Here is a 57,671-nt window from a genome sequence, read left to right on the forward strand (position 1 = left end):
TTTCCGTTTTTAAGCCCTTCCAGTCCCTGAGGCGTTCCGTCAATTCCCACAATCTTGACCGGCCTGTCAAGGCCCTCCCGCTCCAGGGCATCTGCTGCTCCCAAAGCCATGTCATCGTTATTGCAGATCACCACTTCGATTTCCTCCGGGTATTCCGAAAGCCACTGCTCCATCCATGCGGAGGCCTGGCTTCTCTCCCAGTTTGCGATTCCTCCTGTGATCTTTTCAAGGGGAACTCCCCCATCCTTTAAGGTCTGGATGGACCACTCTGTCCGGATCAGGGAATCCTGATGGCTGTTTTCCCCTTCCAAAAGCACATAGCTGACCTTTCCGTCTCCGTTTAAGTCAAGGGAAGAAGGGTCCTTTTCATAGGCTTCCACCAGAATATTTCCCTGGAGAACCGCAGACTCCTTGGCGTTTTCTCCCACGTAATAGAGCTTTTCCCAGCGCCGCATATCCTCTTCCACAGGCTCCCGGTTAAAAAACACCACCGGCTTTCCTGCATCCATGGCCTTGCTGATGATGTTGGAAGCCATGGAGCGGTCCACCATATTGACGCAGATGGCATCATAACCCAGGGAAATAAACCGGTCCACCTGGCTGTTCTGGGTATTCTGATTCCCCTTTGCGTCCACGATGTCCATGACCACCTTAATTCCCGTCTCTTTTTCGTATTCCTTGGCCTGTTCCTCAATCTTCCCCCGTATGGTGTTGATAAAGGAATCATCTCCCCGGTATAAAGTCACCCCAATGCGGATGGACTTTTTCTCCGCCCCGCTCTCTTCCCCTTTTCCTGATCCGGCAATTCCCCAAAAGACAAGTACAAGAAGGATTGCCGCCGCCAATGCATAATATCTTTTTTTCATCCTGCCACCCCCATTTTAATCAATCGGATATAAGATTCGTTCAAATCTGCTTTCCCTTAAATGTTCCTTCGTAATATAATGGGTCTCCAGAAGAATTTCCTCCTTCTCCACCCCTTTATGAACCGCTTTCACCGCTTTTTCAATGCTCATATATCCTGCATCAAACTGATCGCTAATCACCAGTCCCTTGATCCTTCCCCGGTCCAGCTCCGTCAGTATTTTCGTTGTGCTCCCGATTCCGTAAAGCCTGATCCGGGAGTTTCCGTATTCCGGGTTTCCTGAGAGAATATCCGCTGCCTGGTCAAGGCTCTTCACATCAATGGCTGCAATGACTTCTTCCCCGGAACTCTCCGCCAGAACCTCCTCCGCCGGTTTTTCATACAGCATCACGGAAAATCCTGCCTCTTCAAGAGTTTTTGAAAGGCTGCTGTAAACATCCTTGTTGTATCCATATGAAAGGTCTGAACAGATGACCTTTACAGCCCCTTTTGGAGAGTTCTCTTTTATGATTGCCTGTCCCAAAAGCCTTCCTTCTTCTTCGTGGTCCGGGGTGATTGCGCTTTTGACCTGGTCATTGGGAATGGGACTTCCCATGACAATGACAGGGCTGTTTAAAATCATCTCATCCAGCCGTTTTCCGCATTCCACAGGATTGACCGGAAAGAGAACCACTGCCGAAGCGCCGTCGTCAATCTCCCTTTTCACCAGCTCCATCTGACGAATGGGGTCCCCCTCTTCATAAAGGGTGATAAAACTCACATCGGCATTGTATTCCTCTGCCGCCTTATCCGCTCCCTTTCTGAAATTGGAGTAATAATCGTCGGAGGTATCGCTGATGATGACGGAAACCGGGTAGATGACCGTCTTTTTTTCCTTGATAATCAAATCCGTGGAAGAGAGCAGGAACAGGATCACAAGTCCCCCTGCCAAAAGACTCCACAATAATTTTTCCTGTCTGGTCACAGCCTTCCCCCCTTTCCTGTCATGGAATCATAAGGAACCGCAGGAAGGCAGATGGTGATGGACGTTCCTTCATCAGGCTCCGAATCAATGGTCAGCCCGTATTTTTCTCCAAAATACAGCTTGATTCTTTCGTTGACGTTCTTTACACCGATTCCGGAGCCTTTTTTTGAGGTCACGTGAACCTGGTCGGAAAACAGGCTTTCCACCTGTTCCTCCGTCATGCCAAGACCGTTATCCTTTACAGCCAGGAAAAGGTCCTCCTCTGTCTTCCAGACATGAATAGAAATTTCTCCATCCCCATCCATAAACTCCATCCCATGATAAATGGCATTTTCCACGAGAGGCTGGAGAACCAGTTTTAAACTGGTCAATTCCAGGCAGTCTTCCTCGGCGCGGATTTCATAGGAAAACTTGTTTTTAAAGCGCATATGCTGAATCATCAAATAGTTGCGCACATGCTCCAGCTCATCTCTCACTGTAATGACGCTCTTTCCCTTGCTCAAGCTGATGCGGAAGAACCGTGCCAGGGCAGTCACCGCCTTTACAGCCTCTGCCTTCTGTTCGTTTTCAATCATCCACACGATGATATCCAGGGTATTGTAAAGAAAGTGAGGGTTGATCTGGGACTGCAATGTGTCAAATTCCTGCTTTCTCTTGGCCTCGTGTTCCTCCACGATATCATCCATGAGAACCCTGATCTGCTTCGTCATATTTTTAATGGAATTTCCAAGGTGCTGGATTTCGTAAGACCCCCCTATGAAAATAGGCGTTTCCAAATCCCCCTCCTCCAGAATTCCCACGGATTTTTCCAGCTCCTTAATGGGATTTGTGATGCGGGAGGAGATATAGGAGTTGATCAGGGCCAGGATGAACAGGATGAGGGTGATGAGGAACACGATAAAAAGTCTGGTTTTGATAGAGTTCAAGGAAACTACGTTTTTAGGCGTCACTCCAACCACCTTCCAGCCCGTATAACCGATGGACTTCACCGTGATAATCCGGTCCTCTCCCCGAAATTCCTCCTGATGGTTTCCGTCTTTATACCCGGCTGCAACCATATTGTTTTCCTGCAGGCGCCCGGAATCAATGAGCTGGATTCTCGGATGATAAAGAATCTCCCCGTCACTGCTGATTAAGTAAACGTAGCCGCCCTTTCCCGTGGTGACCCCGTCAAACAAATGCTCTAAGCTGGAGTAGCTTAAATCCACCAAAAGCACGCCTTGGGTGGTAGAAGTTCCTTCCGTCAGCTCCACAGCTCTTGATAAGGAAACCACCCACCGGTACTGGTTTTCATTGCTGTCAAAGACATACTGGACATGGGGATAGGAAAAATGCTGGTTTTCCGTCTTTTCCAAAGCGCTTAAAAACCACTCCTCTTTCGTCACATCGAGGCCGTTTTTCAGTCTGGCCGCGGGAACTGCCTCCACCATGGCGCCTGACTGGGAAAATAGGGCAATGTTATCCACATTATCCTTGTTGTTATCGTACAAAAGAGTGATTTCGTTATTGATGGATTCTGAGGAAAGGTCCGCATTTTTCACCGCCCCGTAATACAGGGAATCCGACAGCTTCATGACCGTCCGAAGATAGGATTCCACGGACCTGGCCGCCTGATTGATCAGACTCTGGTTTTCCTCCTGCACCATTTCCGCCACCTGGGAGGAAAGGCGCTGATACAGGGAAAATGTGATCAAAAGGCTGGCTGCCAGAGCGGTCACTGTAAAATATATAAAGATCGTATAGCGAATGCTGGTATTCTTTTTTTCCATTTACCTGGCTCCACGAAATTTGGTCGGCGATACGCCGAACTTCTTTTTGAATACATAGCTGAAATAATTCTGTTCCGGATAACCCACCTTGGCCGCAATGACGTAAGTCTTGTCATCGGTTTTGTTGAGCAGCTCCACCGCCTTATTAAGCCGCAAGTCCGTCAAGTAGGCGATGTAAGCCTGCCCCGTCTCCTTCTTGAACATGGTGGAAAAATAGGCAGGGCTCATGTGAAGATGGCGGCATATCATTTCCACGGATAAGTCCGGGTCCTGATAGTGGTCCAGAATATACTGCTTGGCCTCCTGGATGACCTGGCGGGCAGTCATGTCACGTTCCTGGTTGATGACCTGGTTCATTTTCTCCCCTGTCTTTAAAAGCCACTGTCCGAACTCCTCTTTCTTCTGGAGGTTGCCCAGGATTTCCATATAAGCCAGCTCTCCGCCCAGAATGTCCTCCAGAGTCAAGTCATACTGGCGGATCATCTGTAGGACGCTGTTTACCACGCCGAACATATAGACCTGCTGCTGGCGGGAATGAACCTTGGCTGACTCCATCTTCTCCATAATTCTGGACACTGCCGCCTGAATCTTCTCCGCAGGCCCGAATTTAATGGCTGAAATCAAATCCGCTTCTGTCATGCTGTCAAATTCCAGCTTTCCATTTCCTACCGGTTCCATATCGTTAATATATATGGTATTTCCCCTTCCGGCTATGGCTTTATAGCCCAGAGCGTCAATGGAAGACTGGTAGCTTTCCCGAAGACCGGATAATTCCATGCAGCTATGGCCGATTCCGATGGTGACCGGAACCTGTAAAATACGCTTTGTCTCCTTGCAGATATCCCCCAGCACGTCAATGAGCCCGGTTGTGGAATTATTCTCATCAAGAGCGGCCATTGCCACCATATCGGCCTCAGAGGAGGACTGGAAAATGGCGAAGCGGCAGTATCCCTGCAGCTTTTCCCTCACGATCTGCATGACGGAAATGGGAATCAGTTCTTCTTCATTGTGAAGGGAAAGACTTTCCTTCATATCTCCCCGCTCCACATCAATGGCGGCCAGGACCCATTTTCTCGCTCCCAGAACAGGGATATCATACTCTCTCAGCTTCTGCTCTGCCAGCTCCCTGGAAAGATTCTTATGAACGAGATCATTGAAAAACTGTTCCCGGATAATGGGAAGGCTTTTTCTGTAATTTTCCCGAAGGTGGTTTAAATTTCTCTTTTCTTCTATTTCCTGATCCAGATTAGACCTGATCTTCTTTAATATAGAAGTCAATTCCTCCACATTGACAGGCTTTAAGATGTATTCAGTCACATTCAGTTTAATGGCTCTCTGGGCGTATTCAAAGTCGTCATATCCGGAAAAGATCAGCACCTTCATGGAAGGATACCTTTGCCGGATTCTCTCTGCCAGCGCCAGTCCATCCATATAAGGCATCCGGATGTCCGTCAATACCACATCAGGCTCCAGAACCTCAATTTTTTCCATGGCATCCTCCCCGTTTTCCGCATCGCCTATGACCCGGAACCCAGCTGCCTGCCAGTCTATTTTCTTGATGATGCTTTTGCGCACTTCCTCTTCATCATCCACTAAAATTATGGTATATAAATCCATGGCATTCTTTCCTTCTCTCTCTTCTATTGCCGGATCTGATAAAGCAGGGCATTTACAATGGCCGCTGCCACATTGCTTCCGCCTTTTCTCCCTTTTGCCACGATAAACGGGACCTGTGCCAGTGACATGATCATTTCCTTGGACTGGACCACATTGACGAAGCCTACCGGGACTCCGATGATCAGCTTAGGCTGGATTTTTCCTTCCTGTATCAGCTCATAAAGCCGTACCAGGGCAGTGGGCGCATTTCCCACCGCAAAAATACAGTCCTCAGAGAGGCCGGCAGCCTTATCCATGCTGGCCCTGGCCCTCGTGGTATTATGGTTTTTGGCGTATTCTGCCACATCTTCATCCGCCATAAAACAGTCAACGCTGCATCCCAGACGTTTTATGGCGCCTTTGTTGATGCCCGCTTTGCCCATATTGGTATCCGTGATGATCCTACATCCGCCCTTTAAGGCTTCCAGCGCCTTTTCCACCGCGCCGGGAGAAAATATCAGGTTATCGGCGTATTCAAAGTCAGCCGTGGTATGAATGACCCGTTTGATGATCAGTTCATGTTCCGGATTGAGAACCTTTTCTCCAAGTTCTTGTGTTATGATTTCAAAACTTCTCTTTTCTATTTCTTCGGGCAGCACCCGCTCTAATTCATAAAATTCCATTGGTTTCTCCCTGTTGTTTTAATTCAGCTACTCAAGTCCCATGATCTCATAAATCCGTTCCATGTCAAGGCTGTCCCTCAAAATCTTTGCCAGACGGCCATACTGCTGTTCCTTGTATTCCTCATAGCGAAAGCTTCCGTCAGGTTCAAAGGCCAGCCCTTTTTTCTCCATCAGGGCCTTTACCATGGTTGCCGCGATTCCTTCCCTGTCAAAAAAGCCGTGGATATAAGTGCCGTATACATTTCCCCTATGGCAGCCATCCATCTTAGCCAGATGAGAGCCCGACTGGCTCTCCATAATATAAGTCAGAGGAGGCAAAGACCTGGTTGTTTCTCCCATATGAATCTCATAGCCCTCCACCTCCATGCCGGAAAGGTCTTCAAAAATACCTCCAATGCCGGTGCAGGACCCGGAAACCCTTGTTCTCGTCTTTTCTTTTCCAAAAACAGTGCGGACAGGCAAAAGCCCCATGCCTCTTATGGATGAAGCCGCTGATTCTGACTCCACCATATGAGGATCAGACAGGCTCTCTCCCAGCATCTGAAAACCGCCGCAGATGCCAAAAATCGGAACTCCGGCCCCTTCCAGCTTGCAGACTGCCGCTTCCAGGCCATTTTGGCGCATCCAGAGCAAATCCTGAACCGTATTTTTGCTGCCCGGCAGAATGACCATGTCCGGTCTTCCCAGGTCCGATACCCGGTCCACATAGCGCAGATGGACTTCCGGTAAAATGGAGAAGACCTGAAAGTCCGTAAAATTGGAAATTCTGGGCAGCCGGATCACTGCGATTTCCACAGCCGCCTTCTCTGTCCGTTCTTTTCCTGCCAGATGATTTCCCAGACTGTCCTCATCCTCTATATCCACATCCATATAAGGCACCACACCTGCCACCGGAATATGAAGCCGTTCTTCAATCATTTGAAGTCCTGGGTCCAGGATGGTCTTATCTCCCCGGAATTTATTGACGATCAGTCCGCCGATCATTTCCCGCTCTCCCGGCTCCAGCAGCATGACGGTTCCGTATAGCTGGGCAAACACGCCGCCCCGGTCAATGTCTCCCACCAAGAGGACAGGTGCATCTGCCATCCTGGCCATTCCCATATTGACGATATCATCCTGCTTTAAATTGATTTCTGCCGGACTGCCCGCCCCTTCGATGACTATGATATCATACTCATCTGAAAGGGAGTGAAAAGCCTTTTCAATTTCCGGTATGAGATTTTTCTTGTATGCAAAATACTCTCTGGCAGGCATATTTCCTATGGAAATGCCATTTACAATCACCTGAGAGCCTGAGTCGTTGGTGGGTTTCAGCAGAATGGGATTCATGGCTGCGGAAGGCTTTACTCCCGCTGCTTCGGCCTGAACCACCTGGGCCCGTCCCATTTCCAGACCTTCCTCCGTAATATAGGAATTCAGTGCCATGTTCTGGGATTTAAAAGGAGCCACCCGGTAGCCATCCTCTTTGAAAATGCGGCATAACCCTGCCGCAATCAGGCTCTTTCCTGCATTGGACATGGTCCCCTGTATCATGATGGTCTTTGCCATTTCCTCACTCCTTTTCCTTACAAATTGCCCACGCACTTTGGGCATAATGGGATACCCCCGTCAATCACCCACGCACTTCAGGCATAGGGGAACATCCGCAGGGCATTTCCCTGCATACTGATTCTAAAATAGAAATAAACTCTTCGTTTTCCTTCCGCCGCTTGACACAGATGCGGTAATAAGTCCCGTCAAGCCCCCTGTAATTGCCACAGGAACGGATCAGCACCTTTCGTTCAAGAAGCTGTTTATAAAGGAGGTTTTCTTCCTCCAAAGCAGCCTGCCTCATATCCCGAAAGAAAATATAATTAGCCATGGATTCAAACACAAAAAATCCAAGCTCCAAAAGCTTTTCTTTTAAAAACTCCCGTTCACACGCAATAAGTTCTCTGGTCCGTGCCACATAATCACTCTCTTTAAGAGCAGCAATCCCCGCGGCCTGGGCCAGAGAGGATACGCTCCAGGGCTGGCGCAGCTCCTCCATGCGGTTTGTTATCTTCCGGTCAAAGCATATCCCGTAACCCAGGCGCAGGCCTGCCATGGCGTAAATCTTGGTAAAGGCTTTTAACAGGAATACATGTCCGAACTCCTCTTTTTGAAGGTCTTCCAGAATGGAATACCGTTCCGGTTCCTGCAAAAACTCATTGAAGCATTCATCCACCACACAGAAAATCCCTTTTTTCCTGCAAAAATCAAGAAGCTTTGCCATATCCTCTCTTTTTGCTGCAAAACCGGTAGGATTATTAGGATTGCATAGAAATATCATCTGAAAATGGATTTCACTTTCCTCTATCCACTTTTCCAGCTTCTTTTCTTCCAGACGAAATCCTTCCTTTTCCTCTAAATCAAAATAAGTGATCTCACTGGAAACTGCTAAAAGTGCCTGCCGATACTCCAGAAAGGAAGGGGCTATTAAAAGGGCATGTTCCGGCTTCACTGCCTGCACGATCTGAAATATCAAATCAGCCGCTCCGTTTCCGCATATGACCGCTTCCGCCGGAACCTGATGGAACTCTGCCAGAGCCTGTTTTAAAGCCAAACACCGGCTGTCAGGATAACAGGAGCAATTCTCCACCGCCTCATGGAGAGCCTCCCTCACCTTTTCAGGAAGCCCTAAAGGATTTATATTCGCCGAATAATCAATTGTAACGGAATTGGTATAAATGTCTCCCCCATGCTGATATTCCATACTTTGCCTCCTGAATTTTGTATCTTAACCCCCGGAGAGAGGCCTCTCTTTGCCCTATGGGTAAATTCTCCCTATGAATCAGGCGATATTCCTGCACATCCGGTTGATTTATAAACCCAGGGTTGAAAGAGGCTTTTCTTTCAACCGTATTTGTTCTGTCACACAATGAAAAAAAGTATAAGAACGGCCATCAAAGCCAGTCCATAAGTAACGCTCATCAAATCATTGGCCCTGGAAATGTCCTGGTATTCCACAGGCCTGATGTCATCTCCTATGGCAGGCTTTTCATACAGTTTTCCAAAGTAAACTGCATTTCCAGCCAGTTCAATTTGAAGCGCTCCGGCGCAAACGGATTCTGTCTGGGCGGAATTGGGACTTTTATGGTTGAACCGGTCCCTCTTAAATATTTTTAAGCCGTTTTTTCCATTGAACGGATTATTCCCTTTACTTTTTCCATAGAAAAGCTGACACAAATATCCTGCCCCTATCATAAACAGGGCCGATAACCTGGCTGGGATGAAATTACAGATATCATCAAGTCTGGCCGCCGCCCATCCGAACCAGATGTATTTATCATTTTTATATCCCACCATGGAATCCATGGTATTGACCGCTTTGTAAAGGAATACTCCAGGTCCCCCAAAAAGCACCATTGCAAGAAGAGGAGCAATGATCCCGTCAGAGGTGTTTTCCGCTACTGTCTCTATGGCTGCCTTTGCAATTCCGGTATCCGTTAAGTTTTCCGTATCCCGCCCCACGATCATGGAAACAGCCTTTCTGGCTTCCTCTATATCCTTTTTACAAAATGCCTCATAAACCTTCATGCTTTCCGTCCGAAGGGAACGCCATGCCATCATCTGGCCGAACATGATGCTTTCTGCCGCAACTCCCACATAAGGAGAAAGGCTGTAAGCGCCCACTGTCACGGCCCCGGATAAGACTCCCACTATCAAAAGCACCAAAACCACCAGCCACACACCGGCTGTACGCTCTCCCTTCTCTCCCTTTGGAAACAACTTTCTGAGTCTTTTCTCCAGCCAACCGATCAAAGATCCGATTGCGCAGACCGGATGCCAGAGCCATCTGGGGTCGCCAAAACAAAAATCCAGAAAACAGCCTATAAAAACCGCTAATAAATGTAATCGTATCATTTTCCACCCTATTTTATCCGGGAAGCAATTCCGCAGACCAGCCGGTAAACTTCCTCTGAAATTCCCGCAATCCTGCCTGATGCCCTGCCTGATGCTTCTCTCCACTGTCTGTCTTTTGGGTCCATGGGCACAATGCCGCAGCCCAGTTCATTGGAAATAATGATCACATCCGGATTTTTCTCTGCAATGGAATCTATAAACGAATCCACGCTTTTTCCTTCCTCTAAAATCCGCCTTATATATTCATGGAATCCATGAATGATGGTACTGTCAAGAGCAGCGTCAAAAGGGTCTGATGTTCCTTTTGCCACTTTGTTTCTGTCTTTTCCCTTTTCTTTTGCCAATGCCAAAGCAAAGTCCAATTTCCCCTGCCAGGCTCCTCCTGTAATCAATATCATATTTTATCCTCTATATTAAGTGAGAAACCACTGCCAGCCCTGCCGCCAGCCCCAGTTCGCATATTTGCAGAAAATATCCGGCCAGATCACCGGTAATCCCGCCAAATTCCCGTTTTGCCATGGTGTAATAGTATGCATAAATGAAAAGTGAAACCACAAAAGCCATTGCTGCCGCAAAAAAACCGCCCAAATACCAGATTCCTGCCTCCGCTAAAATCACATATCCGGCCATCACTGCGGCCACAACCTTCTTTTGTGCAGCACTGGAAAACATTGCCGCAAGACCTCCTGCCTTTGCCATGGGAAAGGTGACCACAGACAGCCCGCTCAAGGCCCTGGTCAGAACAAAGGTCACTGCATATGCCGGGATCATCCCCTGCTTCATTTCCCCAAAAGCCGCCAGATAGAGAAGAAAATAAACGCCGCATCCGATGATAGCAAATGCACCTGTATGAGGGTCCTTTAATATTTCAAGCTTCTCTTCCCTGCTCTTATGAGAAGATTTTGCATCAATTACATCTAAAAGCCCATCCATATGAATTCCGCCTGTCACCAATACAGGAAGCACCGCCGGGAGAATTCTTCGAAAGTGAGGAAATCCCCACCGGTCACAGAGGAGAGAAACAGCCGCCACAAGCAGGCCAATCACAGCTCCCACCAGGGGGAAAAAGCACATGGCATATTTCATCCGTTCCTTTGTCCACTCCACTTGAGGCATGGGAATACGGGAATACATGGAAAACGCAATGACAAAGCTGCCTAAAAGGTCCATATCTCTTCCATCCTTTCTCGCTGTATAAATCCCAGAAGTTTTATCGATTCCGGAGTTCAGGATAATCATACCATAAAAAAATAAAATTGTCATTTCCATTGAAAAGGAGCCTTCACAATAAAGGCTCCTGAATCATATTAAAACGGTAATTTTGTTCTCTTACAAAATTCTTCTGCAGTAAGGCCAGCCTTTTGGGCCGCCTTTTCTAAGGGAATATCTCCGGAGCGCACCAACTCGGCCAGTATTTCAAGCCTACCCGCTTCTTTGGCTTCCCTCTTAATGTCGGATTCAAATACGGATAGCGCCATGTATTCACTCCTCCTTTCAGAATTCGCTTTAATTTCCTCGATATCCTGCATGATTTTGCAGAACATGAAGTCATCGGTGATGGTCAAATCTTCAAACTTTTTTCTTGTCATATATTCCTCCTTGCAAATAAAAATATCGCCAGAAGGAAATTCTCTTTCTATCTTTCCATTATCATTAACATTTTTGCAATCCCATACTGCATCCTAATCATACCATATACCCACATTCATTACAAGCACGGCAACTGGGTGAACAGGTGCTTTTATGAGATATAAAATCACTAAAGGCAAAAGTCTTGCCTTCGTACGTTTTGTACTTTATAATAATAAAAAAGCGCAATTGCTTTTCCTAATTAAACGATGAAAAGGAGTGAATTTTTTGGATTTATCTACTGTAATTTTTGCATTTTCCCTGACGCTCTTTGCCGGTCTTTCCACTGGAATCGGAAGCGCTCTTTCTTTGCTCACAAAGAAAACCAGTCCCAAATTCCTTTCAATATCCCTGGGGTTTTCGGCAGGCGTTATGATTTACGTTTCCTTTGCTGAAATACTTATAAAAGCCAAGGATGCCCTGGTATCCGCCCTTGGAGAGAGAGGCGGGGCATGGGCCTGCGTAGGGGGATTCTTTTTCGGAATACTTGTAATAGCGCTGATTGACAAGGCGATCCCTTCAACAGAAAATCCCCATGAAATACATACGGTGGAAGAAATGGATGGGAAAAGCGAATCCCACAAGGCAAATCTGATGAGAATGGGCCTGTTTACCGCATTGGCCGTCGGCATCCACAACTTTCCGGAGGGGCTGGCAACCTTCACCGCTGCACTGAGCGATCCAAAGCTGGGCGTTCCCATTGCAGTAGCCATTGCTATCCACAATATACCGGAGGGCATAGCCGTAGCCGTTCCCGTATTCTATGCGACAGGAAGCAGGAAAAAAGCCTTCCAGTTATCATTTTTATCAGGGCTTTCAGAGCCCGTAGGCGCATTGATCGGATATCTGCTTTTCTACCGGTTCTTTAATGACGTTACCTTTGGATTTATATTCGCTTCCGTAGCGGGAATCATGGTCTATATCAGCCTTGATGAACTTCTGCCTTCCGCCAGAGAATACGGAGAGCACCATCTTTCCATTTACGGCTTGATTGCGGGAATGGCTGTCATGGCTGTCAGCCTTTTGCTGTTCATATAAAAGCTGAAATACAGGAAAGCACCCTTTTGCAATAAGAAGGATTATGAAAAACCTTTATCGCAAAACGGTGCTTTCTTTTGTTTTTCTTTGCTTTATTCGCCCGCCACAGCCTTCATCATAAGCGCAGCCACAGCAGCCCCCGGATCTTTTAAGGAACGGGACGCTTCTCCTCTGGTTGCCGCCCTTCCGTGAACAGCCACCATGGTTGTAGTACGTTCAAATCCCTCCCATGAAGCTTCTGCCGCCTTCTTAAATGCTTCCTCAAGAGATTTTCCTGCTTCCACCTCTGCCTTAAGAGCCTGTACTCCGGGATGGAATCCATCTAAAAATGTCTTATCTCCCGGTTTTGCCTTGCCCAAATCAGCAACGCCTTCTTCATAGGCCTCAAACAAGGCCACAACATCGGCACCGGACAATTCCGTCTTTCCTTTTAAAACCTTTCCTGCCCGCATCAAACCTGCCGCCATCAAGGTTCCCATGGTGGAAGGGACCTTATTTCCCATTGTTTTTCCGGCCTTGTACAAAAGCTTCCCAATATCCGTCTCCTGTCCATCGGAAACCGATTCATAAGCCGCCAGAAATCCGTCTCCCATGGTCAGTCCCAAGTCACTGTCACCTACAATGCTGTCCAGTTCAATCAGGTAGGTTCTGTTTTTTTCCATGATCTTGCTGATTCTTTCAAGCATAGCTATCAATTCCTGCTGGTTCATACCCGCCTCCATTCTGTCGCCCACCGGCGATGTGTTATCATGATGAAGAATATCTGATTTTACACAATCCCCTGTTTAAAGAATGGCGTATCAGCCGGGGCATCCAGATATCCTTCCAGCTCCTCATCCATTTTTAAAAGAGAAACGGATAAGCCTGCCATCTCAATGGAAGTCACGTATTCACCCACATAATAGCGGTGAACCCGGATTCCCTTTTCTTCCAGTATCTGATTGACCTTCCTTGCCACAATATACTGTTCATCAAGCGGAGTGGCTCCCAAACCGTTTACAAGAACCGCAACCTTATCTCCGGTTTTATAAGGAATATCTTCAAGGATTTTTTCCATCATTTCCGCTGTAACCTCATCGGCGGTTTCCAGTTTGCCCCGGCGGATTCCCGGTTCTCCATGGATACCCATGCCAATCTCCATTTCATCCTCTCCGATTTCAAATCCAGGATGACCCACTCTTGGCACCGTACAGGGAGTCAGGGCCACGCCCATGGTCCTTACATTGGCAGCCGCTTTTTCTGCAATCCGTTTTACTTCATCCAGATCCTTTCCGGCTGCCGCTGCTGCGCCTGCACATTTAAATACAAAGAAAATACCGGCGACGCCTCTTCTGGTATTTTTCTCGCCAGGAGCTGCCTTGGGGGATGCCACATCCTCTCCTGCAACCACGCTTTCCACGCGGATGTCCTCTTCCATATCAGCCATTTCCGCGGCCATGTCAAAATTAAAGATATCTCCGTTGTAATTGCCGTAAATATAAAGGACCCCTGCTCCGGAATCAATGCCCTTTGTCACATGAAGCATCTGTTCTGCGCTGGGAGACTGGAATACGTCTCCGATGGCACAGCCATCCAGCATTCCCTTCCCCACATAGCCTAAAAACAGAGGAAGATGCCCGGAACCTCCTCCGGTAGCAATTCCCACCTTTCCCTCTACCTTATTGGAGGTGACCAGACAGCGCAGGTCGCCTGCCGCATAAGTGACGTAATCCGGATGAGCGAGATAAATCCCCTCCATCATTTCATTTACATAGTTTTCCGGTGCATTAATCAGTTTTTTCATCCTCTTTCTTCTCCTTCCCACAATTTATTACAGTTCATGGATCCGCAAACCATTAACCGTATGCTTTCCCATATACTTCTATAACCTGCTGAAGTGTCGGCTTAAAGGGATTGTCCTCCATGCAGGAATCGCGCATTGCAGTTTCCGCCAAAGCCTTAAAATCTCCGGGATTTACGTTTAAGTCCCGCAAACTCTGTGTGATCCCCACTTCCTTGGACAGCCGTCTTATGCAGGCCGCCGTTTCCCTCACCACCTGCTCCCCTGTCATGGAATCCGCTCCGGGAAGCTTTAATCCTTCTGCCACCTTCTTATACTTCTTAGCGGCATCCGGCATAGTGCCGTTAAATTCCATCACAAAGGGCAGCAAAACCGCATTGCAGATGCCATGAGGCAGATTCATGAGCCCTCCCAGAGAATGGGCCATGGCATGAACCATGCCAAGACCTGCGTTGGAAAATGCCATACCTGCGCTGTATTGTGCATAAGCCATCATTTCCCTGGCTTTTTCATCATTTCCGTCAGACACTGCCTGGGGAAGATGAGTCCTGATCACTCCCATTGCCCAAAGGGCGTCTTTATCGGTAAATGGGGTAGCTCTTTTTGACACTGCCGCCTCAATGGCATGAGTCATGGCATCCATTCCCGTGGAGGCTGTCAGGCCCTTTGGCATGGTCATCATCAGTTCCACATCATTGACAGCAATGGCGGCCATGGAATTGGGGTCCACCATACACATCTTGGAATGTCTGGCCGGATCGGTGACAATATAAAATGCAGTGACTTCCGAACCGGTTCCCGCCGTGGTATTGACCGCCACAACAGGTATTCCCGGCTTACGGGAGCGGTTAATGCCCTCATAATCCTCCACCCTGCCGCCGTTTGCCATGACAATGCTGACTGCCTTTGCCGTGTCAATCGCAGAGCCTCCGCCCACCGCCACCAAAAGATCGACTTCTAAGGCTCTGGCGGCCTCCAGACAGTCATTGACAATGATTGTGGAAGGATTGGGCTCAACCAGGTAATAGATAGCATACTCCACTCCGGCCTTTAACAGACAGGCTCCTACCTTATCTCCGGTGCCGTTTTCATACAGGAAAGGGTCCGTAACGATGAGCCCCCGTTTAAATCCCCGCTTCTTAAGCTCCTCCGGCAAAAGTCCCAGGGAGCCACGGCCGAAAAAGCTGGTTCCTACTGCATTGATCCTTTCAAATGCCATAAAGGGCCTCCTTAGAATTCTATATTTCTGAAATCTCCCGGATCAATCCGCTTCAGAGCGCTCAGTTCCTCCCTGGTTGGGAGTGGCGTATAGGCCACACGGGAGAACTTTATGGGAAATCCGGTGTTTTCCTGTACCTCTTCCAAACTGGAGGAAGGGTGGATGGTTTCCAGAACCAGTTCCCCGTTTTCCATTTTAAAAATGCACAAAGGAGTGATGATCCGCTCCACATTTCCCTTAACAGTCACAAAATCCACCTGATTTACAAAGGTGCGCTTATCGTGCTTTGTTCTCCAGAGAATCGCTCTTTTTGCCGTTGGAATCAATACGGCGCTTCCCGCTCCTCCCGGCATCCTCACCTTTGGCTTGTGATAATCTCCGATGACCGACGCATTGACATTGCCATGAAGGTCAAACTGGATTCCGCTTAAAAATGCCATATCAAGCTCCCCTCTCATAGCCAGGTCAAACACCTCCATTAAAGGAAAATATCCTGTGGAGCGCTCCAAAAGCTCTGCCCCTGCGCTGGTATACCGTTTAAGCCTTGCCGGGTCAGGGTCCACGCCTCCGGGAATATTTAAATGCACAGCACCCGGCGCATGAAGGGCTTTTGCCAGCATCAGCGCAATCATGGGCATATGGGAGGAAACCCCGTGAAATACCTTGCCGCCGTCAGGTATGAGGCGGGCCATGGCGCAGATCATAATATCACAGACTCTGTATTTTTCTTCCATCATGCCAAGCCTCCTCACCCTTTATAGTCGATCTTTTCAAATGCCTTTAAATACGCTCTAAGGCCCTCTAAGTCCTTCAATTCCTTAAACTTCTTCAAATCTCTTCTGTCAATGTCATAAGAACCGGGACAGGAGCAAGGGGACGCCCCTTTGGATACCCTGACCACCGCTTCCACCAGGAAATGAGGGATATCCGCCTTTTGCAAACCTGCTGTAAAAGCCGATTCCCGGACAATGTTTTCCGCCGTCACGATAACCCGTCTGGCTGCCCTGGAAAATAAGACATCTTCAAATAAAGGCCCTGTAATCCTGGCGTTTCCTTCTTCGTCTGCCTCCTGAACGTGAATGACTGCCACATCCGGCCTTATGGCCTTCACCACTGTCACCGGCTCCCTTGTAAAGGGGTCTTCTACCCGCATGAAATAATCATTTGCATCGATCAGATCACTGATTACCATCCCCTTTACAGGCATGAACCCCACTCCGTAGCTGGCAGCCCGTAGAGCAGAAATCACGGTATAGCAGGCGTGTTCATTTCCTTTTACACTTCCGCCCTCCACTGCCCTGCGGTAATGGCCTGCCAGGGAATATTCGCTTTCATAGCTGATAAATCCGGCATCAACGCTGGAAACACATCCTCCAAAACAGAGCATGTCCACATCCATGGCTCCCGCCGTCTTTACCAGCTTTAAATTTCTTTTATTCTGGCGCACCAGCTCCCGCACCATCGCCATAGGGGCCCGGTGGAGCACATTGCCTCCAAGGCCAAGGATATCCCCGTCATGAATCCGGGCTGCAGCCTCCTGCAAAGACATCACCTTGCTCATGGTCTGACCTCCTTTTCTGTCCTTCCGGCCATTATTTAGCCGCATTGCAGGCAATCTGGATTGCATCCCACACGCCGGAAAAAGGAGGAGCATAAACCAGGTCCGTCATTCCCAGCTCCGTTGTGGTCATCCTGCCATGAATCGCCACTGCAAACACATCCACCCGCAAAACAGCCCCTTTTTGCCCGCAGGTCTGTGCGCCCAGCAGCCTTTTCGTCCCATTTTCATAAATCAGCTTAATGGTAATGGGGGTTGGATTGGGATAATAAGCAGGATGGTCGTTGGCCCGGATGAGTAAAGTCTTGTAATCCTTTCCAAGGCGTTTGGCATCCCCTTCTCCCATTCCTGTGCGCCCAAGCTCCAGATCGCAGACCTTGATCGCGGCAGACCCAAGAGCGCCTATAAACCGCTCATGGCCTCCTGCCAGATTAGCCCCTGCAATTCTTCCGCATTTGTTGGCAACCGTGCCAAGGGCCAGGAAACTGTCTTCTTCCAAAACTTCGTTATAGACCAGAATGCAATCTCCCGCCGCATATACATCAGGCAGGGAAGTCCTCATCTCCCGGTCAACCAGCAGGGCTCCATTTTTTGCCATGGAAATCCCCGTATCCTTCAAAAATTCCGTGCAGGGACGGACACCGGCGGCAACGATCACCAGATCGGTCTCATACGTTCCCTTATCCGTCGTTACCCCTTTTACATAAAGCCCATCTCCGTAAAAGCCTTCTACCTTTTCCCCGGTATGGACCGTTACTCCGCTCCTTGCCAGCTCTTCCTGGGCCAGGGCAGCCATTTCCTCATCAAAGGACATCAAAATTCTGGGAGCCGCCTCCAGCATGCGGACCTGTTTTCCGATATTTAAAAAGGCTTCCGCACATTCCACTCCAATATATCCGCCACCCACAATGGTGACGTTTCGGATTTCCGGAAGCATGGCATATTCCCTTAAAAAGATTCCGTCTTCCAGGGTTTTCAGCACATGAACCCCTATCAGCTCTTTTCCCGGAAATGGGGGAACCACAGACTCCGCTCCCACCGCTATCATCAGCTTATCGTATGTATCCGTAAATTCCTGACCGTTTTCCAAATTTCTTACGAAGACCTTTTTATCTTTTGCATCAACGGACAGCACCTGATGGCGGAGAAAGGTAACTATGCCCATTTTGGTAAAAGCTTCTCTGGAACGGGCGATCATCTTGCGGTAATCATCATTATAGTCTCCCACATAATAAGGAAGTCCGCAGGCTCCGTAGGAAAGAAAACCGCCCTTTTCATAGACCGTAACTTCGATATCCGGATTCACCCTTCGGATTTTGGAAGCAGCGCTCATGCCTGCCGCCACTCCTCCAATTATAATAATCTTCATATTTTGTCTCCTAATGAATCAAGCGGATATACAAGCATATCCCGTTGATTCACAAACTCAAGGCTGAAAGCTTCTTTTCTTTCAACCTTTCTCTCCGATCATATGACCCTGTCAATCTCTTCTCCGGTTTCCTCCATGGCTTCCCTTGCTGTCTTTCTTCCGGAAAAGGCCTCAGAGATTTTCTCGTAAAGAATTCCGTTTTTCTCCCCTGCTTTTGACAGGTGGGGAAGAGGTCTGGCCAGTTCCATCATCTGAAGCTGCACCGGAAACCATGGGCACTCCCCGGTTCCTTCCTCATAGCTTCCTCTTCTCACCGGAGCACCGCTTTTCTTTCCCACCTTCCGGTCTATATCAGGGGACCGTAGGTATTTAAGAAATTCCTGTGCCTCTTCTCTTTTCCCGGAGCTTAAACAGATTCCAAAGGACCAGGTCACGTTCCAGGCCGTGGAAAAGGTGGAAAAACCGATATCCCACGGTTCCAGGCAGCCGTCTTTAAAGACCTCTCCCATCTGACCGCTCCAGGTAACTGCCATAACCGCTCTTCTTTCCCGGATGGCTGAAGCGATTTCCCCGTTGCCGAAATCCTCTGTGCCGTCAACTGCGTATTCTTTCAGTTCCACATAAGACTGGAGCCCCTTTACGGCCTCTTCCTTTTGGCAGACTGCCAGCCCATTGGAATCATAGGCGTCTCCCCCGTACATGCGAAGGAAGGGAAGGGCATCAGTAAAGATTTCAGACTTGTGGGCCTTCATTGCCGCGGCCTGCCCTCCGGCAGCCTCCCTGTAAGCCTTAGCTGTCTCTATGTATTCCTGAGGAGTGATGACACTGCCAAATTCTTTTCCAAGCACCTTAGAAAGCAGGCTCTTGCGGTAAAGAATCATATGCCCGTCGCAGAAGGAAGGTGATAAATAAGCTTTCCCCTTATACTTCATTTCCTCTGCAATGACCGGAAGAATATCTTCCTCCTCAAAATTAATTTCCGAAAGGTATCCCTTTTCTGCAAAATCACGGAGCCACAAATGGCCTGCAACCATGACAATATCATAATCCGCTTCCCCGGCAAACGCTTTCATCATCATAGGGTAATAATCCGCCCACGGTACGATATGAAAATCCACCTCTTCACCGTATCCGTCTAAAATTCCCAGCTCTTTATCGAGATACCCTTCCACCGCCGGGTCTGCCACTGCCAAAACCTTAAGCTTTTCCTGTTTCATAAGCTTTCACCCTCTCACTTTACTTTCCCGGCTGAGGCGGCCCATCGACGATGCCCACAATATAGGCATCCACCGGAGCTGAACGGTCCAAAGCGTACTGGGTCGTATCGTCGGTGGTCACCAGCACCAGTTCCCCGATTCCCGCCCCTATGGTATCGGCTGCCACAAAAATACTCTTCTTATCTCCATAATAAGGCTCTACCAAAAGCAGCTTGAACCCAACCAGGTTCCTGCATTTTCTGGTGGAAACCACTGTTCCCATTACTGTTCCTAATATCACCTGGCCTCTTCCTTTCTGATGGTTACCCACTGTCCCTGCCTGATCTGGAATGCATTGGCGTCGTCCGTGTCCACATGAAAATCCAGCCTGCTGTTTGCGCTAACCCGGATCAGCACCTGACCCAGCTCTCCGCCTTTTGGCCCTGGAACCACAACCTTTACACGCTCCTGATCCGATACCCCGAACCACAAGGCATCCTCAGGAGTCATGTGAATGTGACGGTCTGCAATAATAACTCCTTCCGTCAGCATGACCTCTCCCTTTGGCCCCTTTAACAGGACTCCGGGAGTTCCCTTTAAATTTCCTGACGATCTCACGGCTGCTTCTATTCCCAGGACCCTGCAGTCACTAAATGCCATTTCCACCTGGCTTTGCCTTCTCTCCGGCCCAAGAATCCTCACCTTGGAAAAGGTTCCCGCCGGGCCGCAGACAGCCACCTGTTCCTCACAGGCAAACTGTCCCGGCTGGCTTAAAGCTTTTTTAGGAGTCAGACTGTAACCTGCTCCAAAAAGCATTTCAACGTGTTCTCCGGATAAATGCACATGCCTTGCCGAGATTCCTGCGGGAACTTCAAAAGGCTTTGTACTCAGCCTTTCCCAGTTCTCCAGGACCAGTGCGGTTACTTTCTGAATCAGTTCTTCCCTGTTTTTCATCGTAAGCCTCCGCCCTCAGACAATTTCCGTTCCTTCTATTTAATATAGGGAAGGATTGTGCCTATGGCGTTATGGGGTCTTGGAATCACATGAACGGCAATCACTTCTCCCATTCTGGAAGCAGCTTCTTCTCCCGCTTCCACAGCCGCTTTTACAGCTCCCACATCGCCCTGAACCATGACTGATACCAGGCCGGAGCCGATCTTTTCCGTTCCCACCATCTCCACATCCGCTGCCTTTAACATGGCATCTGCCGCTTCAATGGAGGCTGTAAGCCCTCTTGTCTCGATTATCCCAAGTGCCAGCATTCCCTTTTTTGCTCCTGTCTCTGCCATTTATTTTTCCTCCTTATTTTCCCGCTCTTCTGCTTTTTCAGAATCCTTTTTATTCTCATGTCTGTCTATCATATTTAAAAGTTTTAACACCTCAGGATGAGGGTTTTCGATGGATACAGCCACCTTTATGTTTTCCTCCCCCACCATCCGGCCGGCTTCTCCTGCCGCTTCCATGGCGGCCCGGACAGCCGAAGTTTCACCCGCCAATACGGTGTGGCACATCCTTCCTCCCAGCTTTTTATGACAGCTTACGATCTCCACATCCGCCGCCTTTAAAGCCTGGTCCACCACCACAACGGTATTTGCATAATAATTGACTTCTAAAACCCCTATGGCGTTTCGGTTTCTTTTCATGATGTCCGCCTTTGCTGATGGTGCTGATTATTTGGTTATGGGCAGGATTTTGCTGATGTCCTGATGGGGCCTTGGAATCACATGGACTGCCACCAGCTCTCCAATTCTGGAAGCCGCCGCTTCCCCTGCCTCAGTAGCCGCCTTCACTGCGCCTACCTCCCCTGTCACAATCACGGTCACAAGGCCGGAGCCGATTTTCTCAGTCCCTACGAGCTCAACGTCTGCCGCCTTTAACATTGCATCTGCCGCCTCAATGGAGGCAGTTAACCCTCTTGTTTCAATTAAACCGATTGATGTGGATGCCATATGCTGTTACCTCCTGAAATTATTTATATTTTCTTCTTCCAATTCTACCTTTGTTATATGAGCCAATGCCTTTGTCCCCTCATAGGGCTTTTCAATCATTTCTACCAGAACCTCTTCGGGGCTGTTAAATTTAAGAGCCGCCCTTTTGGCCGCCTGGCAAGCCTCTTTCACGTCGTCGATTCCCCCTTCAAACTTCACCTGTGCCGTCAGGGGAATGAATGCGGTGGCATCCTTGGGATTGATGGTGTCGATGCCGATGATTCTTATATTGGCCGTCTTGCATGCCTTATCCATGGCATAAAGCACCGCCCCATATCCTGCACATTCCAAAAAGCCGATTGCCATATGTACCTTCCCCTTCCTAGATGATCCGCAGGCCGCCTTCTGCCAGCATACATCTGCGTCTCCTTGTAAAGCTTCTGGCACAAGTGAGTCCTTCTCCGGTGGGACCTGCTATGGTCATAGTGGTATGGCCCTCTCCGCCGATTCCCGCGCCTTTTAAAGTGGAACCGTTCTTTGTAAAAATGGTAGTTTCAATGACTTTTCCAAATTTCGTCATGTTCTCAACATTTTTGGAAAACATGGAAGCCGTATGGCGGTTTCCCGATTCTGCGGCCACCGCAGCCTCCACACACTCCTCAAAGGTTCTCAACCGGACAATGGGAAGTATGGGCATCAACTGCTCCACCATGACAAAGGGATGATTTTTATCCGTCTCACAGATTAAAAGGCGTACATCCTTGCGCCCTGTCACGCCTATGGCTTCCAAAAACAAGGCCGCATCTTTTCCGACCCACTTTTTATTCACCTCATAGCTGCCGTTTTTCTCTGTCATGGCAAACTTGAGAATTTCACTTAATTCCATGGAATTAAGCAGATAGGCTCCTTCTCTCACCAGCTTATTCACCAGCTCGTCGGCAGCCCGTTCCATGACAAAGACTTCTTTCTCAGCCAGACACAGGATATTGTTATCAAAAGATGCGCCCCGGTAAATCTCTCTAGCCGCCAGGTCCATATCCGCCGTATCGTCTACAATGACCGGAGGATTTCCAGCGCCTGCTCCGATGGTCTTTTTACCGGAACGGAGGAGGGCATTTACCATGGGCATTCCGCCCGTTCCCACCATAAGGCGGATTCTGGGATCATCCGTCAGCTTGCCGACAGCTTCCATGTCAGGTTCTCTCTGCATGGTGATTAAATTTGCAGGGCCTCCGTTTTCCACAATGGCATGATGAAGAATCTTCAGGCAGTGGGCGCAGCTCCTTTTTGCCCCCGGATGGACATTGAACACAACAGAATTGCCTCCGGCTATCATGCTGATGGTATTGTTGATAATCGTTTCCGTTGGATTGGTGGAGGGAGTGATGGCTCCGATCACCCCAAAGGGAGCGTATTCCTCTATCATCAGGCCCTCATCTCCGGAAATGGCATCTGTGGTCAGACACTCCACCCCCGGCGTTCCTTCAATTACGGCCATGTGCTTTTGAATCTTATCCTCAAACCGGCCCATTCCGGTTTCTTCCCAAACCATCTTTGCCAGGGCTTCTGCGTGGCCTTTTGCAGTGACACGGATGGCCTCAATGATTCGCCGCCTGTCTTCCACCCGGTAACGCTCTACCCACTGGCGCTGGGCGGTATGGGCCGCTTCAATGGCATCTTCCACCCGTTCAAAAACCCCGTTTTCACTTTGGGGAGAAACGTAAGAAGGCTTTGCCCCCTTGCTCTCTATTCCTGCAAGCACTTCCCTTACAATCATTTCTATTTCTTTTACCCCAATTTCCATGATCCGCCTCCTAGCTCAGTCCCTCGATAACCCGTCTCACCACTTCGGCTATGATTTCCTCCTTTGCCTTTCCCAAAGCCTCTGCTCCAATGGCCTTTTGCCCCTCAGAAGCCGTAAGCCTTCCCGAAGTCCCGCTGCATCCGCAGCCGGCCGGGGCCGGATTCTCTCCCGGTCTCACAATGGAGGTCACCCCTTTTAATACGGGGCCGGGGCCACTCTGTTCTGCCGGGCGGATATCTGCCGCTGAAACCACATCCTTCGCATTAGTCTCCTCCGGAGAACAGGGAGGAATTCCCCCTGCCGTAATGCCCAGCTTATGGCGGATGTCCAGCAGTTTATTGACCTGGTCGCAGGAAAGCAGGTTCTGGCGTCCGATGATATTTCCTGTATACATCAATATGGTTGCATAATATTCAATGGATTCCAGCCTGTAAAATGCCTGGTAAATGTCTTTCCCCCAGGTCAGGGCCCCGTGGTTTGCAAGAAGCACTCCATTGTGTGTGTTCACAAAGGGGGCAATGGAATCGGGAACTTCATCTGTGCCCGGAGTTGCATATTTGGCAACCGGTATGGAACCAAGTCCCATGACCGCTTCTGTCAGCACCGCTGCATCCAGGCTGATTCCGGCAATGGCAAAGCTGGTTGCAACCAGGGGATGAGCGTGGGTCACTGCCTGTACATCGGGGTTTTCTTTATAAACCCTCAGATGCATTTTTACTTCTGAAGAAGGCCTCCACTTTCCCATCAGCACTTTTCCGTTTATATCCATCTTCACCAGCATGTCCTGTGTCATAAATCCCTTCGACACCCCGGTGGGCGTGGTCCATATGGTGTTTGGCCCCACCTTGCAGCTGATGTTTCCGTCATTTGAAGCCACAAAGCCTTTCTCGTACATCCGTCTGCCGATGTCCAGAATCGCCTTTTTGGCCTCAAAATCAGACATGTACTTTACGCCTTGAACTGTCATTTTATCTTTACCTCCAAGTCCAAATAACTTCGTGTTCCTTTTTGTTAAAAGCTTCATGCGTTTCTGCTGATCTCTCAGGTTTTTGCATGATATTACACTTTTCGATGTTGTTTTATTTTGTTTTTGCTGTTTTGTCTTCATTCATCTCATTCCTTCTTTACATTTAATCAGAATAATTATACAATATACTTATATACCAGTTGATTCTTATGGTTTTATATTGCATTTTATTTTAACATTGATTGTCATAAAGAAAGGAACATGCCCATGCTAGCAGTAACGAGGAAAGCCAGGATCAAAGATATTATTTTAGAAAAGAAAAGCATTACAGTGACCGAGCTTTCAAAGACGTTTTCCGTAACTGAGGAGACCATCCGCCGTGATTTAAAGCAGTTAGAGGACGACGGGTTTCTGACCAGAACATACGGCGGCGCTTTCATACAGGATGGGGTTGAAAATAACGTGGACTTAACCATCCGGGAAACCGCATATATGGAAAGCAAGCAGGCCATTGCAAAAAAATGCCTGTCCGTGATTCACAACGGAGATTCGATTTTCCTGGATGCCTCTACCACGGCACTTCAAGTGGCAAAAGCACTGCAGGGAATGCGGCTTACCGTAGTGACAAACTCCCTGCTGATCATCAACGAGCTTCATGATAAAGAGGACATCCGGCTCATTTCCATCGGAGGCTCCTATACTTCCAGAGATAAGGCCTTTGTGGGAAGCACCGCGATCCGCAATCTGGAATCCTTTTATCTGGATAAAACCTTTATGTCCTGCCGGAGCATTTCCATGGAACACGGGATCACAGATTCCAATGAAGCCATCGCATCCATACGCCAGACCCTGATGACCAGAAGCAATCACCTCTACCTCATTGCAGACCACTCAAAATTCGACAAAACCTCATTTATCCGTATATCCGGCTTTGAGGCCATCACAGGGCTGGTCACCGACAAGCAGATGAGCGTCCAGTGGAGGGAGTTCCTTAGAAAGAATAATATAGAGCTTTACGAAGCATCGGATTCATAGCCTGATTTGCCAAGAGGATGTCCCTTTCTTTTGAGACATCCTCTTTTCCTTTTCTATCTCACGGCCTGCTGTTTACGCCTCTTTGACTTTCAGAGCCTCTTCTTTTTTCCTGAATATTTCCTTTAACGAGGATTCATAAGGTGCTGTGGCGATGCCGTACTCCGTCACGATGCCGGAAATCAGATCATTGTCCGTCACATCAAAGGCAGGATTAAATACCTTTACGCCCTCCGGAGCCATCCGTTTTTTATACCACATTTCCACCACTTCCTCTGCGGGACGCTCCTCAATGTGGATTTCCCTGCCTGTAGGAGTGTTCATATCAATGGTGGATGTAGGGGCGCAGATATACATGGGAATTCCGTAGCGCTTGGCTGCCAGAGCCACCATGGAGGTGCCGATCTTGTTGGCTGTATCTCCATTGGCCGCCACACGGTCACAGCCTACAAACACGGCATTGACCCAGCCGTTTCTCATGACAGTGGCCGACATGTTGTCACAGATCACAGTGACATCAAGGCCTGACTCCTTTAATTCAAAGGAAGTCAGTCTGGCCCCCTGAAGAAGGGGTCTGGTCTCATCGGAAAAGATGCGAAAGCCATAGCCTTTTTCATGGCCTAAATACATGGGAGCCGTTGCTGTTCCATACTTTACGGTTGCAAGCTGGCCTGCATTGCAGTGGGTCAAAAGGCCGTCACCCGGCTTTACAAGGGATAAGCCGTATTCTCCGATCATCCTGCAGACCCAGATATCCTCTTCCCGGATTTCAACCGCTTCTTTATGAAGAAGCTCCACGATCTCTGCAATGGATTTCTCCTTATTTTTCAAAACCACCTGTTCCATGCGCCTAAGCGCCCATGATAAGTTGACGGCAGTGGGACGTGCGGAATCAAGGTATTCCTTGGCCTTTTTAAACTCTGCATAAAACTCATCAAAAGAATCCGCCTTGATCTCCCTTGACGCCAGATAGACACCGATCGCTGCCGCCACGCCGATGGCAGGCGCCCCTCTCACCTGGAGAAGGTAAATTGCATTCCAGATATCCTCCTGCTTTGTCAGGGAAAGGATTTCCGTATGGTACGGAAGCTGTGTCTGGTCTATGATCACCAGGGCGTTGTTTTCCTCATCAAGAGCAACCGTATCATAATCCATAATGGATTTTTTTGTCTCTTCGCTCATTTTTTCCTCCTAAATGAATGCACAGATATGCCTGCCTTAAAACGTGCTCACTGCCTCGTTGATCGCCTTTAAGTAATCGGCTCCGCAGCGGAAGCTGTGACGGTTCAGTATGTAATTCTTAGCCAGGGTGATGATGATTTTTTCAGCTCTGGCCCGCTTTTCCTCATCGGGAATTCTGGTGATGTCAATGACATTGGCCATTCCCACGGTCCGGCGGATGGATTCCAGTCCTGCCACGCCTGCTGTGTCGGAAAGGATTCCTTCCAGATACCACGCCTTAAAGCCCGGCACCTTTGCCATGGTTTCCGTCACATACTCATCAAACACCTGATTATATTTTTCAATGAACATATCCACAATATCGGAAATGGTGGTTAAGCACCAGCCGCAGAACTCTTCTTTTTCCTTCTCATCCTCTATGGTGGCATCGCCGTTGCACCATGCAAAAAACATGTTTGCAATGATATTGCCCACATCGTAGCCCATAGGGCCGAAAAAGGCGAATTCCGGGTCAAAGATGTAAGTGTGTTCTTTGTTGATAAACACGGAACCCGTATGCAAATCCCCGTGAATCAGGGACTGGGCGTTGTTCATGAATTCAAATTTCAGCTTGGCAGCTTCCAGATGAAGGGCCTCATCTTCATACAGTTCCTTTTTTACAAACTCTGCGTTTGGCGGAAATACATTGTTTCTGCGGTTATAATCGATAAAGGGCTCGCTGTATACCAGATCCTCGGTGATCTCACAAAGGTCGGGATTGACAAAGCTTTTGACCAGTTCCTTTTTCTCCTTATGCCCCATGACAATATCCGTTGTCCGCAAAAGGGAATTGGCCATAAAAGTGGTCACATGGTCTGCAAACCTTGGATAAATCTCATGCTTTAAGAGAGCAGTACGCATCATGGTGTGGCCAATCATGTCTTCCATGATCATGGCACACATGGTTCCGTCATATAAATACACTTTGGGAACCAGCCCCGGTGCATAGGAATCCTGGATTCCCAGAATCTTCGCCTCAATTCTTCCCCGGTCCGTGGAAACATGCATTTCCGCTGAAATACGAAGGGCCTCTCCTGCCTGCTTGACGATGATGGTTTTCCCGCTTGCCGGGTCTTTTACCCGGAATACATAGTTTAAGTTCCCGTCTCCGATCTCCTTGCACTCCAGACTGGCAGACTCATCAAAATAGGAAAGCTTCTCCTGAACATACCCCGGTACATCTTCCGCTTTCATCAAAAAATAAGTATCGTATTTAGACATTCCTGTCACCTTCCCCTGATCATTATCATGCTTTTGTTGTTAGTTTACATTTTTCGCCTTGCCGCTTGCATAGGTCATGGCAAGGGCGATGGCAAGAACCGCTCCTTTGATGATGTTCATGGCGTAATAAGGCACTGACATCATAATGAGGCCGTTTTCCAGCATACCCACCAGCACTGCTCCTGCAAAGGTTCCAAAGGCATTGGCCTTTCCTGCACCCAATACGGAAAAACCGATATAAGCTGCACATACGGAAGGCATTAAGTATGCATCACCCGCTGAAATCTGAGCCGTTCCCACACGGGCTGCCAGACAGATTCCGCCGACGGAGGCAAAAGTGGCTGACAAAAAGTATGCCAGAATTTTATACTTTGACACCGGAATGCCGGAAAGCTGGGCTGCCTCAGGGTTTCCGCCAACTGCATACATATATCTGCCGTGCTTCGTATAGTTTAAGAAAAAGTACGCAAACAGCACCACGCAGATCATAATGACGATCAGCCACGGCTCTTTTCCCAATGCCCGGAAAGCTTCCGGAACAAGGCCCGGCGCCTGGGTTCCATCGGGACGGGTCATTCGCTCGGTGATGGCTCCGCCTCTGGAATAGGTCATGGAAACGCCCTGATACATGAACATGACGGAAAGGGCCGCAACCATATCGGGTATTTTGAATTTAACGATCAAAACGCTGTTGATCACTGCAACGCTCAAGCAAATGAGCACTGTGAGGATGATGGAAAGGCCCATGTTCATGTTGCGCCATACAAAGCAGGTCATAACAAAAACGTTTGCAAACTGGGCTGTCGCTCCAATGGAAAGATCCATACCGTTTACCGCCAGAGCAAACGTAAGGCCCGTTGCAATGATGGTGGTAATGGATACCGCCCGAAGAATCGTAATCATATTGGACTGGGTCAGAAACATGCTCGTTCCCGTATCCTTACTCCAGTTTCCGAATGTGAACAAAATGAACATGATGAGCATGGTTGCAATGGTGCCCCATTTTGTCACAAAGTCTCCGGCATTCCTTTTCTTTTTTACCTTTTCTGCCCCAGACATATCATTTACCTCCTGTGGAATAGTAAAGCAGTTCTTTTTCGTTGGTATCCGCGGCCTTCAGCTCTTTGATGATCTCTCCGTCATACATGACGTAAATGCGGTCACAGATACTTAATATTTCCTGGAATTCGCAGGTAGCATAAATGATACCTTTTCCTTTGGCTGCCAGTCCCTCGATCAGCTCATACATATCCTGCTTGGCCCCCACATCAATCCCTTTGGTGGGCTCGTCAAAAATGTAAACTTCCGAATCCTTATTCAGCCACTTTCCAACCACTACCTTCTGCTGGTTTCCTCCGGAGAGCAGGGCAACGACCCGGTTTTCTGACGGGGTCTTGATTCCAAGGTCCCGTATCATGCCTCTGGCATCCTCTTTTTCCCGTTTCCTGTTTACCACGGAAAAACGGCTGGTATACTTCTCCATGGCTGCAACGGAAATGTTGGATACAACCGGGTCCGTAATCAGGACGCCTTCCTTTCTCCGTTCCTCAGGAACCAGAGCCAGACCGTTCTTCACCGCCTGGGTGGGGCCTTTTGCCCTGATCACTTTCCCGTTCAGCTTCATGGTGCCGCCTGCATGCTGGTAAGCGGAAAACAGGGTTTTGCAAAGCTCTGTCTTTCCTGCGCCCACCAGCCCTGCCACACCGATGATTTCTCCTTTACAGACGGTCATGGTGATATTTTTTACTTTCCCTTCCTTTTCCGTCAGGTTTTCTATTTCAAGCAGCGGCCCGCCGATCTTACATCTCTTCCTTATGTAATTGTCCTCATAGCTGCGGCCCAACATATATTCCACAAGAGTATTCACTTCCAGTTCCCTGGAGAGGGGCAGATTGGTCACCAGTTTGCCGTCCCTCATAATGGTAATGGTTTCACAGATTTCATAAAGTTCACTTAAGCGGTGGGAAATAAACACCACTCCTACATTCTCTTTTGCCAGCTCCCGCACCACCCGGAACAGTTCCATCGTCTCGGAATTGGAAAGGGGGGCCGTCGGCTCATCCAAAATCAGGAACCGGCACTTTTCCGCCACACATCTGGCAATGAGAACCATCTGTTTCTGCGCGAGAGTCAGTCCTGATACCTGTTTGTTCACATCCACATCTACATTTAACTTCTTTAATACGGTTTCTGCTGCCTGTCTGATCTCTTTCCAGTGCACGATCTGTCTGCGCCCCATCTTATTGACCAGGGTGTTGAACATTACATTCTCAGCCACGGACAGATAGGGGATCAGCGCGGTGTCGACCTCCTGAAATACGATTTCTATTCCAAGATTTTTCGCGTCTTTGGGGCACCGGATTTCCACCGGTTCCCCTCCAACGTGAATTTGTCCTGTATAATGCGTATTGACGCCGGCAAGCACTTTCATCAGGGTAGACTTACCGGCGCCGTTGGCACCCACCAGCGCATGAATCGTACCACTTGTCAGACTAAAATCAACTCCATCAAGGGCTTTTACCCCAGGGAATTCGATGGATATATCTTTCATTTCAAGTTTTACTTCATTCATGGCATCTTTTCCTTACTATGTAATGGACGCGGAGCACTTACGCTTATTCTGTATAAGCTCCCTTGATTGCATCATTGTATAAAGCGTTAGGATCTTCTGCATCGCCCCAGCCGTCAATAATGGTTCCCAAATCTCCCATGGTGGTCTGAGCGGTGAGCTGAGTTGTTAAAATGTTGCTGGCATCCAGGTTGAAATAGTCAGGTGTCTCTTCTCCCATGAATTTTAAAGCCAGAAGACGGACATCCACGATACCGATCAGCTTAGGATCAACGGCTGCGGTAGATTTCCATACGTCAGGATTCTTAACCATGAGCTGAATGTCATCGTTTGATACGTCAATGGTGTACATAGGGATATCGGTCCGTCCTGCATCGTTTAATGCCTGAAGAACGCCCTTTGCCAGCTCATCGTAGCAGCCCCAGATAGCATCTACAGAACCTTCCGGATATTTAGGAAGAATAGCTGCTGTCTTGTTGGTCATATCGCCGCGGGCATTGGCGGAATCAGATGGTGCAATCACTTCTAAAGTCTGGATCTTGCCTTCTGCTTCCAGCTTGGTATAGATTTCGTTACGTCTGTCAAGAGGAGGGATTCCAGGGCCCATGAAGGTCTTTAAAACTTTCATAGGATAGGTTCCGCCATTTGCTTCAAACTCTTCCATCATGTAGCCAAGAGAAAGCTCGGCCAGTGCCTGGTCATTCTGAGCAGTGGAGGTCACTCCTTCAAGAAGCTCACCGCTTGCATCGCCGCCCTTAAATGGCATGGTATCAAAGGTTACAACTTCCATACCCTTGTCTCTGGCAGGTTTTAACATCTCATAGGAATAGGATAACTGTCCGTGAGATACGATAATTCCGTCATAGTCCTTTGAAATAACCTGGGCTACGGTCTCCTGGGCTCTTGCGTCATCTCCGTCTGTTACAAAGGTGTCAACAGTCCAGCCAAACTTCTTTCCTTCAGAAACACAGCCATCCAAAAACTGCTGGGTGTGGTCTCCTGCTGCCAGGTTACGCACAACAGCGATCTTCTTTCCTGCCAAGGAAACGGAAGGCTGCGCCTCTCCTGTCTTCTCTGCCGCAGTTGTCTGGGCCTCAGTCTTAGCAGCTTCTGTCTTCGCCTCTGTCGTTGCCGGTGCGGCTGTGCCGCTGCTGCCGCATGCAGTTGCGGACAATACCATTGCCGCTGCAAGCACCATTGCTAACTTCTTTTTCATAAATTAAACCTCCTTTAAAATATAAAATATAGTTTTCTATTCCGGACACATTTTCCTGTCCTTCCTGTAAAAATTGTAGCATATTGTACCTGTTTTTTCAATATTTTTATTTGATTTTATTTATTTATTTTGTTTTCTATTGTATTTAGTTGTTGTTTTTGTTGTTTTATGTCTTATTTTCGAGGTTGTTTTCTATATTATACATATTCTTCCATTTTTCCCATTTTAAAAAATTACTAAATGAGCAACAAATATTTATAACCGGACTTATTCATGCAGTATTTATGTTTACAGTGATACTGTAAATACAAAAATAGCCGCCATTGCTGGCGGCATAAATTACAGGATCGTTTTTCTGCGTTTTGGTAATCCCGTTATACTTTCGTTTATAAGTATCCGGATGTTCCACTTTTTCATAAATAATCTGAATTCGTTTTCAGGTCTTTATTTCTTATTTGATAAACTTTTGTGCGCCTAAAACAAATAAATCATGTCTTTTCTGAGTGATTATATCCTCCTCTTCCTGCCAGACCTGAAAAATACAGTCATGATGCGCAAGCATTATCTGGCACAATTCATCAGCACTATAATCCCGCTCTGTACAGAGATTCAAATTTTCAATTAAACGCTTATCCAGCGTTTGATTATAGTCATTCTTATACTCATAGCCGGGCTTATAAACTTTATCAATGCACCTTTTATTTTGATACATTCGGCATGGGCGGCAAATATCATCACCGTCTATTGTTAATTGCAGTTGAATCTGATGATTTTTGATGATTTCATTAGCAGCCTTATAAAAGTCATGCCCCATGTTTTCATCAGGGACGAAAACTTCTATTCCTGAACCATATAATTTTATGATATCCATAAAATGATGCGGTTTAATAATGATATCCGGCATATTTACCTCTATTCTGTGGCACGGCTTCACGCCACAAAGATTTGATGAAAACCCATTTTTCTTTAGCCTTATTATATCAGAGAACACCTTAAAAGTCCCATGCATATTTTATCGCTGATGATATAATAAATAACGCTTCTCTACAAAGAAAATAATACCCTGCAGACTGGACAGTGAAAAAACTGTTCCTGCCTGACAAGGTATTATCTCCCACTTTTTCTGTTATCGAAAAACGCTTAAATCATTGATAAGTATTCCGCCACATCTTCCACAACAATCGAAGCTACTGCCTGAATATCATCATCTGCACTGTACAGAGTAGCACCGCCATAATCCATTATCATCTTCACGTCATTGGCGCTGTCACCGATAACCCTTATTTCATCAAATCCGCCCCAGTACTTTGAAATCCAATCCACCGCAGCAGACTTGTCCACCCCCTTTGCCACAATATCTCCGTTCCACACATTAGGATAAGCGGATATTAAAGGAAAACGGTCATTGAGCAGGCTGCACAGCTCCTTGATCCAGGTTTTATCCTTCCTGCGCCGGTGGATTTGTACGATCTCCTTAAGACAGTGAATCTGATCTATGGAAATCTGTCCGTCACTGGGCTTTTGGGTGGTGCTGCCTGAGCCGGAAAGCACGTTTACCTTGCCGTTTCGCATGGATACGCCGCTCCCTTCATCGCCGAGGCCGTGAAGAAACAAAAGCACCTCCCTGGCCGTCTGATCGTCTATGGTCCTGCAAAACAGCTCCTTTCCTGCTCCATCCAGAATCAGAGCTCCATTATTGAGAATGAGAGCATCGGGCCTCAGAGAATACTTCTCCAGAAGCAGCTTAAGAGAAGACTCATTTCGCCCTGTGGCAAGGACAAACCAGTTTCCTGCCGCCTGCCATTTGCTGACCGCCTTCAAGTTTGCAGCACTGACAGAACTGTCCACATACAGGGTCCTGTCAAAGTCACTTACCGCACATTTCATCTCCTTCTCTCATCTCCTTTCCTCTGCAAAATACACTGACCAGATTCAAATCCTCATCTACAATAGTAAAATCCGCATCCTTGCCGGGAGCAATGCTTCCCTTCCGGTCATCCAGATGAATATACCGGGCCGGATTCAAGCTGGTCATCCTCATAATATCAAACCAGTCCACCCGCGTATGGCGGGCCATGTTCTGAATGGAGCCTATATAACTCAGTTCCACATCCTTAACCGCATGATAATCCCTGGGATCAATCCATTCCTCCCTGCCGTCATAATGGGCAATTCGGACCTTATCCCCATCCTTTATAAACTTTATTTTCCTCACATAATGGTCAAATTCCGTCTGTGTCTGGGCAAGGCCGCTGCAGTCAGTGGTCATGATGATCCGTCCGCTGCCCTTAATCCGGTAAGCGATGTCAAAGGCCTCATGGGATACCGTCATGCCTGTCTGTTTGGCAAATTCACACATCATATCATCGAAATACAGGGCAGCTCCCGCCACTCCCAATTCCCTGTGGTGAAACCCCCGCATTCCGCTGAAGGTATGGGTAAATCCTCCCACACCCGCATCCTTAATCTCCTTAATCTGGTCAAAAGTGGCTGCGCTGTGTCCAATAGAGGTCTGAATACGATGGCTTTTGCAAAATTCCAGCACCTCCCTGGCCCCCTCCAGCTCTACGGCAATGGTCATGTACCGGCAAAGCTCCTTGTTCCGGAAGGTGTTATAAAGCTCTTCCATGACATTAAGACTTGGCAGAATGCAGCATTCTTCCCGCTGCATCCCCCGGTACTGGGGGTTGATAAAAGGCCCTTCCAAGTGAACTCCCAGCATCTCTGCCCCGGCATAACCCGCCTCATACGCTTCATCGGCAGCCTCAATAGACCGCTTGATCTCCGGCAATGTATCGGCTCCCGAAGCGGCCAGATAAGAAGTGACCCCTGCATAAGGAAGGGTGCGGCTCATCTCTTTTAACGCCCCGGCACTCTTTTCAAACCAGAAAGAGCCTGTAGCCCAGCCGTGAATATGAATATCAATAAATCCAGGCAAAACCACAAAATCGGAAAAATCCTCATAAGACCCGTCAAATTCCTCATGCAAAGCCTTGACCTTTCCATCTTCAATCTCTAAAAATCCATCAAATTCCTCTTGTTCAAGTATGATATGCTTTGAATAAATGATCATAATCCACCTCTTTTCATGTCCGGCTTTAAAACGAAAGGGAATGCTGCAAAATACTGCCACATCCCCTTTTCTATCTCAATACATCCCCTCTGCGGTCAAACCTTACTTATATCACCGCATGTTCTTATGATTCCAGCTTTTCCTTCAGCGCTTTTGCTGTCTCTATGGCCTTCTCTGCCATCTCCCTGGCGAGAACGCTGCACTGTCCCGTGTAGCTGGCAGGATCGATCATGGACTTCAATTCCTCTGCCGTAAACATGGAAGACAGGGTCTCATCCTCTATCAGCACATCGTAATAGTCCTTTCCATCCAGCTCCACCTTCATGGCTTTTTCATACATGAGCTCATGGGCTTTGTCTTTTCCAAGCTTTTCAGCCACATTCATCATCACGAATTCACTGTTATCCAGGCCTTTATTTAAGTTCACATTTTTCAGCATCCGCTCTTTGTTAATATGAAGGGTCCGGCTCAGCTCTTCAGCCCGGATTAACACCTCTGTGGCCAGCTCCAGCCCTTCTTCCATAATTCCGTCAAACAGCATATAAGAACTGCTGTCCCCTTCAAACATCCGCACGGAGGAATAGAGCCCTGTGGCGGGAAGGGAATAAAGCTTCTGGGAATTAGCGATAATTCCTTTGGCGAGCTTGGGGTTGATTTTCTGGGGCATGGTGGAGCTGCCTATGGTTCCCGGAGTAAAGGATTCACTGACCTCGGAAAACTCTTCAATTCCCGTATAGTAAACCTCTTCTGCCATTTTGTGAAGGGTGTTGCACACCAGACATAAATTCATCAGATATTCAATCTTCATCTGGCACATATTCCGGCTTGGAACATCCATGGACCCCATGCCCAGTTTATGGGCAACACGGTCCTGAACCTTGCGGCCTGCAGAACCGGTGGCATGAAAGCCTCCTGCCGCTCCTCCCATCATGGTCACAAATACCCGCTTCTCACTTTCCTCCAGACGCTCCAGCGTGCTCAAAAGCTCGCTGATCCAGACAGAAACCTTATAACCGTAAGTAATGGGTATGGCATGCTTTCCATGAGTCCTTCCGGACATGACCGTATCCGCATTATCCTGGGCCAGCTTTCCTAAATTCGTCAGAATATCTCCTAGAAAGCTTTTAAAAATGGAATTCACCTGCTTGGTCATATAAAGCTGAGAAGTCTGCTGTATGTTCTGGGTGGTGACCCCGTAATGAACATACTTTCCGCCCTCTTCTCCCGCTGCCTTTACCAAAACCTTGACAAATGGGACAAAGCCGTGTCCTACCTTGGCTTTAATCCGCTTCATTTCCTCCAAGTCCAGGTCTTCAAAGCGGACCGCCGCAATATCCTTAGCAGCTTCCATGGGTATGAAGCCTTCCTCTGCCTGGGAAAGGGCCAGAGCAGCCTCCACTTTCAGCCAGGTTTCATACTTGGCCGCTTCGCTTAACAGCTTTTTAACTCCTCTGTCATCCAGTCCACTTTTTGAATCATAAAAAGCTCTCATCCTCCACCTCCTATTTCTTTAGGGCATCATCGACGGCGTGACGTACAAATTCCACGTGAGGCCCGAATACAACATGAATGTGATTGGCTGACGGGAAGAAAATACCTGCGCAGCCGGAATCTTTAATTTTTATCTGATCTACCAGAGCCGGGTCCTTTAAGTCAATACGAAGCCGGGAAATACAGTTTTCCACGCTTAAGATGTTCTCCTTGCCTCCCAGACCCTTGATAACAACTTCCGCAATGGCCGGCCAGTTCTTTTCCTTTAACAGAACGCTTGCGGATTCTTCAATCTCAAACTCTTCCCGTCCCGGTGTTTCCAGATTGAATTTTTCGATAAACCATTTGAACACAAAGTAAAATACTACAAAGTTTCCGATGCCTAAAAGAACCAGGTTAATCCAATTGGTATTTTCATATAAGAGCCCGAAAATTCCAAAGTCAAAAATCGTACCGCGGATATAACCGATGGAAATGTGAAGCATCTGGTAAGGAATAGCACCGATACCGCTCATAACACAGTATAAAATAAAGAGCTGCGGTGAAATAAACAGGAATGAGAATTCCAGAGGCTCTGTGATATTTCCTAAAAATGCAGTCAGACAGCAGGTCAGGATAACACCTTTTGCAATCTTTCTGTTCTTTAAGAAAGAGGTGCGGTACATGGCTAAACCGACAGCCGGCACACGGAATAAGGTTGTCAGCATCTGTGCGCCTCCCAGATAGCTGGTGAGGGTAGGCATGAGCTGTCCCCAGTACTCACTGGTGGGCCCTAAGTTAAATAAAACTTCATTGGTTGCATTTAAGATTCCCACATACTCGGTTCCATTGATCATATACGTTCCGCCGGCTTCGGTAAAGCGGACGATGGAAGCCAGAACGTGATGGAGTCCGAAAGGAATCAGCGCACGGTTTAAAGCGTAATAAACGGCATTTCCTATGTAAGGAGTTGTGAAGATAAAGGAAATGCTGATAAGGAAATTGGTCAGCATATTCCAGAATACCGGAATGATCAGACCGATGGGGATCATCAGTGCAAAGGTGATGATCGGAATGGATTTCTTTCCCCCAAAGAATGCGAATGCCAGAGGAAGCTCCAGACGGTAGAACCGGTCCGCCACCTTGGCAGCCGTCAGACCTGCGATGATGCCTCCCAAGGCCTCAATCTTTAATGTCTGGATTCCCAGAACCGTACCCTGTCCCACCTGAGCCGCAACATCCGCCTCAGCCAGAGTTCCTGTCTGCTTTAAGTAAACACTCATTACCACGTTCAGTGTCAAATACCCCACGACAGATGCAAAAACTGCAATTCCTTTTTCATTTTTTGCCATGCCTTGAGCAACGCCCATGGCAAACAGCAGCGGAATATTGTTAAAGATAATACTTGTAATCGTTTGCAAACTGGACAAAACAAGCTTTAAAATATCATTTCCAAAAATCGGAAACTTCTCCACCATGTAAGACTGGCCAAGTGCACTACAAATACCCATAACCATACCGATCGGTGCAAGAACTGCGATAGGTAAAAGCAGTGAGCGTCCAAATATCTGGATACTGTCTTTCCAGCTAGACTTTTTATTTCCCATATTTTTTCCCTTCCTTTGTTATGACATTGTGGTTTTAAGGCGCGTCTTAAACTTATACTCATTATGACAAACTTTTCTGGACGCTTCAAGGCAAAAAAGGTACATTTTATTGTTGCGTTTAGTTGCCTTTAAATTTATAATAAAACCATCACACAATGCAGGTATGGGAGGGATTATATTATGGGATTGAGCTACAGTGATTTAAATCTGCTGCGCTTTATACAAAAGAGGCAGAGAATTTCCTTATCAAAGGCCGCTCTGCAATTTGAAAAGGATGAGATATCCATACGGCGGACCGTTGACCGGATCAACCTCTTTTCCTTAAAGCCATTAGTGGAAATAAAAAAAGGCTTCTGTTTAAGCCGTTTAAACTACAAGGAATTCGTGGATTTCATCCAGCAGATCACCATGGAAGACTACGCCAGCTCCCATATCGAGCGAATCCGGGTCATGATTGTGACCATTTTCTTTCACGGTTATGTCAATGCCTCTTCCCTGTATGAGAATTGGGGTATTTCCCTTACCACAAAAAAGCAGGATACCGCTTACTTAAGACAGCTTCTGGAAGAACAGGGCCTTAAGCTTTTGACCTTAAAGAAAAAAGGGCTCACGATTGAAGGGGATGAGCTGCAGCTTCGCTTTCTCGTCCTCAATATCCTTCATCCTCTTTTGGAGTTTACAGCAGAAAACCGGATTGAAGCCCGTTATGCCAACACTCCCTTAGAAAAGCAAAGCTACCATCTGGCCGATGATTATTTACAGCCAGTTTCCAGCCAGGCAGTGAACCAGTTGACTTCCTTTTTGACCGAATATCATCTATCCCTCAATTATCCTTCCAAAAAGTTTCTGCTCCTGTTTATCTGTATTATGGAAATCCGTCCCGTCAGGGATTCCATGGAATTTTCCTACCGGCTGCCCCTGGCGCCTTTGAACATTCATTTTACTGACAAGCCCCTGGAAAATAAGCTGTACAATGTGGCTCTCAGCATGATGAATTTTTACAGCAGTCCTGACTTTCCCATGGACAACCGCTTAAGGCATACCACAGAACAGTTTGCGGAACAGGTGGTCAATCACTTAAAGAATCCCTTTGCACTCCAGGAGGAATTCATCCAGGAGCTTTACAATTACTTTTACCGGGAAATCACACTGAACCATTTTCACTGTACCTTTGTGGACAAGACTGTAGAAAATACGAGAGAGCAGTTTTCAGACCTGTATGAAACCATACGGAAGTATGAGGTGTATTTTAAGGCAGCCTACAACTTTTCCTTTATGGATGAGCACCTCTCCTCCCTGACGCTGCTGGTGCAGAAGCACGTTCTGCGCAACCGCACCGTAAGCCGTCAGCATAAAAAAATCGTGGTAATGACCAGCATCAATTTTGAGCGGGTCAGCTTCTTTCTGGAAGAGATCAAGGAATACGTGGAGCTGCAGTGGATAGGCATTCTCAATATTAATGAAATCCATGAGTTAAAAAACCTGGACTATGACTACATCTTCTGCTTTTCCTCCCGTATTTATAACATGCTTTACGGGCAAAGCCTTCCTGTCATCCATATCAATTTCTTTGTGGGCAGCAGTGATGTGGAAAATCTCCTGACTTATGGGTTTTCAACCCGCAAGCACCGGTTTTTAGCCGCCCGCTTTGTATCGGAGCTGGGCGGAAAGAGCGAGTCTGAGATGGAGGCCTATTTAAAGGAGAATTACGGGGACCATTTCGTGTGACAAGTCCCTTAAAGCAGCTTTAAAATGGGCTCTCCGATCATTCCCTCGGCTTTGCTTAAGCCAAAGTTTTCCACAGCCGTCACCCCTACCACGGCAAAGGTGTTCTGCTCTTCTATTTCCCCGCAATCAGTATAAGACGGAGAATATGCCAGCAGCGGCACCTTTTCCCTGGTGTGATCGCTTCCTTTATAGGTTGGATCGTTGCCGTGATCTGCTGTGATCATCAAAAGATCATCTTCTCCCAAAAGCGGCAGAAGCTCGCCCAGCTTTTCATCAAACCGTTCCAGCTCCGCGCCGTATCCGGCTGCATCTCTCCGGTGTCCCCACAATGCATCAAAATCCACCAGATTGGTAAAGCACATCCCGGTAAAATCTCTTTTTGCGATTTCTATCGTCTGTTCCATGCCGTGAACGCTGCTCTGGGATTTATTTCCTTCCGTCAGCCCTTCGCCGTCAAAAATATCATAGATTTTGCCTACGCTGATCACTTCAAGACCGGCATCCTTTAACACATTCAAGGCAGTGTTTCCAAAAGGCTTCAAGGCGTAATCATGGCGGTTAGCAGTTCTTTTAAACTCGCCCTTTTTCATGCCGACATAGGGCCTTGCGATGACTCTGCCTACCTTCCATTCATCTCTTAAAGTCAGCTCCCTGGCAATCTCACAGCAACGGTAAAGCTCCTGAAGGCCAAAGGTTTCCTCGTGGGCGCATATCTGCAAAACCGAATCCGCAGAAGTGTAGACGATCATGTCCCCGGTAGCGATCTGGTGCTCTCCCAGCTCATCCATGATTTCTGTACCGCTGGCAGATTTATTTCCCACGATCTTGTGTCCGGTGCGCTTTTCCAGCTCATCCAGCAGCTCTTTGGGAAAGCCCGTTTCCGTAAAGGTCTGGAAAGGCTTTGTGATGTAAAGTCCCATCATCTCCCAATGGCCTGTCATGGTGTCTTTTCCCACACTGGCTTCATTGAGCTTTCCATAATAGGCCAGAGGCTTTGCAACAGGCTTTACATGATTTAAGGAACACAGATTCCCCAAACCAAGCTTTTCTAAATTAGGCAGTGAAAGATGGCTTACCGAAGCATCGATATGGCCCAGGGTATTGCTGCCCTCATCTCCGTACCGGGCTGCATCAGCCATTTCCCCTATTCCCAAAGAATCAATAACTATGACAAAAACTCGTTTAAATCGTTCCATATTTCCTCCTTGAGACTGATTTCAAGTATCCTGTCTTCATTATACAATTCTATAGGACTTTTGCAAGGCTTTTTCCAAATCATTCATGTTTATAACACGAACATCTTCGCCACCATAAGCTCATTCATATCCTCAGCCATATATGAAACGGTGTAATCATTTAACATCTTCACACCCGGATAAAAGGAGGCGCGCAATGCATCAAAGTGGTCTTTGAAATTGATCTCAAGCTCTATGGGGCCGGGCACATCCAGGTGGCATTTGTCTTTATTCATGAGCGCATGATAAGCGCCTTCACAAATCTTTTCCTGGGCCATCTCAGGCGCCAGATTGATGGTGGCATTTCCCAGGCCTTCTTTGACCGCTACGGCTGTGATATTGGGGTCATACTCATGTACATGGCCGCAAAGCGCCTTGTCTCCGCTGATGAATACGGAAGGCACTCCAAGTGACTGAGCGTAGTAGGCATGCATGAGAAATTCAGAAGCGATTTTACCATTGAACTTCACTGTATTATTGCGCCTGTTCATGGTGTGCGCCAGCGGATTGCCGTTAGAGCCTGCGGGCGCATGGTATCCCACAAACATCAGAGCATCGAAGGTGCTGTCCAGCCCGCAGACCATGGATGCAGGAGAAGGCCCCCAGCCGAATATAACCTTCACTTCTTTCGGAAACAGAGATAAATCCATGTTGCGGCCTGAATCATGGGAATCCTTAACATAAATCTCTGTAGCGCCTGCCTTAATAGCGCCTTTGCAGGCGGCTACGGCTTCCAGCGTCATCTCTCTGGCAATAGGGCCGTGCTCTATATCGCCTAAATTCGTGGAATTCCAGGAGGTTGCACCTGAAACGCCTTCTAAATCAACACTGATATACACTTTCATGAGCTTTCTCTTTTCTTTTATTTTTTAATAATCTTATACAATATATAATCAAAAAAACGGCACGAAAAATATTCTTTCTGCACCGTCACAAACCTGTATAAGTATATACAATGGTACCGGAAAAGTCAATGAAAAAAGCGGGACCTGTGCCTGAAATAAAGGTACAAATCCCACTTTTATAGACGCCAGCTCATCCCAGGCTGGTCTTCCATATCACTTTCAACAGTCTTTTCCTTTTAAGCCAGCTTTCCCTGCTGAATCTCTCCCCGGACACAATCCGCCGCTGCCTCGGCAGGAGCGGCGGAAATGTCAAAAGGATTTTATCAGGAAAGGATTTTCTCCAAATCAGGGAACACCTTTACGCTTCTTTTTAATATGCCTTTCATGTGGGCAATGGCAATGCCGTAATTGACAAAAGGAACCCCGGCATCCGCCGCACATTTTCTCCGGTATTCCATCTCCCGGTCATTAAGCATACAGCCGCCGCAGTGAATGACCAACTGGTAGGAAGAAATATCTTCCGGAAATTCCCGCCCCGAAGAGGTTTCAATGACCAGTTCCTTTCCCGTAAACTCCTTAAGCCAGCGCGGAAGCTTTACTGTGCCGATATCATCGCACTGCCTGTGATGGGTACAGCCTTCGGAAATGAGAATCTTATCCCCTTCTTTTAACGCGCTTAAAGCCGCCGACCCTTTCACCGCATCCTCTAAAAAGCCTTTATATCTTGCCATCAGAATCGAAAATGATGTGAGCAGAACATCTTCCGGTGTATCCTGATTCACCTGTTCAAATGCCTGGCTGTCCGTAATGACGAGGGCAGGCTTTTTCCCAAGGTGCTTGAAAGTCTCTTTCAGCTCCGTATCCCGTACCGCAACCGAAATCGCCCCTGCCTCTAAGACATCCCTCATGACCTGCTGCTGGGGCAGGATGATACGGCCCTTTGGCGCCGCACTGTCAATGGGGATGACCAGGACTACCAGATCATAAGGCTTTAACATATCACCTACCAGCCGCTTTTCCTTATCCCCCGTGTTGACAAGGGTCCCGATCCGTTCCTTTAACTCATGGATGAACAGACCCTTTTCCCCGCTGACGGAGAGGCCGTCTGAAAAATCCTGTTTTCCTGTTAAATCACATTTATTATAGGCTACGATATAAGGAATTTTCTTTTCTGCAAATATCCGCAGCAGCTCCTCATCAGCCTCTGTTTTTCCAAGGGTTCCGTCCACCACCAGCACAGCGCAGTCAGCCCTGTTTAAAATCTGTTTCGTCCTTCTTACCCGCATTTCTCCCAGAGCGCCTTCATCGTCAAAGCCAGGGGTGTCGATGATGACCACCGGACCTATGGGAAGAAGCTCCATGGATTTGTATACAGGGTCTGTGGTGGTGCCTTTGATTTCTGATACAACGGACATCTCCTGCCCTGTCACTGCATTGACAACTGTGGATTTTCCCGCATTGCGGCGGCCAAAAAAACCGATATGCACCCGCTCTGAGGATGGCGTTTCATTCAGTCCCATACTTATCACCTCATTTTTCTGTCAGTCCCAAATATTAAAAACGGAAGTCTCTGATTCCATTTTGTATTTTTTCCAGATGCTCTTCACAGATTAAACGAACCTTTTCCTTGGGAATGTGGTTTAATTCTGCGTCAATAAGGGCCTCGCCTATTTTTTTCGTGTCCTCGGAGGCGTAGTCCATTAAATATTCCTTTAAGGTCATAAGAGCGTTGGGCTGGCAGCAGTTTTGAATCTGGCCGCTTTTGCAAAGGCTCATAAAGCGGTCTCCGGTACGGCCCTCCCGGTAACAGGCAGTACAAAAAGATGGGATATAGCCCATGTCCATGAGCCAGTGAACCACTTCATCTAAGGAACGCTGGTCTGATACGTCAAACTGCTCCGTATCGGTAGGGCGGATTTCCTCCTGGTAACCGCCTACACTGGTTCTGGAGCCGCCGCTGATCTGGGACACTCCCAGACGGATCACCTTTTCCCTCACCTGCTGGCTCTCTCTGGTGGAAACGATCATTCCGGTATAAGGAACGGAAATCCGGATCAGAGCGCAGAGCTTTGCAAATATTTCATCATCAATTCCGTTGTCAAAAGCCTCAGGATCGATGTCATCGGCCTTTTTGATCCGGGGCACACTGATGGTGTGGGGACCGACTCCGTGAACAGCCTCCAGATGCTCGGCATGCATAAGCAGACCGGCAAATTCATACTGGTAAAGTTCCAGGCCGAATAAAACTCCCAGACCCACGTCGTCAATGCCGCCCTCCATAGCCCGGTCCATGGCCTCGGTATGGTAAGCGTAATTGTGTTTCGGTCCTGTGGGGTGGAGCTTTTCGTAGCTTTCCTTATGATACGTTTCCTGGAAGAGAATATAAGTTCCGATCTCCGCCTCTTTCAGCTTCCGGTAATTTTCTACCGTAGTTGCGGCAATGTTTATATTAACACGGCGGATGGCGCCGTTTTTGTGCCTGATGGAATAGATGGTTTTGATGCAGTCTAAAATGTATTCGATGGGATTATTGACAGGGTCCTCTCCAGCTTCGATGGCAAGACGCTTGTGTCCCATATCCTGAAGGGCAATGACTTCCTTCTCCACTTCCTCCAGAGTCAGCTTTTTCCTGGCGATGTGTTTATTTTTTAGGTGATAGGGGCAATAGGTACATCCATTGACACAGTAATTGGAAAGGTAAAGAGGGGCAAACATGACAATGCGGCTTCCGTAGAAATCTTTTTTGATCTGTTCCGCCAGACCATAGATTTCCTGTATTTTTTCGGGAATATTACAGGCCAAAAGCACAGAGGCCTCCCGGTGGGTCAGGCCCTTTCTCAGACCTGCCTTGGCAATGATCTGGTCAATGAGTTCCACATTGCTTTTGTTTTTTTCCGCATAATCAAGAGTTTCGAGAATTTCCTCATGGGAAATGAATTCTTCCGCTTTCAGCGATTTTGGATCATACATAGTGTTACTTCCTTTCTTTTGGGTCAGCATCTGCTTTCCCGTCAGTTGTTGTGAATTTCCTTACTCCCTGGGGCCGCCTTTCGTCCCCTGATAAGCCGTCTTGGAACTGATTCCCTTTAATTTTCCGATCTTGCCCGTCAGTGCAGAAATAATGCTTTGAGGAGCATCGACTGCAATGCTGATGATACTGACCTCTTTCTTCGGATAAGGGATACCCATACGGCCAATGATGTACTGCCGGTATTCGTGGAGGATGTCATTCAGTAACTCTACGGATGTCTCTTCCTCTACGACAATACCAATTACTGCAATTCTGGTTTCCATCACCGTTCCTCCGTTTGATTTCCTGCCCAGCCTTCTGCCTCAAATCGTGTTTTTGGCATCAGGATGCTGCTTTGATTGTATCTTAACATAAGTGATAATTTTTTTCAATTTTGTTTTTCTTTTATTTGTAAGGAAAACAGAGGGTATTCTTAAATATATCAAAAAAATACCCGGCCCCATCATGCAGCCAGGTATTTTCAGCACCTTATTTCTATCTGTTATCAGTCCGTTAAATTATATATTTCTATATTATCAAAATCCAGTGTAACAACGGCTGATTCGAAGACAATTTCATAGAGAACCAGATAATCTCCTGCCTGCTCTATGGTATCTTTATAGTCAGGAATCTTCCCGATGAAATATTTTGCAGCGTCAAATACGGTGCGGCTGCTTCTTTGAACCCTGCCTTTTGCCCTGACATGTTCATTTCCTTGATGGGGAATTGTGGTGAATGCCACTTGGTCGTTAATTTCAAACTCTTTGACCTTGTCATTGTCTTCAAAGGTAGAAAAGAGTATTGATTTTGCTTCCTCGTCAAAGAAAAAATTCACAATCCTCACATTAGGCTGGCCATCAACGCAGGTAGCCAGCGCAATCTCTGTCTGCGTATCCATCAGGCGTATAAACTCTCTTTTTGTATTCATATCAAAAGCTCTCCTTTACTTGTCGTTCTGATTGCAGTATAATACAAAATGGTGTCAAATAATGAAACCATTTAACCGAAAAAGGAGGAAATCATGAAAAAATCAGAACGCCTGAATGACATGATGATATATTTGAACGACAAAAAATCCTTTCATCTCAAAAGTATCATGGACAGATATTCCATTTCTAAAAGCACAGCGCTGAGAGATATTCAGTCTTTAGAAGAAATCGGTATGCCGATTTACTCAAAATCCGGGCGGAATGGGCATTACGGAATTCTTCCTAACCGCTTATTATCTCCCATTGTGTTTACTGTTGATGAGGTTCATGCATTGTACTTTGCCATGCAGACTCTTAATGCCTATCAATCGACACCGTTTCACTTAAACGTCCAAAAGCTGAAGCAGAAATTCGAGGGCTGTATATCAGAAGAGAGAATTAAAAAACTGAGAAAAATGGAATTGATTTTTCGGTTAGGAAGTTACCAAAGCAAGAATGAATGCGGCTGTCTGGAAGAAATTCTGCATATGGCGGTTGATGAAAATGTGTGTGAAATCCTTTACACAAAGAAAGAAAAGGAAATGCAGTATTATGTTCAGTTTTTCGATATCACTTCTGCCTATGGACAGTGGTATGCGACAGCGTACAATTTCCAGACAAAAAAGCCCCAGGTGTTTCGCTGCGATAAAATTCATGCAATACGGCCCTGCAATCGATATACGGCAAAGCCCCTTTCTGAATTCCTTGTTTCCCCGAAAGAACTGTTTCGGGATGAAGAGGCGGTTGACTTTGAGGTAGGTGTTTCCGCTAAAGGAGCCGATCTCTTCTATAAAGAGCATTATCCATCCATGGAGCTGTTTCAGGAAAATGAAAATTATTGTATCAAAGGCTTTTATAACAAAGGGGAGGAGCCTTTTATCGCCAGCTACTTCTCTGTTTATGGAGAAACGGTTCTCTCCATCAGGCCAGACAGCCTAAAAAACCTGATTCTTCAGCGATTGGAAGCAGTAAAAAAGCACTTCATTTCCATCTGAGAGAAGGAAACAGCTTCCAGGACTCCCTTGTCATCGGCTGCGGTTACCGGGTATCGTAACACTGCGTTTTACTTTGCCGCCTTAAACCGGAAACTGTTTTAACTTCTCGATTGCCTCAGCTTCTGTACCAACAAAGAAAAAATCTTTGCCATGGTTGCTCTCATAAATGAAATCGTGAAGCGGCTTGCTGTTGTAGACAGAATAATCCCCCCAGACAGCGAGTTTAAATTTATAGTTGATATATTTTTGAAGCACCTCTCCTGCAAGACGCGTTGACAGCACAAAGAAATCATTGGTCAAACAGGTTTTGGGAAGCACAAGACTGTGAATTCCCGTTTCGTAGCTGACTGTCATTGCAAGGTCAAGCGCCGATTGTACGTCGGTGATCAAAATATCCTCACTCCTGATCACCGCAATATTCTGCTCATCTCCCATAATAACAATATTCATAAAATCACTCCTTTTTATCTGTAAATATTTCATAAAGAGCAGCCAGACGCTCCGTAAGCACAGGATAACCGCTCACTGCAATGTCCTTGCCGTTTTGCAGATGAAATGCCTTTATCCCAACTTCTTTCCGCTCAAAATCAGTTTAATTGCTCTGTTACAACGGAAATGATTTCTAACATTTCTTTCATAAATAGAAGGTTTCCCCACAATGCGATACGGACTTTGTTTTCATGTTCCAAATGCTGTACATGCATGGTGGACCTGCCGTACTCCTGAGGCTTGCAATTTAATGCTGCCGTAAGCATATTGACGATACGGGAGCTTTCATCAAAATCATTAATCTGAATATCAATTACGGAAGACACGATTGCTTTATCCTGAGGCTGTTCGACCTCTTCACGACTGCGGTTACCGTTATTTTCTGCAAAAAGGCTTAAGTCGTGACCGGTTATGCGCCAGCTTTTCCCAATCTTATTGGCACGCAATTTGCCCTCCCGGATATAGCGCTGTATGGTTTTGGGGTGAATATCAAGCAGTTCAGATACCTGCTCCACTGTATAATATTTTTCCTGCATTCTAATTACTCCTTATTATGACTTATAAATGCAATAATAAGTTATAATAAGGAGTTTGTCAATGCATTATTTAAAATTATTTTCTGCTGCCAATCTCAATCCCCAGTTTTTTCAAATCCAATGTCTGAAAGAAAGTAAGCATTGCTGTTTGCAAAAAGGCCTTTCTCATCCCTGCATTCCACACGGATATAAGTCTCATTTGCGCTGACAGGAAATCTCGCTTCCGTGACAGCCCCTCCCTGTATGGTTCCTCTATCGCAGGACCTGGTATTTTCCGTAATTTTACAAATAGCCTGAACCGGGCTGGTTTTTACCACCAGTTCCTTTCCTTCTATGTAAAGCTCCCTGATTTCCGGCCCCATGGAGCTGTAAAAATGGCCTTTAACCAGACTGTCCATAATTCCGGAGTAGGTGAATTCCTCTGCCTTTATCATGGTAAAGCCTCCGAAGGAGTCACATAAAGGGTGTTCAAAAGGATAGCTGTTGTGATTGTCGTCGGTTGCCAGACACCATAACCGCTTCCCCAGACGAAGCATCTCATCATAGGACTGGGGATTATAGCCGTACAGTCCATCATTTTCACAGCCGTGATTATAGACTTCCATGGCAAAGAGCCCGTTCAACCCCTTATAATCCTCATAATTCTGCAAAGACCAATAAGGATGGTTATAGCAGGAAATAAAGCCCAGTTCTTTCATTTCTTTCAAATACGTATTGATATAATCAAAATCCCCATATCTGCATTCCGGGCAGATTCCCCCTTCTTTCCTCTCCCGCTGATGCTCCGGCCTGGTATCATACAAGTTGATATGATACGTCTTGTCTCTGGGACGGAGCTGGTCCGGGCCCACCTGATTGATGTCCACCTCCACTGCGGCAATAGCCAGGAACCCTTCATCATTTAATTCCTCATGGTTTTTGTATACCCTGTGATCGGTATAGGCCGCAACCTGATATCCCCGGTTTTTATAACCCGCTTTCGCCTCCTCCGGCGTAAGCCTTCCATCGGATTCGGTTGTATGGCCATGCAAGTTTGCCTTGTAAAATCTGCCTTTCTCAGGCAATAAATAAATCCTGTCGTTCAACCTGCTCTCCTCCTTTCTCACACCTGCTCTGTAAGCCGGCCCGGCAAAAGATCACTCAGAAAGTACGCATTGGAAGCCGCAAAAAGACCGTTTTCGTCTCCGCAAACGATACGGATATAGCCTTCTCTTCCTGTCAGAGAAAATCTTGCCTCTTCCAGGGCTTCTCCTGGCTGCGCTGTTTTTATATGGCAGTTCCGGCCTTCGGTTTTTACATAGATTTTCTGAACCGGCCCTGTCTTTATGACCAATTCGTTCCCCTCTATATAAAGAGAATGGATTTCAGGCCCCATGGAACTGTAGAAATCTCCCTTTTTTAAAGCTTCCATGACGGCCTCATAAGTAAGCTCCTTTGCCTTGATTTTTGTGAAACCTCCAAAGGAGTCATTTAAAGGGTGCTCAAAAGGATATTCATTGCGGTTTCCATCCGAGGCCAGACAGAACAGTTTCTTTTTGCACCGCAGCATCTCATCGTAGACCTGGGGATGATAGCCGCAGAGTTCTCTCACATCATTGCTGTAATTATATATCTCCATGGCAGACAGACCCTCAAGCTCTTTATAATCCTCATAATTTCCCATGGACTGATAAGGCAGGCTGAGGCTCGCCAGAAAACCAAGCTGATTCATCCTTTCCATGCAGTCACTTCCCTGGAAAAGGGACTCACAGCAATTCTCTTTTTCTTCTTTCATTTCATCCGGATTCGTATCATAGAAATTGATGCGAAATCCCTTTTTCCCCATGTCCACCGAAAATCCCGCCAGAGCCAGAAAATCCGGCGCATGCAGCTCTCCATGAGCACAGTATTTCCCCAAATCCGTATAAGCTGCGATCTGGTATCCTCTGCTCTGATATGCTTTTTTTATCTGCTCAGGAGTCAGCTTTCCATCGGAAACCGTAGTATGGCAGCTCATATTTGCCTTATAAAACTCCCCCTCTTTGGGGAGAAGATAAACCCGCTCTTCCATTTCTTTTCCCTCAAAAAAGCGCTGCCAAAGGTTTGGCAGCGCTTTCCTATTTACTGATTTGCCTCTTTAATGGCTTCGTTTGCTCTGTCTTGAATCGATTTCATGGTATCTTCCAGAGGTTTTTGTCCCTGGCCGTATAACTGTCCTTCTTCTGTGTAAATCTGTCCGATGGTGGTATCAGCAGTTCCCATGATCTTTTCACTCAAGTATGCTCTGCTGTTGTCAAACCAGCCTGCCATGAAGTCATCCACTGTCAGATTGTCATCTTTAAACTTGGGAAGCAGGCTGCTTTCGATATAAGTCTTTGCCTCATCCTCTGTCAGAATCTTGGCAGGAACACGTCCGTAACCCAGAGTGTATTTGTTCTCACAAATGGTCTTAATGGCTTCAAATGCTGCTTCTTTGTTTTTTGATGTCTTTGGAATCGCATAGCAGTTTGTGATGGTCAGAGAAGACGGATCTGTTCCTTCCGGATAAGGCATAGGAAGAATGCCCAGTTCCCAATCTCTTGGGTATTTCACTTTATCGGACAAAGCACTGGCTACCCAGCCGCCATATACATACATTCCGATGTTTCCATTTACCATAAAGGAGTTATAAGGATATGTACCGGAAGCCAGATCCAGGCTGTTTGGCTGGATTTTCAAATCATTTCCCAGGCTGAAAAACCATTTCATGGCGTCAGCAAAGGCCGGATCGTCAAAATTAGCGGTACCGTCTGCCTTATAAGCGGAGACGCCGTTCTGTGTTGCCAGCATGTAGTTGCATGCCACGTCATCACTCATGAAGGAGCCCCATACATTTTTATCAGGATTGTTCAGCTTCTGTGCTGTTTCCACGTATTTCTCCCAGGTCCAGCCGTCTGCTGTCGGGTAAGGCACATTTGCTTCATCAAAGATTTTCTTGTTATAATAGGTCAGCCATATATCCTTTTCTGCCGGGATGGCGTAGGACTGATCCTCGAATTTTACAACTTTATCTCCGTATAAGGAGGTCATGTCATAGCCGTCTGCTTTTGCAAGCTCATCGATTGGCTCTAAAACAGCAGCTTTGTGGAATTCCTCTAACTGAAGGGGAGTTCTGTTGACAATGTCCATTTCTTCCCCTGCCATCAGGCTTACAAGGACTTTATCCATTTCTCCAGCTTTTGATGTAGGTGTAATGAAAAACTCTACGTTGATTCCTGTCTTTTCCTTAATCAATTCTATCATTTCTTTTGTTTCAGTAGCAGTTGCAGCGTTATCGGTCAGAGCCCATTTTACTGTCACACCATCAAACGGTTTGTTGCTGTCAGTTTTTTGAGTGGTTTCTGCTGTCGTTTTACTGTCCGTACTGCCTGCGCTGGCTCCCGTATTATCGGTTTTGGCACATCCAACAGCACTGAAAGCCATGGTTGCAGCCAGGCCAAAAGCAGCGCCCCGTTTTAATGTACTTCTTAATTTCATATCTGTTACCCTCCTTTTGTTTATAATCCTATTATAGCTGACATTTCAGCCGGTTTATATAGGTTGTATTTTATCTTTATGTGTTATTCTTATCATTTTACCGGCTTTTTTTATTGATATATACCAAGAAAGGAAAGAACAGGTTCTACCCTTGAATCTAAAATTCGGATTATTACCGTATCCGATTTGACCTGGGGAAAGCGGGCAATCTTTTTATGACCGACAGCAGTCCCTTGATAGAGACTTACAGGGCTCCCATTTCCTGCGGATAAAATCTCAAAAGCCTCAATTCTCTGGCTTTTTAATATGTTCTCTTTTAAGATAACCGCCGAAATATTCTGAGGAGTTTTCCAGGAAATTTTAAACTCTGCACCGGGGCCTTTTCCCTGGTAATATGTTTCATAATCATCCGTCTGCACACCGTTCACCGGGCTCCATTGGCCGGCTTCTTTTACCTGGATTTCTGCTTCTTCCGCCAGGTTTTTTCCATATCTTTTATGTATTTCCTGTCCCAGTTCCTGAAGCCTTTTTACGTCTTTTTCATGAAGCAGTCCCTTTGGCATAGGAGGAATATTTAAAAGCAGGGCTGCATTTCCCCCCACCGACTTTTCGTAAATATCTATCAGATTTTCCAAAGACCTGACTTTATCGTCTTCTTCGGAATGATAAAACCAGCCCGGCCTTATGGATACATCCACTTCCGCCGGATACCAGATCAAGTGCTGTTCCAGGGCTAACCGCTCCCTGCTTCCCAAATCCTGCTCCATACTGCTTATGACCCTCTGCTTAAAAGACGGATCATCCGCATGCTGGCTTAAAGCCGCCACCCGCTCTGCCACGGATAAATCGGCCGGGACAACGCTCCATTCACTGATCCGGGTATCGCCGGCTTCATTGCCGCACCAGCGGACATCCGGTCCGCTCACGGAAATGCAGGCCCCTGGCATATATTTTCTCACAGTATCATAGTAACGCTGCCAGTCGTAAACCTGTTTCTTTCCATTTAAGCCCTCTCCGCAGGCACCGTCAAACCATACACTGAAAATATCTCCGTACCCGGTCAGCAGCTCTGTAAGCTGTGCCACAAAATAATCGTCATACGCCTTTCCTTGTCCATAGGTTTCCTGATTCCGGTCCCAGGGAGAAAGATATATGCCAAATTTCAAACCCGCTCTTTGGCAGGCACCGGCCACTTCTTTTACAATATCGCCTGTTCCGTTGAGATAAGGGCTGTATTTTACGGAATGCTTTGTGTACTTGCTGGGCCATAGGCAGAATCCGTCGTGATGCTTACAGGTGAGTATTGCGCCTCTTATCCCTGCCGCTTTAATGGCTTTTATCCATTGATCTGCATCCATTTGCTCCGGATAAAAGACTTCCGGTGATTCTGTTCCATATCCCCACTCTGTTCCGGTAAAGGTGTTTACGGTAAAATGGAAAAATGCATAAAATTCTGTTTTCTGCAGCATTACCTGTCTTTCAGAAGGAACAACTGTAATGAGCCTTTCATCTAATTGATTCATTTCGCCCTCTTCTTACCCCTTTAATTTTATAAGGTTGAAAGAATGGAATCTTTCAACCTTACAACATATCTCTTTCACTCATCACGATAAAAATGAAAACCACAAAATATCATTTGCCTTTAACTGCATGGAGCACTCTTTTCCGTTTCCGTCATAAATCACGGTTTCCTGAGGCTCATAAGTGTTGTTCACAATACAGTATTTGCCTGTAGCCGGATAGTAATTGACTTCCACATTATAATTGCTGCTGTACCATTTCTTCATCTCCTGCTCCATGCCTGCTGCCCAGAAGATTGCCCGGTAAAGCATCCTGGAATTTTCAAAGGAATAGGGAATTCCGCTGATATATACGCTTCTTCCGTCTCCAAACCCATTGACAGCCATCTGGACATCCTGTCCGTCCTTCTTTAATATCTCGGCTCCGGTGAGGGCATAGATATTCTTCATCCCTTCCCCAAAATCAACGGTTTCAGAGGAATCCTCCATAATAAAATGGCTGTGCTCCTCCCAGTTGTATTTATCAGTAGACAGAGAAAAGCCGACTTCTTTATTGACGCCCAGCACATTTGCCATGGCAAAGTATCTGCCCTGGTATTCGCAGGCCGATGGCTCTCCCACTCCTATGAGTCCGCCTCCCTGGGCCACAAAGGCCTTTACAGCGCTGCTGACTTTCGGATTGGTCCAGTAAGCGCCGCCGCTGGGAGCCGTATAAGCATCGCCTACGTTAATGATCACCTTGCATTTCTTTAACACATCAGGGTCTGCGATCACATCTTCAAAGCCGATGAATTCCACATCAAAAGGCATTCCGCTCAAGGCTTCCAGCACTCCGGCATAGGAATAGGTCTGCTTATAATCTATGGCATGAGCGACCATATGAGTTCCCCAGGAGCGGACTTTGCCCCAGGAATTCAGCACTCCTACTTTAAAATGACTGTAGGGGCTTTGTCCCCCCACATTTTCATAAAGAAGGCGGAACTCATCGCAGACCTCCTCAATGTATTGGATGAACTCAGGAAATTCCAGTGCCAGCTTCAAATATCCGCCGTAGCCGATCCGGTCCACCGGCTTTCTTAAGATAGCCCGCCTTGCAGTCACCCAGTTTACTTTTGCTTCTTTTACCGGGTCTCCCCCTTCGTGGAACACATCAGGGAAGAAGTAAGGCAGAAAACGGCCTTCCGTATATTTCACTCCGGGAATGTCGGAAATCAGGCGGAGGGTGGTTCCATTTCCCACGCTTCCCACCACTGCATCAAGCCCCACATGTTTAAAATACTCTCCAAACGGTTCCGTTCCGATCCAGTGATCCCCTAAAAACATCATGGCTTCCTTGCCGTGCTCATGGCAGATATCCACCAGGACCTTCATGAGTTTGGAAACTTCTCTCTGCTGGAACTCCTGGAAATCCCGGAATTCCTTAGAAGGCACCCGGTTGGTGTTGTTATGGTATCCCTGGTCAATGATGTACTCCGGGCGGAAGGGATACCCCGCCTCTTTTTCAAACTGTTCCAATATATAAGGGCTGACGCTGGCGCTGTATCCAAACCAGTCCACGAACTTTTCCTTTGCATACTCATTGAATACAAGGGTGAACTGATGGAAAAACGTGGTAAAACGCACCACATTGCTGTCCGGATTTTCTTCCATCCAGCGGTGCAATTTTTCAATCACATGTTTCTGGGTCTTTGGCTGGCGCACATCAAAGGTGATCTGGTGCTCCACATCCTGCCAGTCATTTGTGATGAAATTATACATATGTACCGGGTCCCAGATGATGAAGGCCAGAAAGCTTACGGTATAATCGTGATATCTCTCCGGAAGGGAAATGATGACCTCCTGGGTATTTTCTTCATATTCCCAGGCAAGGGCCGGCAGAGGTTCTCCGGTGGTACGGTCTACAACCTCCCACCAGCGTTTGATATCGTGAATGGTATTGGGCTTTAACTGGTCCTTGTACAAATGGGCCATCAATGGAATGCGAAGCTCGCCTTCTTCCATTGCCGTGTAAAACTCCGTCATCAAATACACCTGCTGGACTTCATCCGGGTTATCCATAGCCCAGGCATTGTCCTTTCTGGTGGTATAATAGGTGGAGTAGATTTTAACAGGCATTTTCTTAAGCTCATCCGGCATATCTGTCCCGTCACAATCCCGCAGGGCATCGGCGCCCCACCGCCTGGCAATCTCCTTTGTCTCCTGTATCATATCCACATCTGTGGGAACAGTGACTCTTCCGGTCAAAATTTTTTCCATCTTAATAGTCCCTTTCTATACTCATTTTTTAATTTCATGCATTATCCCTTCACGCCAGAGGAGGCAACGCCTTCAATGAAAAACTTCTGGCAGAACAGGAAGGCCACCAGAATCGGCAGCAGTACTATGGTCGCCGCAGCCATCTGGCTTCCATAATCCTGGATCAGGCCGGAGGAAAAGAGCTTCACTCCGACGGACAGCATCTGCTTATCCATGGTTGATATGTAAAGATACGGTCCCATATAGTCGTTCCAGGACCATGTAAAGGAAAACAGGGCCATGGTGGCAATGGCCGGTTTTGCCAATGGGAAAATGATCTGCCAGTAAATGCGGAAATGGCTGCATCCGTCAATTTTGGCCGCTTCGCTGAGAGAGTCCGGAATGGAAACAAAGGACTGGCGCAACAGGAATACAAAGTATACATCCACGCAGCTTGGCAGGATCAGCGACCACATGGTATCCAGAATCCGCAGATTTTTAAAGATCATATATCTCGGTATGATCATGATGTCGCTGGGTATCATCATGGCTGACAGCAGGAGAAGGAATATGACATCTTTTCCTTTAAAATTAATCCTTGCAAACCCATAGGCCGTAAAGCTTACGAAAAATATTTTGATGATAATGGTAAGGGCCGTCATGACCACTGTATTCAAATACCATTTCTGAAAATTATAAATGCCGTTTGTAAATAATGCCTGAAAGTTCATCAGGGTGGGATTTTCCGGAATCAAATGCCATGGAAACTTCATGACCTCTCCGCTGACCTTAAAGGAAGAGGAAATCATGAACAGAAACGGAAAATTGGATGCCAGCCCGATCAACAGGATAAAAACCGTAAGTGCTATCTTTAAACTTTTCTTTTTGCTTGTCATTGATGATTCCCTCCCTTAATAGTTAACCCATTTTTTCTGTCCGCGCCATTGGATCAGCGTTACGATCATGACGAGTATGAACATGACGAAAGCCATGGCACTTGCCAGACTGGTTTCATACTTTGTAAACGCGGTACGGACGATATTTACCGACATGACCGTAGTGGCCTGTCCTGGGCCTCCTTCTGTAAGGGCCTGTATGCAGGTAAAGTTCTGAAAGGAACCGATGATGGAGCTGATGACAAGGAAAAATGTGGTGGGAGAAATCAGGGGAATGATGATATTTCGGATTCTCTGCCATTTTGTAGCCCCGTCAATCTGCGCTGCCTCCAAAAGCTCAGAGGGCACCTCCTGGAGGGCTCCGAGATAAACCACCATGTTAAGGCCAACGCCTTTCCATACGGAAATCATGGCTACCGTGGGAAGGGCCAGCTTTAGGTTCAGCAAAAGCAGGGGGGGATCAAATCCCATATTTCTTAAAGCGATGATTGCAGGGCTGTTATTGCCCAGCAGCACCTTGAAAATGACTGCTACTGCAACCATATTGGATACATAGGGCATAAACACCAGAGAACGCATGGCTTTTTTTCCATAGACTCCGTTGTTCAGCATAAATGCCAGCACAAATCCAAGGAGCATAATAAAAGGCACATATACCAGGGAATATTGAAAGGTCCTTATGAGGGAATCCAAAATTTCTTTATTGGTAAATACCTTTATAAAGTTTTGAAGTCCTACGAATTTAAGATTATCCAGCCTGGTAATGTATTTCATGTTTAAAAATGACATCACAATTGCAATGACAAAAGGAATGCCGGTAAAAACAGTGAAAAAAATCAGATAAGGCGAAATAAACAGCCAGCCATACGTGTTTTCTTTCTTCTGGGCTATGGATGTCTTTTCTTTTGTTTTGGGTGTTCGTGTTTTTTCCTTACTCATGGGGTCTGCCTCCCGTTTTTTATTTTAGGAAGAAAGGCTCATGAAACCACAACCTTCCCCTACTTATATTCTAACGGATTTTTCCCTGATAAACATAGGCCGATTTTTGTATTTGTTGGTTATTTTCGCTTTTTATCCTGTTTTACTTATTTTCCTTTAAATTGCCGTGGTCGTCAATGTCCTCCCTGGTGATTCTGGGAATCCTTATGACAGTCAGGGTTCCTGCATCTTTCCTGCTGTAGATCGACACAGCCTGATCCACACCAAAGTAGAGCTTGATTCTGGCTTCTATGCTGTGAAGCCCGATTCCGGTGCTCCGCCTGTTCTGCTCTTCTTCCTCCTTTCTTATTTTCCCAAAACGAATCTGGTCCCGGACCTCCTTTAATCTTTCCCTATCCATGCCCCGTCCGTTGTCCATAATCTTTATCATGACCCAGCCGCCCTTTTCTTTGACTGTGAGGCGGATCATCATGGGATGCTTTAAGCCTGCCATTCCATACAGGAAGGAATTTTCCACTGCGGGCTGCAAAATGATCTTTAAGGAAAACAGCTCGTGAATCTGGCGCATATCTGTCCTGAGATCAAGGCTGAAATCTTCCTTATAGCGGTTTTTCTGGATTTTCACATAGGCCATCAGATGCTCAATTTCGTGTTCCATGGGCACAATTACCTGTCCCCCGCTGATGGACAAGCGGTACATGCGCCCCAGGGAGGCTGCCGTCCGCCCTATGTCCGGCCTTCCCGCCTCATTGGACATCCAGACGATGTTTTCCAGGGTATTATAGAGAAAATGGGGATTGATCTGGCTCATGAGAACTTCCAGCTCCAGCTCCTTTTTCTTCCGGTCAGACTGTAAGCCTTCAATAATATTGGTATTGATCCGCTCCAGCATGGAGTTGTAATAGCGGACCATATCTCCCACCTCATTTTTCTGCTTTACCTCAACATAGGCATTTAAATTTCCGCCGTACACCTCTTTCATGGAGGCGTTCAGCTTCCCAATGGGGTCCATGAAGCTTTTGTATAAATAGAATATCATGACGGCACAGAGGCCCACACAAGCTACCATAACCAGGAAAATCCTGTAGTACAGCACATCCACTTCCCTTGTCACCGATTTC

At 47.0% G+C, this 57,671-nt stretch carries 56 protein-coding genes (2 of these 56 cut by a window edge); 4 read left to right on the top strand and 52 right to left on the bottom strand.

Annotated elements, in window-relative coordinates; all coding sequences use genetic code 11:
* The 11 genes from QM657_RS08275 to QM657_RS08325 all read right to left on the bottom strand — a co-directional run.
* Positions 1 to 866, bottom strand: the 5' portion of a protein-coding gene (locus QM657_RS08275) for a galactose ABC transporter substrate-binding protein (protein WP_415066139.1). Its footprint begins 157 nt before the window's first position; only the first 866 of its 1,023 coding nucleotides appear in the window; the start codon lies at positions 864 to 866; its stop codon lies off the left edge, out of view.
* Positions 867 to 881: 15 nt separating this feature from the next.
* On the bottom strand, positions 882 to 1,829 hold the full coding sequence (locus QM657_RS08280; protein WP_415066140.1) for a substrate-binding domain-containing protein: 948 nt from the start codon (positions 1,827 to 1,829) through the stop codon (positions 882 to 884).
* Positions 1,826 to 3,598, bottom strand: coding sequence for a sensor histidine kinase (locus QM657_RS08285; RefSeq protein ID WP_415066141.1), 1,773 nt, complete (start codon positions 3,596 to 3,598; stop codon positions 1,826 to 1,828). Before QM657_RS08285 ends, QM657_RS08280 begins: the two co-directional genes overlap by 4 nt.
* Positions 3,599 to 5,215, bottom strand: coding sequence for a response regulator (locus tag QM657_RS08290; RefSeq protein WP_415066142.1), 1,617 nt, complete (start codon positions 5,213 to 5,215; stop codon positions 3,599 to 3,601).
* A 23-nt stretch (positions 5,216 to 5,238) separates the two neighbouring features.
* Complete coding sequence (locus tag QM657_RS08295; RefSeq protein ID WP_415066143.1) at positions 5,239 to 5,877, bottom strand: precorrin-8X methylmutase; 639 nt, start codon at positions 5,875 to 5,877, stop codon at positions 5,239 to 5,241.
* 27 nt (positions 5,878 to 5,904) lie between these two features.
* Positions 5,905 to 7,425 (bottom strand): cobyric acid synthase, encoded by a 1,521-nt coding sequence (locus tag QM657_RS08300; RefSeq protein ID WP_415066144.1) that lies wholly within the window; start codon positions 7,423 to 7,425, stop codon positions 5,905 to 5,907.
* A 64-nt stretch (positions 7,426 to 7,489) separates the two neighbouring features.
* Complete coding sequence (locus tag QM657_RS08305; protein ID WP_415066145.1) at positions 7,490 to 8,611, bottom strand: pyridoxal phosphate-dependent aminotransferase; 1,122 nt, start codon at positions 8,609 to 8,611, stop codon at positions 7,490 to 7,492.
* A gap of 158 nt (positions 8,612 to 8,769) precedes the next feature.
* Complete coding sequence (gene cbiB, locus QM657_RS08310) at positions 8,770 to 9,762, bottom strand: adenosylcobinamide-phosphate synthase CbiB (protein ID WP_415066146.1); 993 nt, start codon at positions 9,760 to 9,762, stop codon at positions 8,770 to 8,772.
* 8 nt (positions 9,763 to 9,770) lie between these two features.
* A complete protein-coding gene (locus QM657_RS08315) occupies positions 9,771 to 10,160 on the bottom strand; it encodes a bifunctional adenosylcobinamide kinase/adenosylcobinamide-phosphate guanylyltransferase (RefSeq protein WP_415066147.1) in 390 nt (129 codons plus the stop codon).
* A gap of 10 nt (positions 10,161 to 10,170) precedes the next feature.
* On the bottom strand, positions 10,171 to 10,932 hold the full coding sequence (locus QM657_RS08320) for an adenosylcobinamide-GDP ribazoletransferase (protein ID WP_415066261.1): 762 nt from the start codon (positions 10,930 to 10,932) through the stop codon (positions 10,171 to 10,173).
* A gap of 137 nt (positions 10,933 to 11,069) precedes the next feature.
* On the bottom strand, positions 11,070 to 11,351 hold the full coding sequence (locus QM657_RS08325) for a hypothetical protein (protein WP_415066148.1): 282 nt from the start codon (positions 11,349 to 11,351) through the stop codon (positions 11,070 to 11,072).
* A gap of 268 nt (positions 11,352 to 11,619) precedes the next feature.
* On the opposite strand from QM657_RS08325, the gene zupT reads away from it, so the two are divergent.
* Positions 11,620 to 12,429: a zinc transporter ZupT gene (gene zupT / locus QM657_RS08330; protein WP_415066149.1), complete on the top strand. Its 810-nt coding sequence runs from the start codon at positions 11,620 to 11,622 to the stop codon at positions 12,427 to 12,429.
* Between the two features lie 92 nt (positions 12,430 to 12,521).
* Here zupT and QM657_RS08335 read toward each other — a convergent pair whose 3' ends face one another.
* The 15 genes from QM657_RS08335 to QM657_RS08405 all read right to left on the bottom strand — a co-directional run bounded on the left by QM657_RS08335 (position 12,522) and on the right by QM657_RS08405 (position 24,250).
* Positions 12,522 to 13,139 (bottom strand): dihydroxyacetone kinase family protein, encoded by a 618-nt coding sequence (locus QM657_RS08335; RefSeq protein ID WP_415066150.1) that lies wholly within the window; start codon positions 13,137 to 13,139, stop codon positions 12,522 to 12,524.
* Positions 13,140 to 13,198: 59 nt separating this feature from the next.
* The gene (locus tag QM657_RS08340) at positions 13,199 to 14,212 is read right to left on the bottom strand and encodes a dihydroxyacetone kinase subunit DhaK (RefSeq protein ID WP_415066151.1); all 1,014 of its coding nucleotides are present in this window, start codon (positions 14,210 to 14,212) and stop codon (positions 13,199 to 13,201) included.
* A 52-nt stretch (positions 14,213 to 14,264) separates the two neighbouring features.
* Positions 14,265 to 15,428 carry an iron-containing alcohol dehydrogenase gene (locus QM657_RS08345; RefSeq protein ID WP_415066152.1) on the bottom strand — a complete coding sequence of 388 codons (1,164 nt, stop codon included), beginning with the start codon at positions 15,426 to 15,428 and terminating at the stop codon, positions 14,265 to 14,267.
* 11 nt (positions 15,429 to 15,439) lie between these two features.
* A complete protein-coding gene (locus tag QM657_RS08350) occupies positions 15,440 to 16,165 on the bottom strand; it encodes a CoA-transferase subunit beta (RefSeq protein WP_415066153.1) in 726 nt (241 codons plus the stop codon).
* Between the two features lie 11 nt (positions 16,166 to 16,176).
* Entirely contained in the window at positions 16,177 to 16,989 is an 813-nt protein-coding gene (locus QM657_RS08355; protein WP_415066154.1) for a CoA transferase subunit A, read from the bottom strand.
* A 31-nt stretch (positions 16,990 to 17,020) separates the two neighbouring features.
* Complete coding sequence (locus tag QM657_RS08360; RefSeq protein WP_415066155.1) at positions 17,021 to 18,355, bottom strand: CoA-disulfide reductase; 1,335 nt, start codon at positions 18,353 to 18,355, stop codon at positions 17,021 to 17,023.
* 98 nt (positions 18,356 to 18,453) lie between these two features.
* Positions 18,454 to 19,572, bottom strand: coding sequence for an extracellular solute-binding protein (locus QM657_RS08365; RefSeq protein WP_415066156.1), 1,119 nt, complete (start codon positions 19,570 to 19,572; stop codon positions 18,454 to 18,456).
* Positions 19,573 to 19,591: 19 nt separating this feature from the next.
* Positions 19,592 to 19,852: a EutN/CcmL family microcompartment protein gene (locus QM657_RS08370; RefSeq protein WP_415066158.1), complete on the bottom strand. Its 261-nt coding sequence runs from the start codon at positions 19,850 to 19,852 to the stop codon at positions 19,592 to 19,594.
* Positions 19,849 to 20,505 carry a phosphate propanoyltransferase gene (locus QM657_RS08375; RefSeq protein ID WP_415066160.1) on the bottom strand — a complete coding sequence of 219 codons (657 nt, stop codon included), beginning with the start codon at positions 20,503 to 20,505 and terminating at the stop codon, positions 19,849 to 19,851. The genes QM657_RS08370 and QM657_RS08375 overlap by 4 nt, the downstream gene beginning before the upstream one ends.
* 35 nt (positions 20,506 to 20,540) lie before the next feature.
* Complete coding sequence (locus QM657_RS08380) at positions 20,541 to 20,840, bottom strand: BMC domain-containing protein (protein WP_415066161.1); 300 nt, start codon at positions 20,838 to 20,840, stop codon at positions 20,541 to 20,543.
* Positions 20,841 to 21,194: a BMC domain-containing protein gene (locus QM657_RS08385; protein ID WP_415066163.1), complete on the bottom strand. Its 354-nt coding sequence runs from the start codon at positions 21,192 to 21,194 to the stop codon at positions 20,841 to 20,843.
* A gap of 27 nt (positions 21,195 to 21,221) precedes the next feature.
* A complete protein-coding gene (locus QM657_RS08390) occupies positions 21,222 to 21,500 on the bottom strand; it encodes a BMC domain-containing protein (RefSeq protein WP_333653048.1) in 279 nt (92 codons plus the stop codon).
* Positions 21,501 to 21,506: 6 nt separating this feature from the next.
* Positions 21,507 to 21,845: a BMC domain-containing protein gene (locus tag QM657_RS08395; protein WP_415066165.1), complete on the bottom strand. Its 339-nt coding sequence runs from the start codon at positions 21,843 to 21,845 to the stop codon at positions 21,507 to 21,509.
* Between the two features lie 16 nt (positions 21,846 to 21,861).
* Complete coding sequence (locus tag QM657_RS08400) at positions 21,862 to 23,283, bottom strand: aldehyde dehydrogenase family protein (RefSeq protein ID WP_415066166.1); 1,422 nt, start codon at positions 23,281 to 23,283, stop codon at positions 21,862 to 21,864.
* 10 nt (positions 23,284 to 23,293) lie between these two features.
* The gene (locus QM657_RS08405) at positions 23,294 to 24,250 is read right to left on the bottom strand and encodes a class II aldolase/adducin family protein (RefSeq protein WP_415066167.1); all 957 of its coding nucleotides are present in this window, start codon (positions 24,248 to 24,250) and stop codon (positions 23,294 to 23,296) included.
* 267 nt (positions 24,251 to 24,517) lie between these two features.
* Between QM657_RS08405 and QM657_RS08410 the strand changes: the two genes are divergently transcribed.
* On the top strand, positions 24,518 to 25,285 hold the full coding sequence (locus QM657_RS08410; RefSeq protein WP_415066168.1) for a DeoR/GlpR family DNA-binding transcription regulator: 768 nt from the start codon (positions 24,518 to 24,520) through the stop codon (positions 25,283 to 25,285).
* A 72-nt stretch (positions 25,286 to 25,357) separates the two neighbouring features.
* Here the strand turns inward: QM657_RS08410 and mtnA are convergent, their stop codons facing one another.
* The 10 genes from mtnA to QM657_RS08460 all read right to left on the bottom strand — a co-directional run bounded on the left by mtnA (position 25,358) and on the right by QM657_RS08460 (position 37,659).
* On the bottom strand, positions 25,358 to 26,464 hold the full coding sequence (gene mtnA, locus QM657_RS08415) for an S-methyl-5-thioribose-1-phosphate isomerase (RefSeq protein WP_415066169.1): 1,107 nt from the start codon (positions 26,462 to 26,464) through the stop codon (positions 25,358 to 25,360).
* 36 nt (positions 26,465 to 26,500) lie between these two features.
* Positions 26,501 to 27,724 carry an S-methyl-5-thioribose kinase gene (gene mtnK, locus QM657_RS08420; protein WP_415066170.1) on the bottom strand — a complete coding sequence of 408 codons (1,224 nt, stop codon included), beginning with the start codon at positions 27,722 to 27,724 and terminating at the stop codon, positions 26,501 to 26,503.
* A gap of 39 nt (positions 27,725 to 27,763) precedes the next feature.
* A complete protein-coding gene (locus tag QM657_RS08425) occupies positions 27,764 to 28,783 on the bottom strand; it encodes an ABC transporter permease (RefSeq protein WP_415066171.1) in 1,020 nt (339 codons plus the stop codon).
* Position 28,784: 1 nt separating this feature from the next.
* Positions 28,785 to 30,296, bottom strand: a complete 1,512-nt coding sequence (locus tag QM657_RS08430) for a sugar ABC transporter ATP-binding protein (protein WP_415066172.1) — start codon at positions 30,294 to 30,296, stop codon at positions 28,785 to 28,787.
* Between the two features lie 43 nt (positions 30,297 to 30,339).
* Complete coding sequence (locus QM657_RS08435; protein WP_415066173.1) at positions 30,340 to 31,509, bottom strand: substrate-binding domain-containing protein; 1,170 nt, start codon at positions 31,507 to 31,509, stop codon at positions 30,340 to 30,342.
* A gap of 451 nt (positions 31,510 to 31,960) precedes the next feature.
* A complete protein-coding gene (locus QM657_RS08440; RefSeq protein WP_415066174.1) occupies positions 31,961 to 32,413 on the bottom strand; it encodes a hypothetical protein in 453 nt (150 codons plus the stop codon).
* Positions 32,414 to 32,649: 236 nt separating this feature from the next.
* On the bottom strand, positions 32,650 to 33,396 hold the full coding sequence (locus QM657_RS08445; protein ID WP_415066175.1) for an HAD family hydrolase: 747 nt from the start codon (positions 33,394 to 33,396) through the stop codon (positions 32,650 to 32,652).
* Positions 33,377 to 34,582 carry an N-acetylglucosamine-6-phosphate deacetylase gene (locus QM657_RS08450; protein WP_415066176.1) on the bottom strand — a complete coding sequence of 402 codons (1,206 nt, stop codon included), beginning with the start codon at positions 34,580 to 34,582 and terminating at the stop codon, positions 33,377 to 33,379. Before QM657_RS08450 ends, QM657_RS08445 begins: the two co-directional genes overlap by 20 nt.
* 124 nt (positions 34,583 to 34,706) lie before the next feature.
* Complete coding sequence (locus tag QM657_RS08455) at positions 34,707 to 36,074, bottom strand: adenylosuccinate lyase family protein (protein WP_415066177.1); 1,368 nt, start codon at positions 36,072 to 36,074, stop codon at positions 34,707 to 34,709.
* A gap of 10 nt (positions 36,075 to 36,084) precedes the next feature.
* Positions 36,085 to 37,659 carry a PTS transporter subunit EIIC gene (locus QM657_RS08460; RefSeq protein WP_415066178.1) on the bottom strand — a complete coding sequence of 525 codons (1,575 nt, stop codon included), beginning with the start codon at positions 37,657 to 37,659 and terminating at the stop codon, positions 36,085 to 36,087.
* Between the two features lie 180 nt (positions 37,660 to 37,839).
* On the opposite strand from QM657_RS08460, the gene QM657_RS08465 reads away from it, so the two are divergent.
* A complete protein-coding gene (locus QM657_RS08465; protein WP_415066179.1) occupies positions 37,840 to 39,387 on the top strand; it encodes a helix-turn-helix domain-containing protein in 1,548 nt (515 codons plus the stop codon).
* A gap of 8 nt (positions 39,388 to 39,395) precedes the next feature.
* Here the strand turns inward: QM657_RS08465 and QM657_RS08470 are convergent, their stop codons facing one another.
* From QM657_RS08470 to QM657_RS08495, 6 genes are all read right to left on the bottom strand, one after another.
* Positions 39,396 to 40,583 carry a phosphopentomutase gene (locus tag QM657_RS08470; RefSeq protein WP_415066180.1) on the bottom strand — a complete coding sequence of 396 codons (1,188 nt, stop codon included), beginning with the start codon at positions 40,581 to 40,583 and terminating at the stop codon, positions 39,396 to 39,398.
* A gap of 89 nt (positions 40,584 to 40,672) precedes the next feature.
* The gene (locus QM657_RS08475) at positions 40,673 to 41,467 is read right to left on the bottom strand and encodes a M55 family metallopeptidase (protein ID WP_415066181.1); all 795 of its coding nucleotides are present in this window, start codon (positions 41,465 to 41,467) and stop codon (positions 40,673 to 40,675) included.
* A 323-nt stretch (positions 41,468 to 41,790) separates the two neighbouring features.
* Complete coding sequence (gene hydF, locus QM657_RS08480; protein WP_415066182.1) at positions 41,791 to 42,987, bottom strand: [FeFe] hydrogenase H-cluster maturation GTPase HydF; 1,197 nt, start codon at positions 42,985 to 42,987, stop codon at positions 41,791 to 41,793.
* Between the two features lie 34 nt (positions 42,988 to 43,021).
* Positions 43,022 to 44,437 (bottom strand): [FeFe] hydrogenase H-cluster radical SAM maturase HydG, encoded by a 1,416-nt coding sequence (gene hydG, locus QM657_RS08485; RefSeq protein ID WP_415066183.1) that lies wholly within the window; start codon positions 44,435 to 44,437, stop codon positions 43,022 to 43,024.
* Positions 44,438 to 44,497: 60 nt separating this feature from the next.
* Complete coding sequence (locus tag QM657_RS08490; protein ID WP_415066184.1) at positions 44,498 to 44,761, bottom strand: TM1266 family iron-only hydrogenase system putative regulator; 264 nt, start codon at positions 44,759 to 44,761, stop codon at positions 44,498 to 44,500.
* Positions 44,762 to 44,982: 221 nt separating this feature from the next.
* Positions 44,983 to 45,405, bottom strand: coding sequence for a pyridoxamine 5'-phosphate oxidase family protein (locus tag QM657_RS08495; RefSeq protein WP_415066185.1), 423 nt, complete (start codon positions 45,403 to 45,405; stop codon positions 44,983 to 44,985).
* A 93-nt stretch (positions 45,406 to 45,498) separates the two neighbouring features.
* On the opposite strand from QM657_RS08495, the gene QM657_RS08500 reads away from it, so the two are divergent.
* A complete protein-coding gene (locus QM657_RS08500) occupies positions 45,499 to 46,440 on the top strand; it encodes a helix-turn-helix transcriptional regulator (RefSeq protein WP_415066186.1) in 942 nt (313 codons plus the stop codon).
* An 81-nt stretch (positions 46,441 to 46,521) separates the two neighbouring features.
* Here the strand turns inward: QM657_RS08500 and QM657_RS08505 are convergent, their stop codons facing one another.
* From QM657_RS08505 to QM657_RS08550, 10 genes are all read right to left on the bottom strand, one after another.
* Entirely contained in the window at positions 46,522 to 46,890 is a 369-nt protein-coding gene (locus tag QM657_RS08505; protein WP_415066187.1) for a DUF4180 domain-containing protein, read from the bottom strand.
* Between the two features lie 137 nt (positions 46,891 to 47,027).
* Positions 47,028 to 47,465, bottom strand: a complete 438-nt coding sequence (locus QM657_RS08510) for a helix-turn-helix domain-containing protein (protein WP_415066188.1) — start codon at positions 47,463 to 47,465, stop codon at positions 47,028 to 47,030.
* Positions 47,466 to 47,560: 95 nt separating this feature from the next.
* Positions 47,561 to 48,550, bottom strand: coding sequence for a PHP domain-containing protein (locus QM657_RS08515; protein WP_415066189.1), 990 nt, complete (start codon positions 48,548 to 48,550; stop codon positions 47,561 to 47,563).
* A 17-nt stretch (positions 48,551 to 48,567) separates the two neighbouring features.
* Positions 48,568 to 49,515: a PHP domain-containing protein gene (locus QM657_RS08520; protein ID WP_415066190.1), complete on the bottom strand. Its 948-nt coding sequence runs from the start codon at positions 49,513 to 49,515 to the stop codon at positions 48,568 to 48,570.
* Positions 49,516 to 49,565: 50 nt separating this feature from the next.
* Positions 49,566 to 50,960, bottom strand: a complete 1,395-nt coding sequence (locus QM657_RS08525; RefSeq protein WP_415066191.1) for an extracellular solute-binding protein — start codon at positions 50,958 to 50,960, stop codon at positions 49,566 to 49,568.
* Between the two features lie 110 nt (positions 50,961 to 51,070).
* A complete protein-coding gene (locus tag QM657_RS08530; protein ID WP_415066192.1) occupies positions 51,071 to 52,483 on the bottom strand; it encodes an alpha-L-fucosidase in 1,413 nt (470 codons plus the stop codon).
* 81 nt (positions 52,484 to 52,564) lie between these two features.
* Positions 52,565 to 54,736 (bottom strand): 1,3-beta-galactosyl-N-acetylhexosamine phosphorylase, encoded by a 2,172-nt coding sequence (gnpA, locus tag QM657_RS08535; RefSeq protein WP_415066193.1) that lies wholly within the window; start codon positions 54,734 to 54,736, stop codon positions 52,565 to 52,567.
* 41 nt (positions 54,737 to 54,777) lie between these two features.
* The gene (locus QM657_RS08540; RefSeq protein WP_415066194.1) at positions 54,778 to 55,611 is read right to left on the bottom strand and encodes a carbohydrate ABC transporter permease; all 834 of its coding nucleotides are present in this window, start codon (positions 55,609 to 55,611) and stop codon (positions 54,778 to 54,780) included.
* 15 nt (positions 55,612 to 55,626) lie between these two features.
* Positions 55,627 to 56,550, bottom strand: coding sequence for a carbohydrate ABC transporter permease (locus QM657_RS08545; RefSeq protein WP_415066195.1), 924 nt, complete (start codon positions 56,548 to 56,550; stop codon positions 55,627 to 55,629).
* Positions 56,551 to 56,692: 142 nt separating this feature from the next.
* A protein-coding gene (locus tag QM657_RS08550) for a sensor histidine kinase (RefSeq protein WP_415066196.1) crosses the window boundary here: on the bottom strand, positions 56,693 to 57,671 show its 3' portion. 896 nt of this gene lie beyond the right edge of the window; 979 of the gene's 1,875 nt are visible here — the last part of the coding sequence; its start codon lies off the right edge, out of view; the stop codon is at positions 56,693 to 56,695.

The sequence above is a fragment of the Lacrimispora sp. genome (genome assembly GCF_047605665.1).
GTDB lineage: Bacteria > Bacillota > Clostridia > Lachnospirales > Lachnospiraceae > Lacrimispora.

Bases quoted from the DNA above. Each gene is read 5' to 3' on its own strand.
- QM657_RS08285 (WP_415066141.1), bottom strand. From the start codon at position 3,598: ATGGAAAAAAAGAATACCAGCATTCGCTATACGATCTTTATATATTTT.
- QM657_RS08290 (WP_415066142.1), bottom strand. From the start codon at position 5,215: ATGGATTTATATACCATAATTTTAGTGGATGATGAAGAGGAAGTGCGC.
- QM657_RS08295 (WP_415066143.1), bottom strand. From the start codon at position 5,877: ATGGAATTTTATGAATTAGAGCGGGTGCTGCCCGAAGAAATAGAAAAG.
- QM657_RS08300 (WP_415066144.1), bottom strand. From the start codon at position 7,425: ATGGCAAAGACCATCATGATACAGGGGACCATGTCCAATGCAGGAAAG.
- QM657_RS08305 (WP_415066145.1), bottom strand. From the start codon at position 8,611: ATGGAATATCAGCATGGGGGAGACATTTATACCAATTCCGTTACAATT.
- cbiB (WP_415066146.1), bottom strand. From the start codon at position 9,762: ATGATACGATTACATTTATTAGCGGTTTTTATAGGCTGTTTTCTGGAT.
- QM657_RS08315 (WP_415066147.1), bottom strand. From the start codon at position 10,160: ATGATATTGATTACAGGAGGAGCCTGGCAGGGGAAATTGGACTTTGCT.
- QM657_RS08320 (WP_415066261.1), bottom strand. From the start codon at position 10,932: ATGGACCTTTTAGGCAGCTTTGTCATTGCGTTTTCCATGTATTCCCGT.
- QM657_RS08325 (WP_415066148.1), bottom strand. From the start codon at position 11,351: ATGACAAGAAAAAAGTTTGAAGATTTGACCATCACCGATGACTTCATG.
- QM657_RS08335 (WP_415066150.1), bottom strand. From the start codon at position 13,139: ATGAACCAGCAGGAATTGATAGCTATGCTTGAAAGAATCAGCAAGATC.
- QM657_RS08340 (WP_415066151.1), bottom strand. From the start codon at position 14,212: ATGAAAAAACTGATTAATGCACCGGAAAACTATGTAAATGAAATGATG.
- QM657_RS08345 (WP_415066152.1), bottom strand. From the start codon at position 15,428: ATGGCATTTGAAAGGATCAATGCAGTAGGAACCAGCTTTTTCGGCCGT.
- QM657_RS08350 (WP_415066153.1), bottom strand. From the start codon at position 16,165: ATGATGGAAGAAAAATACAGAGTCTGTGATATTATGATCTGCGCCATG.
- QM657_RS08355 (WP_415066154.1), bottom strand. From the start codon at position 16,989: ATGAGCAAGGTGATGTCTTTGCAGGAGGCTGCAGCCCGGATTCATGAC.
- QM657_RS08360 (WP_415066155.1), bottom strand. From the start codon at position 18,355: ATGAAGATTATTATAATTGGAGGAGTGGCGGCAGGCATGAGCGCTGCT.
- QM657_RS08365 (WP_415066156.1), bottom strand. From the start codon at position 19,572: ATGAAACAGGAAAAGCTTAAGGTTTTGGCAGTGGCAGACCCGGCGGTG.
- QM657_RS08375 (WP_415066160.1), bottom strand. From the start codon at position 20,505: ATGAAAAACAGGGAAGAACTGATTCAGAAAGTAACCGCACTGGTCCTG.
- QM657_RS08380 (WP_415066161.1), bottom strand. From the start codon at position 20,840: ATGGCAGAGACAGGAGCAAAAAAGGGAATGCTGGCACTTGGGATAATC.
- QM657_RS08385 (WP_415066163.1), bottom strand. From the start codon at position 21,194: ATGAAAAGAAACCGAAACGCCATAGGGGTTTTAGAAGTCAATTATTAT.
- QM657_RS08390 (WP_333653048.1), bottom strand. From the start codon at position 21,500: ATGGCATCCACATCAATCGGTTTAATTGAAACAAGAGGGTTAACTGCC.
- QM657_RS08395 (WP_415066165.1), bottom strand. From the start codon at position 21,845: ATGGCAATCGGCTTTTTGGAATGTGCAGGATATGGGGCGGTGCTTTAT.
- QM657_RS08400 (WP_415066166.1), bottom strand. From the start codon at position 23,283: ATGGAAATTGGGGTAAAAGAAATAGAAATGATTGTAAGGGAAGTGCTT.
- QM657_RS08405 (WP_415066167.1), bottom strand. From the start codon at position 24,250: ATGACAGTTCAAGGCGTAAAGTACATGTCTGATTTTGAGGCCAAAAAG.
- QM657_RS08410 (WP_415066168.1), top strand. From the start codon at position 24,518: ATGCTAGCAGTAACGAGGAAAGCCAGGATCAAAGATATTATTTTAGAA.
- mtnA (WP_415066169.1), bottom strand. From the start codon at position 26,464: ATGAGCGAAGAGACAAAAAAATCCATTATGGATTATGATACGGTTGCT.
- mtnK (WP_415066170.1), bottom strand. From the start codon at position 27,724: ATGTCTAAATACGATACTTATTTTTTGATGAAAGCGGAAGATGTACCG.
- QM657_RS08425 (WP_415066171.1), bottom strand. From the start codon at position 28,783: ATGTCTGGGGCAGAAAAGGTAAAAAAGAAAAGGAATGCCGGAGACTTT.
- QM657_RS08430 (WP_415066172.1), bottom strand. From the start codon at position 30,296: ATGAATGAAGTAAAACTTGAAATGAAAGATATATCCATCGAATTCCCT.
- QM657_RS08435 (WP_415066173.1), bottom strand. From the start codon at position 31,509: ATGAAAAAGAAGTTAGCAATGGTGCTTGCAGCGGCAATGGTATTGTCC.
- QM657_RS08440 (WP_415066174.1), bottom strand. From the start codon at position 32,413: ATGCCGGATATCATTATTAAACCGCATCATTTTATGGATATCATAAAA.
- QM657_RS08445 (WP_415066175.1), bottom strand. From the start codon at position 33,396: ATGAAATGTGCGGTAAGTGACTTTGACAGGACCCTGTATGTGGACAGT.
- QM657_RS08450 (WP_415066176.1), bottom strand. From the start codon at position 34,582: ATGATCATTTATTCAAAGCATATCATACTTGAACAAGAGGAATTTGAT.
- QM657_RS08455 (WP_415066177.1), bottom strand. From the start codon at position 36,074: ATGAGAGCTTTTTATGATTCAAAAAGTGGACTGGATGACAGAGGAGTT.
- QM657_RS08460 (WP_415066178.1), bottom strand. From the start codon at position 37,659: ATGGGAAATAAAAAGTCTAGCTGGAAAGACAGTATCCAGATATTTGGA.
- QM657_RS08465 (WP_415066179.1), top strand. From the start codon at position 37,840: ATGGGATTGAGCTACAGTGATTTAAATCTGCTGCGCTTTATACAAAAG.
- QM657_RS08470 (WP_415066180.1), bottom strand. From the start codon at position 40,583: ATGGAACGATTTAAACGAGTTTTTGTCATAGTTATTGATTCTTTGGGA.
- QM657_RS08475 (WP_415066181.1), bottom strand. From the start codon at position 41,467: ATGAAAGTGTATATCAGTGTTGATTTAGAAGGCGTTTCAGGTGCAACC.
- hydF (WP_415066182.1), bottom strand. From the start codon at position 42,987: ATGGGACTGAATGAAACGCCATCCTCAGAGCGGGTGCATATCGGTTTT.
- hydG (WP_415066183.1), bottom strand. From the start codon at position 44,437: ATGTATGATCCAAAATCGCTGAAAGCGGAAGAATTCATTTCCCATGAG.
- QM657_RS08490 (WP_415066184.1), bottom strand. From the start codon at position 44,761: ATGGAAACCAGAATTGCAGTAATTGGTATTGTCGTAGAGGAAGAGACA.
- QM657_RS08495 (WP_415066185.1), bottom strand. From the start codon at position 45,405: ATGAATACAAAAAGAGAGTTTATACGCCTGATGGATACGCAGACAGAG.
- QM657_RS08500 (WP_415066186.1), top strand. From the start codon at position 45,499: ATGAAAAAATCAGAACGCCTGAATGACATGATGATATATTTGAACGAC.
- QM657_RS08505 (WP_415066187.1), bottom strand. From the start codon at position 46,890: ATGAATATTGTTATTATGGGAGATGAGCAGAATATTGCGGTGATCAGG.
- QM657_RS08510 (WP_415066188.1), bottom strand. From the start codon at position 47,465: ATGCAGGAAAAATATTATACAGTGGAGCAGGTATCTGAACTGCTTGAT.
- QM657_RS08520 (WP_415066190.1), bottom strand. From the start codon at position 49,515: ATGGAAGAGCGGGTTTATCTTCTCCCCAAAGAGGGGGAGTTTTATAAG.
- QM657_RS08525 (WP_415066191.1), bottom strand. From the start codon at position 50,960: ATGAAATTAAGAAGTACATTAAAACGGGGCGCTGCTTTTGGCCTGGCT.
- QM657_RS08530 (WP_415066192.1), bottom strand. From the start codon at position 52,483: ATGAATCAATTAGATGAAAGGCTCATTACAGTTGTTCCTTCTGAAAGA.
- gnpA (WP_415066193.1), bottom strand. From the start codon at position 54,736: ATGGAAAAAATTTTGACCGGAAGAGTCACTGTTCCCACAGATGTGGAT.
- QM657_RS08540 (WP_415066194.1), bottom strand. From the start codon at position 55,611: ATGACAAGCAAAAAGAAAAGTTTAAAGATAGCACTTACGGTTTTTATC.
- QM657_RS08545 (WP_415066195.1), bottom strand. From the start codon at position 56,550: ATGAGTAAGGAAAAAACACGAACACCCAAAACAAAAGAAAAGACATCC.